The organism is Luteimonas sp. 22616, assembly GCF_052044325.1.
GTDB lineage: Bacteria > Pseudomonadota > Gammaproteobacteria > Xanthomonadales > Xanthomonadaceae > Luteimonas.
Window position 1 is genome coordinate 2,574,609 of record NZ_JBQEMW010000001.1, and the last position, 57,671, is coordinate 2,632,279.

At 67.9% G+C, this 57,671-nt stretch carries 44 protein-coding genes (2 of these 44 cut by a window edge); 22 read left to right on the forward strand and 22 right to left on the reverse strand.

The features are described from left to right. The 8 genes from ACTJIL_RS11825 to aceE form a co-directional block, all read right to left on the reverse strand. A protein-coding gene (locus tag ACTJIL_RS11825) for a TonB-dependent receptor domain-containing protein (protein WP_440755700.1) crosses the window boundary here: on the reverse strand, positions 1-2,024 show its 5' portion. Its footprint begins 1,060 nt before the window's first position; 2,024 of the gene's 3,084 nt are visible here — the first part of the coding sequence; it begins with the start codon at positions 2,022-2,024; its stop codon lies beyond the left edge, outside the window. Between the two features lie 85 nt (positions 2,025-2,109). Further along, positions 2,110-3,153: a FecR family protein gene (locus ACTJIL_RS11830; RefSeq protein ID WP_440755701.1), complete on the reverse strand. Its 1,044-nt coding sequence runs from the start codon at positions 3,151-3,153 to the stop codon at positions 2,110-2,112. After that, on the reverse strand, positions 3,150-3,713 hold the full coding sequence (locus ACTJIL_RS11835; RefSeq protein WP_440755702.1) for an RNA polymerase sigma factor: 564 nt from the start codon (positions 3,711-3,713) through the stop codon (positions 3,150-3,152). The genes ACTJIL_RS11830 and ACTJIL_RS11835 overlap by 4 nt, the downstream gene beginning before the upstream one ends. A 280-nt stretch (positions 3,714-3,993) precedes the next feature. After that, positions 3,994-7,266, reverse strand: a complete 3,273-nt coding sequence (locus ACTJIL_RS11840; protein WP_440755703.1) for an amidohydrolase family protein — start codon at positions 7,264-7,266, stop codon at positions 3,994-3,996. Positions 7,267-7,301: 35 nt separating this feature from the next. Next, the gene (locus ACTJIL_RS11845; RefSeq protein ID WP_440755704.1) at positions 7,302-10,361 is read right to left on the reverse strand and encodes a TonB-dependent receptor plug domain-containing protein; all 3,060 of its coding nucleotides are present in this window, start codon (positions 10,359-10,361) and stop codon (positions 7,302-7,304) included. 101 nt (positions 10,362-10,462) lie between these two features. Then, the gene (locus ACTJIL_RS11850) at positions 10,463-11,419 is read right to left on the reverse strand and encodes a FecR family protein (protein WP_440755705.1); all 957 of its coding nucleotides are present in this window, start codon (positions 11,417-11,419) and stop codon (positions 10,463-10,465) included. Between the two features lie 14 nt (positions 11,420-11,433). Then, on the reverse strand, positions 11,434-12,000 hold the full coding sequence (locus tag ACTJIL_RS11855) for an RNA polymerase sigma factor (protein ID WP_440755706.1): 567 nt from the start codon (positions 11,998-12,000) through the stop codon (positions 11,434-11,436). Positions 12,001-12,387: 387 nt separating this feature from the next. Then, positions 12,388-15,078: a pyruvate dehydrogenase (acetyl-transferring), homodimeric type gene (gene aceE / locus ACTJIL_RS11860; protein ID WP_440755707.1), complete on the reverse strand. Its 2,691-nt coding sequence runs from the start codon at positions 15,076-15,078 to the stop codon at positions 12,388-12,390. Between the two features lie 260 nt (positions 15,079-15,338). On the opposite strand from aceE, the gene ACTJIL_RS11865 reads away from it, so the two are divergent. The 3 genes from ACTJIL_RS11865 to ACTJIL_RS11875 all read left to right on the forward strand — a co-directional run bounded on the left by ACTJIL_RS11865 (position 15,339) and on the right by ACTJIL_RS11875 (position 18,031). Next, complete coding sequence (locus tag ACTJIL_RS11865; protein ID WP_440755708.1) at positions 15,339-17,138, forward strand: sensor histidine kinase; 1,800 nt, start codon at positions 15,339-15,341, stop codon at positions 17,136-17,138. Next, positions 17,135-17,575 (forward strand): response regulator, encoded by a 441-nt coding sequence (locus ACTJIL_RS11870; RefSeq protein ID WP_440755709.1) that lies wholly within the window; start codon positions 17,135-17,137, stop codon positions 17,573-17,575. Before ACTJIL_RS11865 ends, ACTJIL_RS11870 begins: the two co-directional genes overlap by 4 nt. Before the next feature lie 102 nt (positions 17,576-17,677). After that, positions 17,678-18,031 carry a response regulator gene (locus tag ACTJIL_RS11875; protein WP_440755710.1) on the forward strand — a complete coding sequence of 118 codons (354 nt, stop codon included), beginning with the start codon at positions 17,678-17,680 and terminating at the stop codon, positions 18,029-18,031. A 24-nt stretch (positions 18,032-18,055) separates the two neighbouring features. Here ACTJIL_RS11875 and ACTJIL_RS11880 read toward each other — a convergent pair whose 3' ends face one another. Beyond that, positions 18,056-20,386, reverse strand: a complete 2,331-nt coding sequence (locus ACTJIL_RS11880; protein WP_440755711.1) for an NADP-dependent malic enzyme — start codon at positions 20,384-20,386, stop codon at positions 18,056-18,058. Positions 20,387-20,738: 352 nt separating this feature from the next. Here ACTJIL_RS11880 and dgcN point away from each other — a divergent pair, with 352 nt between their 5' ends. The 4 genes from dgcN to gltS are packed head-to-tail and all read left to right on the forward strand — an operon-like array spanning position 20,739 to position 25,746. After that, positions 20,739-21,791 carry an N-acetyltransferase DgcN gene (dgcN, locus tag ACTJIL_RS11885; protein ID WP_440755712.1) on the forward strand — a complete coding sequence of 351 codons (1,053 nt, stop codon included), beginning with the start codon at positions 20,739-20,741 and terminating at the stop codon, positions 21,789-21,791. Next, positions 21,776-22,804, forward strand: a complete 1,029-nt coding sequence (gene dgcA, locus ACTJIL_RS11890; protein WP_440755713.1) for an N-acetyl-D-Glu racemase DgcA — start codon at positions 21,776-21,778, stop codon at positions 22,802-22,804. The genes dgcN and dgcA overlap by 16 nt, the downstream gene beginning before the upstream one ends. Positions 22,805-22,818: 14 nt before the next feature. Further along, positions 22,819-24,477: an N-acyl-D-amino-acid deacylase family protein gene (locus ACTJIL_RS11895; protein WP_440755714.1), complete on the forward strand. Its 1,659-nt coding sequence runs from the start codon at positions 22,819-22,821 to the stop codon at positions 24,475-24,477. 48 nt (positions 24,478-24,525) lie between these two features. Beyond that, entirely contained in the window at positions 24,526-25,746 is a 1,221-nt protein-coding gene (gltS, locus tag ACTJIL_RS11900) for a sodium/glutamate symporter (protein ID WP_440755715.1), read from the forward strand. Between the two features lie 184 nt (positions 25,747-25,930). Here gltS and ACTJIL_RS11905 read toward each other — a convergent pair whose 3' ends face one another. The 3 genes from ACTJIL_RS11905 to ACTJIL_RS11915 all read right to left on the reverse strand — a co-directional run bounded on the left by ACTJIL_RS11905 (position 25,931) and on the right by ACTJIL_RS11915 (position 32,136). Continuing rightward, a complete protein-coding gene (locus ACTJIL_RS11905; protein WP_440755716.1) occupies positions 25,931-27,100 on the reverse strand; it encodes a serine hydrolase domain-containing protein in 1,170 nt (389 codons plus the stop codon). Positions 27,101-27,197: 97 nt separating this feature from the next. Next, a complete protein-coding gene (gene ggt, locus ACTJIL_RS11910) occupies positions 27,198-28,940 on the reverse strand; it encodes a gamma-glutamyltransferase (RefSeq protein ID WP_440755717.1) in 1,743 nt (580 codons plus the stop codon). A 166-nt stretch (positions 28,941-29,106) separates the two neighbouring features. Beyond that, positions 29,107-32,136: a TonB-dependent receptor plug domain-containing protein gene (locus ACTJIL_RS11915; RefSeq protein ID WP_440755718.1), complete on the reverse strand. Its 3,030-nt coding sequence runs from the start codon at positions 32,134-32,136 to the stop codon at positions 29,107-29,109. Positions 32,137-32,187: 51 nt separating this feature from the next. On the opposite strand from ACTJIL_RS11915, the gene ACTJIL_RS11920 reads away from it, so the two are divergent. From ACTJIL_RS11920 to ACTJIL_RS11930, 3 genes are all read left to right on the forward strand, one after another. Beyond that, positions 32,188-32,310 carry a hypothetical protein gene (locus ACTJIL_RS11920; RefSeq protein ID WP_440755719.1) on the forward strand — a complete coding sequence of 41 codons (123 nt, stop codon included), beginning with the start codon at positions 32,188-32,190 and terminating at the stop codon, positions 32,308-32,310. Positions 32,311-32,554: 244 nt separating this feature from the next. Continuing rightward, on the forward strand, positions 32,555-34,330 hold the full coding sequence (locus ACTJIL_RS11925) for a gamma-glutamyltransferase family protein (protein WP_440755720.1): 1,776 nt from the start codon (positions 32,555-32,557) through the stop codon (positions 34,328-34,330). A 147-nt stretch (positions 34,331-34,477) separates the two neighbouring features. After that, positions 34,478-35,377, forward strand: coding sequence for a LysR family transcriptional regulator (locus tag ACTJIL_RS11930; RefSeq protein ID WP_440755721.1), 900 nt, complete (start codon positions 34,478-34,480; stop codon positions 35,375-35,377). A gap of 45 nt (positions 35,378-35,422) precedes the next feature. Here ACTJIL_RS11930 and ACTJIL_RS11935 read toward each other — a convergent pair whose 3' ends face one another. Continuing rightward, positions 35,423-36,682 carry a flavohemoglobin expression-modulating QEGLA motif protein gene (locus ACTJIL_RS11935; RefSeq protein WP_440755722.1) on the reverse strand — a complete coding sequence of 420 codons (1,260 nt, stop codon included), beginning with the start codon at positions 36,680-36,682 and terminating at the stop codon, positions 35,423-35,425. A gap of 116 nt (positions 36,683-36,798) precedes the next feature. Continuing rightward, entirely contained in the window at positions 36,799-37,908 is a 1,110-nt protein-coding gene (rsgA, locus tag ACTJIL_RS11940; RefSeq protein WP_440755723.1) for a ribosome small subunit-dependent GTPase A, read from the reverse strand. A gap of 114 nt (positions 37,909-38,022) precedes the next feature. Between rsgA and ACTJIL_RS11945 the strand changes: the two genes are divergently transcribed. From ACTJIL_RS11945 to ACTJIL_RS11955, 3 genes are read left to right on the forward strand one after another with little or no spacing between them, the layout of a single operon-like run. Next, positions 38,023-39,282 (forward strand): aminotransferase class I/II-fold pyridoxal phosphate-dependent enzyme, encoded by a 1,260-nt coding sequence (locus ACTJIL_RS11945; protein ID WP_440755724.1) that lies wholly within the window; start codon positions 38,023-38,025, stop codon positions 39,280-39,282. Beyond that, positions 39,279-40,022, forward strand: coding sequence for an SGNH/GDSL hydrolase family protein (locus tag ACTJIL_RS11950; RefSeq protein WP_440755725.1), 744 nt, complete (start codon positions 39,279-39,281; stop codon positions 40,020-40,022). The genes ACTJIL_RS11945 and ACTJIL_RS11950 overlap by 4 nt, the downstream gene beginning before the upstream one ends. 11 nt (positions 40,023-40,033) lie before the next feature. Further along, positions 40,034-40,705: a methyltransferase gene (locus ACTJIL_RS11955; protein ID WP_440755913.1), complete on the forward strand. Its 672-nt coding sequence runs from the start codon at positions 40,034-40,036 to the stop codon at positions 40,703-40,705. Positions 40,706-40,991: 286 nt separating this feature from the next. On the opposite strand, the gene ACTJIL_RS11960 is transcribed toward ACTJIL_RS11955, so the two are convergent. After that, complete coding sequence (locus tag ACTJIL_RS11960) at positions 40,992-41,798, reverse strand: polysaccharide deacetylase family protein (protein WP_440755726.1); 807 nt, start codon at positions 41,796-41,798, stop codon at positions 40,992-40,994. Between the two features lie 36 nt (positions 41,799-41,834). On the opposite strand from ACTJIL_RS11960, the gene ACTJIL_RS11965 reads away from it, so the two are divergent. Then, entirely contained in the window at positions 41,835-42,161 is a 327-nt protein-coding gene (locus tag ACTJIL_RS11965) for a rhodanese-like domain-containing protein (protein ID WP_440755727.1), read from the forward strand. 75 nt (positions 42,162-42,236) lie between these two features. Here the strand turns inward: ACTJIL_RS11965 and ACTJIL_RS11970 are convergent, their stop codons facing one another. The 5 genes from ACTJIL_RS11970 to ACTJIL_RS11990 all read right to left on the reverse strand — a co-directional run bounded on the left by ACTJIL_RS11970 (position 42,237) and on the right by ACTJIL_RS11990 (position 47,989). Beyond that, positions 42,237-42,770 (reverse strand): DUF924 family protein, encoded by a 534-nt coding sequence (locus ACTJIL_RS11970; RefSeq protein WP_440755728.1) that lies wholly within the window; start codon positions 42,768-42,770, stop codon positions 42,237-42,239. A gap of 353 nt (positions 42,771-43,123) precedes the next feature. Next, positions 43,124-45,274: a prolyl oligopeptidase family serine peptidase gene (locus tag ACTJIL_RS11975; protein ID WP_440755729.1), complete on the reverse strand. Its 2,151-nt coding sequence runs from the start codon at positions 45,272-45,274 to the stop codon at positions 43,124-43,126. 309 nt (positions 45,275-45,583) lie between these two features. Continuing rightward, the gene (locus ACTJIL_RS11980; protein WP_440755730.1) at positions 45,584-45,919 is read right to left on the reverse strand and encodes a hypothetical protein; all 336 of its coding nucleotides are present in this window, start codon (positions 45,917-45,919) and stop codon (positions 45,584-45,586) included. 212 nt (positions 45,920-46,131) lie between these two features. Next, positions 46,132-47,004, reverse strand: a complete 873-nt coding sequence (locus ACTJIL_RS11985; protein WP_440755731.1) for a patatin-like phospholipase family protein — start codon at positions 47,002-47,004, stop codon at positions 46,132-46,134. Positions 47,005-47,020: 16 nt separating this feature from the next. Continuing rightward, complete coding sequence (locus ACTJIL_RS11990) at positions 47,021-47,989, reverse strand: helix-turn-helix transcriptional regulator (protein ID WP_440755732.1); 969 nt, start codon at positions 47,987-47,989, stop codon at positions 47,021-47,023. An 85-nt stretch (positions 47,990-48,074) separates the two neighbouring features. Here ACTJIL_RS11990 and ACTJIL_RS11995 point away from each other — a divergent pair, with 85 nt between their 5' ends. The 8 genes from ACTJIL_RS11995 (at position 48,075) to ACTJIL_RS12030 (ending at position 56,136) form a co-directional block, all read left to right on the forward strand. Further along, positions 48,075-48,755 carry a hypothetical protein gene (locus tag ACTJIL_RS11995; protein ID WP_440755733.1) on the forward strand — a complete coding sequence of 227 codons (681 nt, stop codon included), beginning with the start codon at positions 48,075-48,077 and terminating at the stop codon, positions 48,753-48,755. 64 nt (positions 48,756-48,819) lie between these two features. Beyond that, entirely contained in the window at positions 48,820-49,440 is a 621-nt protein-coding gene (locus ACTJIL_RS12000; protein ID WP_440755734.1) for a hypothetical protein, read from the forward strand. 27 nt (positions 49,441-49,467) lie between these two features. After that, complete coding sequence (locus ACTJIL_RS12005; RefSeq protein WP_440755735.1) at positions 49,468-52,467, forward strand: molybdopterin oxidoreductase family protein; 3,000 nt, start codon at positions 49,468-49,470, stop codon at positions 52,465-52,467. After that, the gene (locus ACTJIL_RS12010) at positions 52,464-52,691 is read left to right on the forward strand and encodes a hypothetical protein (RefSeq protein WP_440755736.1); all 228 of its coding nucleotides are present in this window, start codon (positions 52,464-52,466) and stop codon (positions 52,689-52,691) included. Before ACTJIL_RS12005 ends, ACTJIL_RS12010 begins: the two co-directional genes overlap by 4 nt. Further along, on the forward strand, positions 52,688-53,464 hold the full coding sequence (locus tag ACTJIL_RS12015) for a 4Fe-4S dicluster domain-containing protein (RefSeq protein ID WP_440755737.1): 777 nt from the start codon (positions 52,688-52,690) through the stop codon (positions 53,462-53,464). Before ACTJIL_RS12010 ends, ACTJIL_RS12015 begins: the two co-directional genes overlap by 4 nt. 431 nt (positions 53,465-53,895) lie before the next feature. Continuing rightward, positions 53,896-54,846 (forward strand): dimethyl sulfoxide reductase anchor subunit family protein, encoded by a 951-nt coding sequence (locus ACTJIL_RS12020; protein ID WP_440755738.1) that lies wholly within the window; start codon positions 53,896-53,898, stop codon positions 54,844-54,846. Positions 54,847-54,883: 37 nt separating this feature from the next. After that, positions 54,884-55,309 carry a PaaI family thioesterase gene (locus ACTJIL_RS12025; RefSeq protein WP_440755739.1) on the forward strand — a complete coding sequence of 142 codons (426 nt, stop codon included), beginning with the start codon at positions 54,884-54,886 and terminating at the stop codon, positions 55,307-55,309. A 143-nt stretch (positions 55,310-55,452) separates the two neighbouring features. After that, entirely contained in the window at positions 55,453-56,136 is a 684-nt protein-coding gene (locus ACTJIL_RS12030; protein ID WP_440755740.1) for a DUF481 domain-containing protein, read from the forward strand. 70 nt (positions 56,137-56,206) lie between these two features. Here the strand turns inward: ACTJIL_RS12030 and hemC are convergent, their stop codons facing one another. Beyond that, complete coding sequence (gene hemC, locus ACTJIL_RS12035) at positions 56,207-57,124, reverse strand: hydroxymethylbilane synthase (RefSeq protein ID WP_440755741.1); 918 nt, start codon at positions 57,122-57,124, stop codon at positions 56,207-56,209. Positions 57,125-57,250: 126 nt separating this feature from the next. Continuing rightward, a protein-coding gene (locus ACTJIL_RS12040; RefSeq protein ID WP_440755742.1) for a LytR/AlgR family response regulator transcription factor crosses the window boundary here: on the reverse strand, positions 57,251-57,671 show its 3' portion. Its footprint extends 317 nt past the window's final position; the window shows 421 of its 738 coding nt (coding positions 318-738); its start codon lies beyond the right edge, outside the window; it ends in the stop codon at positions 57,251-57,253.

The following is a 57,671-nucleotide window of genomic DNA, read 5'->3' on the forward strand; positions in this document are numbered from 1 at the left end:
GCAAGAATCGGTACGCGCACCTCGGCGAACAACGCATGGCTGTAGTTGGGTCCGCTGACGTTTTCTACCGGTGAGTAATCAAGCGCCGACTCGTCATAGATACCCATCTTCGAGATCAGCTGCTGCTTTTGGTATTCAACACCCAGCAACGCCTCGACCTGGCCCGCGGGGAGCTTGAACAGTGGCCCTTGCGCATAGGCATTCACCCCGGTCACGGCGGCACCAAACTGCGTCTTCGTCCTGCTGACCAGCGACATCAGCAAGTCCCTGGAACCGGGCGCTGTGCCATCACCGGAAAATGGATTCAGGGCCCGGGCCGGATCGGACGCGTTGAGCACCGACGCGAACCTGTTGGAAACAAACGCGTACACGTTTCCGGTGTCGGACGTATCGCGCGAGCGCCATGAGGTGGCCTCCCACTCCCACCGCTTCAGCTTGCCTCGCGCGCCCACCATGGCACGCCAGAAAGTTTGCGAGTAATCGCGATAGACCCCCGTATCGCGATACCAGTAATCCACGGCAACCGGCACGCCGAACGGATTGAATGGGTTGTCCGCACCGACGACACCACTATCAAATCCATAGCTACCGTCGGCTGTCTGGAACGGCAGTTGGCTGGCAGGAACCGAACGCCGGTTGTACATCAGCTCGCCGATCAGCTGCGTATCGGACGTGAGATCAAAATGTCCGTTGAAAGTAAGTCCCTTGCTGGTCTCCGGAGAAATCAACTGCACGTTCTGCGACGACCTGTTCAATGTGCCGGCAGTGTTGAGAAAGTCCTGCGGCGATAGCGAATTCCCGTCCTGTCCAAGGGGAATGCCGGCAAACGGCGAGTCCAACCCCGGCAGGTTGCCGCGCTGTTCCACCGGCAAGAAGCACAAAGCCGGCGATGGTGGGCATCCGTCCAGCGAATAGACGTTGCCCGGATAGACCGTGGTCGAGGACCTCAAATCGCGCCCACCGAAACGAGTGAAATCGGTATTGGCCAGCAGGCGGCGCTGCGCACCTTCAAGCCCTTCTCCTTTCTTTCCTGTCACTGACAAGGTCACTGAGCCACGCGACCAGCTTTTGCCGAGCAGGACGCTGGCCTGCTTCTCCGAATGGCCGTCCGCATGCGCGTAGCGCAGGCGCGCACCGATCCCGTTGGCATCGCGCCGCAGGACGATGTTGACCACGCCGGCCAGGCCGTCGCCGCCATACACGGCCGATGCACCGGCCGGAAGCACCTCGATGCGCTCGACCATGGCGAGCGGGATTGTGCTCAGGTCGAACTGGCCACTCTGCATCAACGACGAGGACTCGCCCGAACGGCGTCCGTTGATCAGGATCAGCGTGGTGCCCAGCGGTAATCCGCGCAGTTGCACCGACGTGGCATTGGTGTCCCGACCACTCAAACCCAGGTTGCCGCCCACGCTGCCGATGGAGCCATTGCTGCTGCCGTTGACAGACACCTCTGACATGTAGCTGAGCATCTGCGCGATGCTGCTGGCGCCGGAGCGCTCGATCTCATCGCGGGTGATTACCGTGATCGGCAACGCGGACTCCGATGGCGTCGAACCCAGCCGCGAACCGACGACGACCACCTTGTCGAGCTCTGCCACTTCCGCCCGTGCACCAGCTCGGGACCGTGTGCGCGGCACGGCGGTAGGCTTGCCATCCGAGACAGGCGCTTTGGTTTCAGAGCCGGCCTCTTGGATCGTGATAGTGGTCGGGGTAACGCGAGTCCAGCTCAATTCGCTTCCGGCCAGCGCCCTGTCCAGCGCCTGCGCCACGGTCATAGCACCCGATACCGCAGCGCCACGCCTCCCTCGCAGCAACTCGATGTCATAGACGATCTGAACACCGCTGCTGCGGCTGATCTGGTTGATCACCTGGACAAGATCGCCGGCAGGCACCGCGTACTGGATGCTGGCATCAGGCGTCTGCGCGACGGCATGAGTGCCATTCAGCGCAAACGCGATCAGCACGGACAGGCAACTTTGTTTCAGGAACGATGGTGTGCGGCGGTGGCTGGATCGGTTCACGGCGTGCTCTCCCCAAGCGGCTGTGGATGACTGATGCACTGCATCAGTGGTTCATTCACCTGAGACGCCCGGCACGCACGCTCCCCTACCGCCGCGAGATCACGATCTTTCCGTCGCGCGCTTCCGTCTTCACGGGAAGCGCATAGGGAAGCGCTTCGGCAACGGCCTTGCCATCACCCAGCTTGAAGCTGCCGCTGACCGGCAGGCTTTCCATGTCCGGGCCAGCCAGCACCAGCGTGACATCCGAGTAGCGGTTGATGTCCGCGATGGCCTGGCCGAGCGGCGTGGCGCCGAATACGTGGAAGCCTTCGCTCCAACTGGTCAGCGCCGGGGCGTCGGCTGCTTCCACGCTCCAGCTGGCCGTCTCCGGCGCGTAGCGCGCAGTCTGTCCGGGGACCAGTCGCAACATGCGCCCGCCCACCGTGCTGCGTGCGGCCGTCGAGATGCCCACCGCACCTTCGAGCAGCGTGACCGAGACATGTTCGCCGCTGCGCTGCACCTGGAACCGAGTGCCCAGCGCGGTGACCGTGCCCACCCCGGCGTCCACGACGAAGGGCCGTGACGCATCGCGGGCGACATCGAACACCGCCCGGCCGCGCTGCAGTTCCAGGCTGCGACGCTCGCTGTCGATCCGTGCGGCTACCGCGGTGTCGAGATCCAGCGCGATGACGGAGCCGTCGGCCAGGCGAACAGATTCGATACTGTCTGTCGCCGCGTACGGCACCGGCGGGGCTTGCACCCGGGCCGAGGGCCACAGCACCACCGCCAGTATCGCGGTCGTCGCCACGCTCGCCGCCATCGCCAGCCAGCGGCGCCGGCGTGGCGCCGGCCTGGCCCGTGCCACGCCCTCGGTGGCGCGCGTCCACTGCGCCATGAACGGGTCGGCCTCCGGCTCCAGGGCGGCCACGACGTGCGGCGCGAGCACTTCGTCGTCCTCCAGCCCGTCCAGCCCGACCCAGAGTGCCTTGGCTTCTTCGAAAGCCAGCAGATTCTCCGGCGACTGCCCCAGCCAAGCCTCGAACTTCTCGCGCTCGCGCAGCGTGCAGTCCGGTGCGATCAGCCGCGCATGCCAGCGCGCCGCGACATCGGCCGGTGCGATTCCATCCATACCTTCAAGGACGCCGCTCATGGCCGACCCCCTAATTCCCGGCGCAGCGCGGCCAGTGCCTGCGAGACGTACTTTTCCACCATCTTCACCGAGATGCCGCACAGATCCGCGATCTCGGGGTATGTCTTGTGATGCGTGCGGCTGAGCAGGAACACCTTGCGGCACTTCGGGCTGAGCCCGAGGATGGCCTGGCGGACCAGGCGCAGCTCCTGCTGGGCCGACACCATGCGCTCCTGGCACGGCGCTTCGCACGCCAGATCCACATCGTCCAGCGGCACGTGGCCGGCCTGATTCCGCGCCCGGTCCATGCGGCCACGCGAGAAGGCCAGGTTGGTGGCAATGCGATAGAGCAGCGCCTTCCAGACCACGGGCGGGCGCGAACAGCCATAGCCGTAGCTCAGGATGCGGGCGTAGCTTTCCTGCACCACCTCCTGCACGTCGGCCTCGCTGGCCATCCGGCGCCGGAGATACGACGACAGCGCCCGGCGGTGTTCGGTGAAGAACACCTCGAACGTTTGCGGTTCGACCCCGGCTTCGCCGGGATCCCCGGCGCTGTTTGCGAGATGGACGACATTGCCCATGAATGAATCGGATGCGGATGGCGACGGTTGGAATCTCGCATCACCGCGTCGACAAGGCAACCGGAAAAGGCCTGTTTTCACCGCTCGGCGGAATCACGTCCGAATGCGGTAGGGGGCCCTTACTGCCGCGCGTCTTGACGCTTTCCCTGATGCCAGCCTCGTCAGATTCTGCTGACAACTGTATCGACGTATGCCGGAAGGCATCCCTTCCTTTCGACAATATCCATGAAGCGGCAACCGGCCCAGCATCACGCGCTGGTCAACCGAAAGACCATCGAGATCAGTGCATGGCCCCTGGACTGCTCCCGCCTGGCTGACCGTCGTCACTCTTCATGCGCCACTCCGGTAAGGGAACTCGATGCGGCCAGATCTCATCGAGCGTGTACGCATTGCGGAGCACACCATCCTTCATCACCTGCTCGACCGACCAGGTATTCCGGATGTCCCGTAACGGATCCTTGCCGAGGATCAGGATATCGGCAATTTTTCCTGGCTCGATGGAGCCAAGGTCTGCCTGCATTCCTAATGCATACGCGCCGTGCAAGGTAGCTGCGCGCAGAACCTCGTGATTCCCCATCCCACCACGCGCGTACGCCCACATTTCCAGCTGGTACTGGACGCCCTCGATATCGCCATGCGAGCCGACGCTGACCATTCCCCCCATATCGGCGATCGTTCTGAGCAGGCGCACATTGTGCTCCGCACCACGGGCGAGCGCAGGAAGCTTCTGACTGTCGAGATCCGCAGGTGGAAGATCACGCTTGCCCGGGGGCTCGTTCTTGTAGAAGCGCTGGACACGGGGATCTTTGCTCAAGCTGTTCCAAAAGCGGAATGGATAGTATCCAAGGGCCGCCATCGAGGCGAAGTTGATGATCGTTCCGGATCCGGCCATGAACCTGGCAACATCCCCAAAGGTTTCCCGGTAGTCTGAGAACGCATGTTCGGAAGTAGTTGCACCATCGGTCACCGTCGACAGATTCAGCCTGCCTGGTGAGTAGTTCGAAATTGCGTAGTGGGCCGCAACGTTCAGCCCGGACTCTCTCGCCGCATCGATGATCCAGCGCCGCTGCTTGCGATTCCACCCGGTGTGATACTTGAGGAATGTTGCACCAAGCCGTTTTTCGCGACGCGCCCAGTCCACAGCGTCCTGGAATGAATCCAACTTGTGCGGACCGCGAACGAGGGCATCTGCCGAGTAGATTCTCGGACCGACCATCATGCCCGCATCGATGAGCTCTGAATACGCATGATCATCTTCGCTTGTGGCAGAGGGATCCTTCGCAGTGGTGATGCCTAATGCGAGAAAAATCATGGATTTGCTGTAGTTCGAGTAGATCAGATCGCGCGGAAGAAACATGTGCGCGTGTGTATCAATGAATCCCGGCACAATGGATTGCCCATGAAGCTCCATGACGTCCGCACCAACCGGAATCTCGACATCCTCCGAACGGCCGACGGCACGGATTCTGCCATTCTCGACAACGACCGTGCCATCCTCGATCACTTCATCGCCTCGCATGGTGATGATGCGCGCACCCTTGAGGGCAATCAGACCCTCGCCAACACGGCGAGGCACCGCGAAGGGCATCCTCGTGACCTCGACCAGCGGAGTCACTTGATCATGCACGCCCGAAGTGCCCAGAGCGGCCAATAGCTCACGCGCATCCGCCCGGTAATGAAGGTCGGCAAACGACCATTCAAGCTGCCCGCCGTCCGCACTCCAGCGCGGGTCCAGCGCGCCTTCACGCGTGACCTTCGCCTCGATACATGCCGCTGCCCGGAATTCCGGCGTTCCGATAGCTCGAGGACACTTCGCAAGATAGAGATTCCCATGCTTGACCATCGCCACGAATCTCCCATCCGGAGATGGAACTGCCTCCACATTGGCGCGACTCGGCAACCAGCCATCGATTCCGTCGTTGCGAATGTCTGTGCCGTCAATGCCAACAGAACTCAGACTGTGATTGATATGGCCGTCATGGAACGCCGCAAAATGCAGTCTTTCCCCCTGCTCCGTGAAGCCAAGCGGATGCCCGAGCCACGCGTTCACGCTCAGCTTCTTGAGGCTGCGTTCCTCATTCGCGAATACATAAATCTGCCCGCCCGCCACTTGATACGAATAGCCTGCTGCTTCTCCGGCATCAATGCTTTCATTTCCGACGAAGGCAAGATATCTCCCGTCGGGAGACCAGGTTGGCGACTGGTAGTAGCCCGGCCCTCCTGTCAGCCGCTCCGGCACTCCCCCATTCGAGCGCACGCGCCAAACATGCCCACCGTGCACTTCACTCCACGAAACGAACGCCAGCCACTCACCATCGGGAGAATAGCTTGGCTGGAACTCCCCCGGCATGTCCTTTACCAGCTCGCGGGGAGCCCCACCGGGCAGGTCCATCACGTAAAGTCGTCGCAAGGCCGAGAACGCGAGCTGCCTGCCGTCGGGCCGCATGGTGGCACCGCGAATGCTCCGGACGTTGATCGGGCCACGTTCCACCCGTATCTCGCTGCTCGCCTTGTTTGACAGACATTGCGACACGTCAATGGAGACCGGTATCGCCGTGATCTGCCCCGTTCCCAGATTGATCCTGTGAAATGCTCCGCCATACGCAGCGACAAGGTGCATCGAATCCGGCAGGATGGCGTATCGCTCGGTATTCGCGAACGGCTTGCCCAGCCCGTTGCTTAGCCAACCCGGGGATAGACCCGGCGCCACCAGAACGCGATCCTCGCCTGACCGCAGATCGCGGACGCGAATGATATCGACGTGGCTCTCGTCCGTCGCCGGTTGATGGCCGGGGATGGTCAGGTCGGTACGGGGCACGCGAGCACGATAAACCAGCCAGCGACCATCGCGTGATACCTGCGGAGCTTCACGAATGGAAGCCGCTATCGGTGGAGTTTGCCCCAGCTTTTCCCAGCTGCCGCCCCTGCGCCGCAATCTCCACATTTCATACTTCGTACCTTGTTCCCGGCTCGACACTGAAACCGGCTCAAAATGATAGAGAGATTCGCCATTCCAATGATAAGTGCCACCGCGAAACTCGCCGACAGGGGAGGCTTCAGAGGATGCTGTTCCCTTCGGTCCGAGCCGATGACCGTCAACCACCACTGCACTGCCATCCGGCATCCACTCGGCAGCTGGGACCACAAACTCCGACGAGCCGCCGTTATCAGGACTGTCGGCGAACCTGCTGATGCTTCGCGGGCCATCCACGTTGATGACATGAACCTGGTCGCCACCACTCCGGTCACTGATGAAGGCGATCTCCCTGCCATCAGGTGACCAGACTGGGCGAACATCCCAGTCCGGCCCACTGGTCACCGCGGTTGCCTTGCCTCCATGCACAGAAGCCATGTAGATGTCCCCAAGCACCTCGAATGCAAGGCGCTGTCCGTCGGGAGAGATATCCACATTGGCGGCGGTGATTTCCGTGGCAGTGAACTCCAGCAACCGATCTGCGGCGCCACAGAACGGTACTCGGTCACCGGCTTCACCAGCGAACGTAGCCAGGCAAGCCAGCGCGGCAAGCCCCCACCTCTGCAGATGAATCAGCATGGCGTCTCCATATCTTCATGGTGCCGAATCGGGAATCAAAAACTCATTTTGATCTCGGCATAGAGCTTTCGCCCCAGGATGTCGTACTGGCTGGCGTCGTATCCCGAGACACCACAACCCGCACAGAAGTCCGGCAACCGGTTCAGTATGTTGTTCGCACCAATCGTCAGGCTGGAACCGGAAAGGGAGCTGCGCTGCGGAAAGATGCGGCCAAGATTCAGGTTGATGTTCAAATCGAAGATCCAGAACTCCCCCAGATCCTGGTATTTGCCTGCATCAGGCCCCGTTCTCAGTGGGCTGGCATCTCTGTAGCGGTTGACGTAGCGCCCTACCAGCATTGCGCTGGCCGTGTCTCGATACTCCCATCCCAGGCGCGGCACGATCTTCCAGCGCGGCGCCCATCCGGCGGGGTCGTACAACGCCAGGTTCGAGACCACCGGCGCCTGACTCGTGAGCTGTTGCTCGTAGCTGTAGGTAAAGGTGGCGGCCAACGCGGGGTAGAAATCGCCGAGTTCCGTGCTCCAGAAGCCGTCAATGCCGACGTCTATTCCAGCCGTGTCCCGAAGCGCGATGTTGATCGGGCGCGAATCAATGAACTCGACTCGGCCTGTCTCCGGATTGCGCCGCACCCTGTGCGGATAGAGGTGCTCGTTCTCGATGAGTGCCTGCGGGCTGAGAGAGGAGATCTGGTCAACGAACTTGATGCTCCAATGCGTCATGGAAATGCTCCAGTCCTCCGATGGCCGGAAAGTGGCGCCCATGGTGATCGTTCTGCTGGTTTCGGGAACAAGATCGGGAGCCACCCCACCGCTGACAAGCATCTCGAATCTGGCGACCTCATTCGGAAATTTCGGATCTACAGCCGCGTTCTGAAATGTCCGGGGGTCCTGTGAGACCGAATAGACTGTGATCGGCCTGAAGCCCGTACTGTAAGTCGAACGAAGCAGCAGCGATTCCCAAGGCCGCACTTCCAGGCCGATGGTCTTTGTCAACGCATTTCCGGAGTACCGGTCACTGGTCTCCCGACGCAACGCGCCGGTCATGGCGACACGCTCGAACGCCTGCCCCTTGCGCGGCGAAAGTACAGGGACCCGCACTTCGGCAAAAGCGGCTCGATTGGTGGAGCTTCCCTGCAGATGCGGGGAAATCTGTGCCTGGTCGTTGGTATCGAGTTCAAGACGGTTTGTCTGGATTTCTCCGCCCAGCAACGCGGTTACCTGGCCAGCGGGAAGGTTGAACACGGGACCGCGCACGTAGCCATTGAGTCCACTCGTACGCGATCCCATGTCATTGGACAGTCCCGTGGCAAGCAGGGACCTCAGGACTTCCGGGGACGCGGGTGCGCTGCCGTCGCTTACGAACGGATTGATGGTTGTTGCGGGGTCTTTGGAAGCCAGCGCCGCGGCGATCTTGTTAGCGTCAAAAGCCCGCCCTCCCGCGCTCCTTGCTTCGTCGCGCGCACGAAATCCGGATACTTCCCAGTAGAAGCGCCCGAGTGTGCCGCGTAAGCCGAGCAATGCACGCTGGTGCTGCTGCTCGAACGATGTGAAGATTCCTGTCTCCTTATAGAAGAAGTTCACACCGACTGGAACACCGAACGGGTTGAAGGGATGGTCCGCGGGAACGAGGGATTGTGCTGGGCCTCTCTCGCCCCCGAAGAGAACGAACTGAGCCTGGTAGGCAGGAACCTTGCGTCTGGTATGGGTCCACTCTGCGAATGCCTCAACACTCGAAGACAGTTCCAGGTGGCCATTCACATGAAGTCCGTAGTTCTCCTCGGGCGAGCGGAGATGACGGCGATTCGTCTGCTTGCTCGTCATGCCTTGGGTCGCCAGGAAATCTTCCGGCTTCAGACCAATGCCGTTGCTACCCTCGGGCACGACCGCCACCGGAGACTCCAGCCCCGGCAGTGGATTGCGCTGATCCAATGGCACTACGCAGGACAATTGCGAGGCGGGACAGCCGTCCAGTGAGTACACGGTGGCCGGGAATCCCGACAGGTTCCGGAGGTCCGCCCCGCCAAACCTGCGGAAGTCGCTATCGGCCGTGAGGGCGCGCTCGTGGTTGTACAGTGCTCCCTTGTCGCTCCACGTTGCAGTGGCGGTCATGGCGCCTTTGGCCCAGGACTTGCCCCACATGGCGCTTGCCTGGCTGGTTCCGTAGCCTTCGGCCACGTCTCTCCGAACACGTAGCTCAAGCCCGCTCGCATCCTTTCGAAGAACGATGTTGATGACGCCCGCCAGCGCATCACCGCCGTAAACAGCCGATGCACCTGCCGGCAAAACTTCGATACGCTCGACCAGTGAAAGTGGGATCGTGCTTAGATCGAAAAGTCCACTGGAGCTGAACGCAGGAGATTCGCCTGTGCGCCGCCCGTTGATCAGAACGAGCGTCGTGCCCCGCGGCATGCCACGCATCTGCACGGTTGTCGAGTTGGTGTTGCCGCCTGTCGTAATGCCGCCCATGCCGATCATCTGTTGATCTTCGTCATTGTTGATCGGCACCTCCGGAAGGTAGCTGAGTACCTGCATGATGTTCCCGGCGCCGGTGCGATCGATCTCGTCCCGTGTAATGACCTTGATGGGCATCGCCGACTCCACGGGCGATGAGCCGAGCCGGGAACCGACCACCACGACGTCGGCCAGGTCATGAACCTCATTCCGCTCCGTATCCTCTCTCGCGGGACTGTTGGATTTCGGTTGCTGCGCAGGCTTCTCGCTGGCCGGCTTCGCCTTTGCCGCCGCCTTGAGCACATAGGTCCTGGCATTGACCCGCTCTGAAGCCAGGCCTGCGCCGGCCAGCAGCTTCGCCAGGGCGGCCGCGGGCGCAAGCGCGCCCTTCACCGCGGGCGCGCGCTTGCCGGCCACCAGTTCCTGCCGATACATCGCCTGGATGCCGCTCTGGGTGCTGAAGCGCTCCAGCGCCAGCGACAGGTCGCCTGCGGGAATGTCGAAATCGACCACGGCGTCCGGCGCGGTGTCGGGCTCTGCGGCTGCCACGTGGACGGGCAGGCAGGCGACAATGGCGACGGCCAGCGCCAGCGCCTTGCACGAGAGGTGGCCGGCGGCCGTGATTCGGGTCTTGCGGTGATGCATGCAACCTTCTCCCCAGTCGGTGGTGGGCGCGATGCCCGGTGTATCCCCTTGGGAAGATTGATGACGCGCGCGTGCGTTCCCCTACCTCGGCAATGGCCGGTTCATTGCGGAACCAGCACGAGGTCGCCGCCGTGCCGCTCCACGCGGACCGGCAGGATCAGGCTGGCGGCGTCGGCGATGGAGGCATTGTCGCCGGCATGGAAGTTGCCGCTGAGCTGCACGTCGGCCAGGCGGGGATCGCCAAGCCGGAGTTTCTGCCCGGAATAGCGGTTGGCTTCGGCGATGACTTCGGCCAGCGGCGCGCCGCGGAAGCGCAGCCAGCCATCGAGCCAGCCGGTCGCGAACCCGGGATCGACCGGGGCGATGGAAACACCCGTGCGCGCGGACAGGATGGCGCGCTCGTTGGGGCGCAGCACATACCGCTCGTCGCCATGAGTCACTGCCACTCTGCCTTCCAGAAGGGTGACGCGGGTGCTGCCTGGTTCGCGCCGTACCTGGAAGCGCGTGCCCAGCGCAGTGATGGTGTCCGTCCCGACCTGCACGACGAACGGACGCGCGGCGTCGCGCGCGACATCGAACTGCGCTTCGCCCTGCCGCAACTCCACGATGCGATGCCGTCGCGAGTAGCGCACGGCCATCGCCGAATCGGTGTTGAGCACCACGCTGCTGCCGTCCGGCATCGCCTGCGTGCGGCGTTCGCCGAGCGCGGTGGCGTATTCGACCGCGGCCGGCGGCTGTGCGAACCGGTCGGCCACGAGATAGCCGCCCCCGAGCAGGGCGACCAGCATCGCTGCGACGGCCATCAAGCGCCGCGGGCGAAACCGGCGCCAGCGCCGCAGGGCGGCCAGATCCGCGGATTTCAACGCCTGCAGCTCGGCATCTCCGGCCAGTTCGCCGGTGCGGTCCCACAGCCGCCGCAGATCGTCGTAGGCCGCGGCGTGCCGGTCGTCCTGCTGCAGCCAGGCATCGCGCGCCCTGCGCTGCGACGACGCGGCGCCGCGCCAGCGGGCGAAGTGCTCGGCGGCTTCTCGGGCGATTGCGTCGGGGTGCTTGTCCATGTCCATAGCGATGCCTAGTAGTCCCGGTCCCCTACTGCCGCGCGGCAGGCCAGCAGCGCTTTCGTGATGTGCTTCTCCACCATCTTCACGGAGATGCCCATGCGCTCGGCGATCTGCGGATAGCTCAGGCCATCGAAGCGGCTGAGCATGAAGGCGAGCCGGCATTTCGGCGGCAGGGCCGTGATGGTGCGCTTGAGCAGCGTGTCCAGCGCAATGCGCGCGTCGACGATCGCCTCGACCGGCGGCGCGCTTTCGCGCAGCGGCCCGGTCTCGTCCAGGGAAAAGTGACTGCCTGCGTGGTGGCGCTGGCGCGTCCTGTGGTATTCGGTGACCAGGTTGTTGGCGATGCGGAACAGCATCAGCCTGCGATCCGCGATGTCCGGCGAGTCCCGGTACTTCATCATCCGGGAGAGCGTTTCCTGGGCGAGGTCGGCAGCCGTCTCCGGATCGCGCAGCCGCCTTCCCAGGTACTCGAGCAGTTCGTCGCGGTGTTCCGCCAGCGCCGCGTCGAACGCCGCGCGCGGGCACGCTGCATCCGGGGGCGCCCGGGGAACCGCGGGTTCGGAGCGGGTACTGGTCATTCGCAACTCGGAGCTTCCACCGGGCAACGAATCGCCACGATCGCTGGCGAATCCTTCCAAAGGACGAAGTGCTGCAACCGCCTCAGCATTCACCAGCGCGCCCTCTCGTGCAAGCCGGCAAGGCGCGGATGCGGCATCTGGGCTGGCGCTCGAGTCTGGCCACGCGGTCTCCAGGACGATGGAACTCGGGAGGACGCGACGGGGCGTCCCGATGATGCTGATGGCAGCCGGGGCAATCCCCCTACCTGCCGTCCCGGGCGAACCGCGCAAAGCGGTGCGCCATTCCATGTTGAAGGCGACCTTTCCGCCGCCCGCCGAGGCAACTTTCCTGGCCCGGAAACGGGAAGGGCGGCCCATTCGGGCCGCCCTTCCCGTTCGCAAAGCGTCTCAGGCATGCAGCGGATTCGGCCTCTCCGCATCGATCTTGTAAAGCTTGATCGCCCGCGCCACGTCCTTCGCCGTCATCTTCCCTTCCGCCGCCAGCGCCGCGATCGCGGCCTGTGCCACGTGGAAACGATCCACCTCGAAATGCCTGCGCAGGTTCGCGCGAGTGTCGCTGCGGCCGTAGCCGTCGGTGCCGAGCACGGTGTAGTGCATCGGGACGAAGGCGCGGACCTGTTCGGGATAGGCACGGATGTAGTCGGTGGCGACGACGGCCGGGCCCTGGCGGCCTTCCAGTTGTTGCGTGATGTAGGCCTTGCGCGGCGCCTTGGCTTCGGGGTGGAAGCGGTTGTGGCGTTCGGCGTCCTGGCCGTCGCGGGCCAGTTCGTTGAAGCTCGGGCAGGCCCAGATGTCCGCCGTTACTCCAAAATCCTTGTCGAGCAGTTCGGCCGCGGCGATCACTTCGCGGAAGATAGTGCCGGAGCCCATCAGCTGCACGCGGTGCTCGCCCTTCTTCGGCTTGCCGGCGTCCTTGAACAGGTACATGCCCTTGAGGATGCCCTCGGCGCTGCCTTCGGGCATGTCCGGGTGGGCGTAGTTCTCGTTCATCAGCGTGAGGTACCAGTACTCGTCCTGCTGCTCGGCGAGCATGCGCTGCATGCCGTGCTGGACGATGGTCACCACTTCATAGGCGAACGTGGGGTCGTAGCTGCGCACGTTGGGGATCAGCCCGGCCTGCACCATGCTCTGGCCGTCCTCGTGCTGCAGGCCTTCACCGTTGAGCGTGGTGCGGCCGGCGGTGGCGCCGAGCAGGAAGCCGCGCGCGCGCATGTCGCCGGCCTGCCACGCGGCGTCACCGATGCGCTGGAAGCCGAACATCGAGTAGTAGATGTAGAACGGCAGCAGCTGCAGGTCGTTGGTGCTGTAGCTGGTGGCGCAGGCGAGCCAGGACGCGAACGCGCCGGCTTCGGTGATGCCTTCCTGCAGCACCTGGCCCGCCGCGTCCTCGCGGTAGTACATCAGCTGGTCGGCGTCGACCGGCTTGTACTTCTGCCCGTGCGGGGCGTAGATGCCGATCTGGCGGAACAGGCCTTCCATGCCGAAGGTGCGCGCCTCGTCGGCGACGATCGGCACCAGGCGCGGGCCGACCTGCTTGTCGCGCAGTGCAATGTTGAGCATCTGCACGAACGCCATGGTGGTGCTGATCTCGCGCTCGCCGGTGGACTTGAGCAGGCGGTCGAAGGTTTCGAGCTTCGGCACTTCCAGCGAGGTGCTGGCCTTGCGGCGGCGCTGCGGCAGGTAGCCGCCGAGCGCGCGGCGACGCTCCTGCATGTATTCGACTTCCGGCGACTTCTCGCCGGGGTGGAAGAACGGGATCTGGTGGTCTTCGAGCTGCTTGTCGGTGATCGGGATCTGGAAGCGGTCGCGGAACGCGCGCACGTCCTCGTCGTCCATCTTCTTGGTGTTGTGGGTGGGGTTGAGCGACTCGCCGGCCGCGCCCATGCCGTAACCCTTGACCGTCTTGGCCAGCACCACCGTGGGCATGCCCTGGGTGTTCACGGCCTCGTGGTAGGCGGCGTAGACCTTGTGCGGGTCGTGGCCACCGCGGTTGAGGCGCCAGATGTCGTCGTCGGACAGGTTGGCGACTAGCGCGGCGGTCTCGGGATACTTGCCGAAGAAATGCTCGCGCGTGTAGGCGCCGCCGAAGGCCTTGCAGTTCTGGTATTCGCCGTCGACGGTTTCCATCATCAGTTGGCGCAGCTTGCCGCTGGTGTCGCGGGCCAGGAGCGGATCCCAGTAGCTGCCCCAGATGTTCTTGATGACATTCCAGCCGGCGCCGCGGAAGTTGCCTTCGAGCTCCTGGATGATCTTGCCGTTGCCGCGCACCGGGCCGTCGAGGCGCTGCAGGTTGCAGTTGATGACGAACACCAGGTTGTCGAGGCCTTCCCTGCCCGCAACCGAAATCGCGCCCAGGCTCTCGGGCTCGTCGGTCTCGCCGTCGCCGAGGAAGCACCAGACCTTGCGGTCGGTCTTGGGCATCAGGCCGCGGCCTTCGAGGTACTTGAAGTTGCGCGCCTGGTAGATCGCGGCGATCGGGCCCAGGCCCATGCTGACGGTGGCGGTCTGCCAGTAGTCTGGCATCAGCCACGGATGCGGGTAGGAGCTGACGCCGCGGCCGTCGACTTCCATGCGGAAGTTGTCGATCTGCGATTCGCTGATGCGGCCTTCGAGGAACGAACGCGCGTACACGCCGGGCGAGCCGTGGCCCTGGATGTAGAGCAGGTCGCCGGGGTGGTCTTCGCTGGGGGCCCGCCAGAAATGATTGAAGCCCACGTCGTAGAGCGTGGCCGAGGAGCCGAACGTGGCGATGTGGCCGCCGAGGTCGCCGGGCTTGCGGTTGGCGCGGGCGACCATCGCCATCGCGTTCCAGCGGATGAACGAGCGGATCCGCCATTCCATCTGCGCGTCGCCGGGCGATTTGGCTTCCTGGCCGGGCGGGATGGTGTTGATGTATTCGGTGGTCGGCGCGAACGGCAAATGGGCGCCGGCGCGGCGGGTGAGCTCGACCATGCCGTTGAGCAGCTGGTGCGCGCGCGCGGGGCCCTCGCGGTCGATGACGGCCTTGAGTGATTCGAACCACTCCTGGGATTCGGCCGGATCGGGATCGTTGACGAGGACTTCGTTAAGCCAGTTCATGGTGCGCGCTCCGCCGCGGCCTGCTGGCCGCGCAGTGGTCGTGGATTAGAGCTTCCATTCTATCAGGGGGCCGCTGCGCCCGGCCGGTACGCAGCGTTCCCGCGGCGGTGGCCTGGCCGCTGGTGCGGGCCGCCTTGCCACGCCTGCATTCCCGGGGTTGGCCCTCGGTTGCGGTCGGCCGACGCGACGGCGATGATCGCTGCGGGGGGAGCCGTGGACGCATGGGGCGTTCGCCTCTTTCCGTGCCCCCGGCGAGCCTGATGTCCGTATCCCGAACACCCGATCCGATCCAGACGTGGCGCCTGTGGCTGCTGCTGCTCGCGGTCGCGCTGATCGTGGTGGTGCCGTCGGTGCTGCTGCGCACGGCCTCGGTCGACAGCATCGCGGCGGTGGAGCAGGTCAATCATTCGCAGCAGGTGGAGGCGCAGACGTACGCGCTGACCTACGACCTGCGCAACGTGGAGGCCGCGGCGCTGGCGATCGCCGCCGGCGTCGACGCCGCCGAGCTGCCGCGCCGCATCGCCGACAGCCGCGCGCGCATCGAACCGGCGCTGGACACGTTGCAGGCGCTGACCCGCGACAATCCTTCGCAGCAGGTGCGGATCGGCCAGCTGCGCACCAACGTCGCGCTGCGGATGGAGGAAGTGGACCGCATCCTGGCGGGCACCGCCGACGCCACCGGCATCGAAGCGCTGGTGACGCGCTATCCGATCCGCGGCATCGCCGCCGAGATCGTGGGCGAGGAGCGCGGGTTGCTGGCCGAGCGCACGGCAGCGGCCGATGCGACGCGCCGGCATACCGAACTGCTGCGCTGGGGCGGGATGCTGGCCCAGCTGGCCATGCTGGCCGCGGTGATGTTCTTCGCCACGCGGCAGCTGGCCGGACGCTTGTCCGCCGAACGCTCCACCCGCCGCGCCAGCGCGCGCGCCGCGGTGATGCTCGAAACCGTGCGCGAACCGATCGTGCTGGCCGACGCCGACCTGCGGGTGGTGATGCACAACGCCGCCTTCGCCGAGCTGTTCGGCGTCGATGGAGATGCGGTGGGCAAGCCGCTGGCAGAGGTCGGCAACGGCGCGTGGGACGACGAGGAGACCCTGCGCCGGCTGGGCGACGTGATCGCCCGCGACCGCGAGCTGTGGGACTTCCAGCGCACTCAGGAAACCGCCGACGGCGTGGAGCGGGTCATGCTGGTCAATGCGCGGCGCATGTCACTGCCCGACAGCGAGGACGACGCGGTGCTGGTCACCGCCAGCGACATCACCGCGCAGAAGGCCAGCGAACACCAGATCCGCGAGCTCAACCGCCAGCTCGAGGGCAAGGTGGAACTGGTGTCCGACGTGAACCGCGAGCTGGAGGCGTTCAGCTACTCGGTCTCACACGACCTGCGCGCGCCGCTGCGCCACATCGCCGGCTTCTCCGACAAGCTCGCGCGGCAGCTGGGCGATGGCGTCGACGACAAGAGCCGCCATTACCTCGACGTGATCTCCGGTTCGGCCAAGCGCATGTCGGCGCTGATCGACGACCTGCTGGTTTATTCGCGCCTGGGCCGCAGCGCGCTGCGCCCGCAAGTGGTGGACCTGCAATCGATGATCCACGACACCCGCTCGATGCTCGACGCCAACGCCCACGCCGACAATCCCGGCCATGTGATCCATTGGGAGATCGGCCCGATGCCGGTGCTGGTGGCCGACGACAACATGCTGCGGCAGGTGTGGCTGAACCTGCTGGGCAACGCGGTCAAGTACAGCGCGCACAGCGAGCCGGCAGTGATCGAGATCAGCCACGACCGCGAGGCCGACGGCAGCCACCGGTTCAGCATCCGCGACAACGGCGCCGGCTTCGACATGGCGTATGCGGGCAAGCTGTTCGGCGTGTTCCAGCGCCTCCACGCGGCATCCGAGTTCACCGGCACCGGCATTGGCCTTGCCAGCGTCAAGCGCGTCATCACGCGTCATGACGGGCGCATCTGGGCAGAATCCGAGCCGGGCCAGGGCGCCACCTTCCACTTCACGCTTCCATCAAACCTCGAACCCACCAGCAAGAGCACGTCGACCGCATGAGCACCATCCGCACCATCCTGCTTGCCGAAGACAGCCCGCACGACGCCGAGATGGCCATCGACGCGCTGCGCGATGCCCACCTCGTCAACCCGATCGTGCACGTGGAGGACGGCGTCGAGGCGCTGGATTACCTGCTGCGCCGGGGCAAGTTCGCCGACCGCCCCGAGGGCGACCCGTCGGTGCTGCTGCTGGACATCAAGATGCCGCGCATGGACGGGCTGGAAGTGCTCACGCAGCTGCGCCAGCACGAGCACCTCAAGCGCCTGCCGGTGGTGATCCTGTCGTCCTCGCGCGAAGAGAGCGACCTGGCCCGCAGCTGGGACCTGGGCGTAAACGCGTATGTCGTCAAGCCGGTGGACGTGGACCAGTTCTTCGAGGCGGTGAGGACGCTCGGCCGGTTCTGGGCGGTGTTCAACGAGGCGCCGCAGGACCTCTGAGGCGTCATGGCGACGCCGGGAGCAGATGCCCCTCGCCCGCGTTCTTCCAAACAGGGAGGAAGCGCGGAAGCCGATACACCGCGAGCCCCGACGCCGGCATCGATGCGCTGGCGCGTGCTGCTGGTCGATGACAGCACCGACGATGCCGAACTGGCGCGGATCGAACTGCACGGCGCCGGCATTGCCACCGATTGCCGGCACGTGGACAGCGAAGCCTCGCTGATCGCCGCGCTCGCGGATTTTTCGCCGCACCTGGTGCTGTCGGACCTCAACATGCCCGGGTTCAGCGGCGAACACGCCTTCGCCATCGTGCGCGAACGCGCGCCGGCGGCGCGCTTCGTGTTCCTCACCGGCGCGCTCGAGGACGACACCCCGCTGCCGCCTGCCGATGCGGTGCTGTTGAAGCATGAACTGCACGCGCTGCCGGGGCTGGTGCGAGAGCTGCTCGGCGCGTAGCGCGCCTTGGCTCTTGTCGCGGCGCTAGGCGTTCTCGCGCTGCAGCTTCCGGATCTGCGCTTCCACCGCCACGATCGCGGTCATGTTGACCACGCGGCGCGGGGTGCTGGCGGGGGTGAGCACGTGCGCGGGCTGGTCGATGCCCATCAGGATCGGGCCGATGGCCACGCCGTCGGTCATCACCCGGATCATGTTGTAGGTGATGTTGGCCGCGTCCAGGTTGGGCATCACGAACAGGTTGGCGCGGCCCTTGAGCGTGGTGTTGGGGAACATGCGCTCGCGCATGTCCTCGTGCCACGCGGTATCGCCCTGCATTTCGCCGTCCATGTCCAGGCGCGGCGCGCGGCGGGCGAGGATCTCGCGCACCTTGCGCATCTTCGCCGCCGAGGCGTTGTCGTGGCTGCCGAAGTTGGAGTGCGACAGCAGCGCCACCCGCGGCTCGACGCCGAACAGCTTCAGCCGGTACGTCGCCTGCAGCGTGCTCTCGGCGATCTGTTCGGCGGTAGGGTCGAGCTGGACGTGGGTATCGAGGAAGAACCACAGGCCGCGGTCGTTGATCACGCCGGTCATCGCCGAGGTGCTGGTGACGCCCGGGTCGAGGTCGAACACGCTGCGCAGGTAGCCCAGCTTCTTGTGGTAGCGGCCGACCAGGCCGCAGATCAGGCCATCGGCCTCGCCTCGCTCGACCATCAGCGCGGCGATCAGCGACGGGCGCGAGCGCAGCAGGTTCTTGGCCGCGTCCGGGGTGACGCCGCGACGCTCGGTCAGCGCGTGGTACTGGGTCCAGTACTCGTGGAAGCGCGGGTCGTCGTTGATGTTGGTGAGTTCGAAATCCTCGCCCGCGCGCAGGCGCAGGCCCAAGCGCTGGATTCGGGTTTCGATGACGTCCGGGCGGCCGATCAGGATCGGCCGCGCCAGCTGCTCGTCGACCACCGTCTGCACCGCGCGCAGCACCGATTCTTCCTCGCCTTCGGCATAGACCACGCGCTGTGGATCAGCGCGCGCGCGGTCGTAGACCGGCTTCATCATCAGGCCGGTGCGGTGGATGAACTGGCCGAGCTTTTCGCGGTAGGCGCCGATGTCGGCGATCGGGCGCAGTGCGACGCCCGATTCCATCGCCGCTTCGGCCACGCACGGCGCCAGGATCGTCAGCAGGCGCGGGTCGAACGGGCGCGGGATGATGTAGTCGGCGCCGAACGAGGTGACTTCGCCGCCATAAGCGCTGCCCAGGTCGGACGATTCCATCTGCGCCAGCCGCGCGATCGCGCGCACGCAGGCCAGCTTCATCGCCTCGTTGATCTCGGTGGCGCCCACGTCCAGCGCGCCGCGGAAGATGTAGGGGAAGCACAGCGCGTTGTTGACCTGGTTCGGGTAGTCCGAGCGGCCGGTGGCGATGATGCAGTCCGGGCGCACCTTCTTCGCGTCTTCGGGCAGGATCTCCGGGTACGGATTGGCCAGCGCGAGGATGATCGGCCTGTCGGCCATCGTCGCGACCATGTCCGGCTTGAGGATGCCGCCGGCCGACAGGCCGAGGAACACGTCCGCGCCGGCGACCACTTCGGCCAGCGTGCGCTTGCCGGTCTCGCGGGCGTAGCGGGCCTTGTCGGGATCCAGGCCGGGGCGGCCGGCGTAAATCACGCCGTCGCGGTCGAACGCCAGGATGTTCTCCTTGCGCACGCCCAGCGCCACCAGCATGTCCAGGCAGGCGATGCCCGCCGCGCCGGCGCCGGTGGTGGCGACCTTGACCGTGGTGATGTCCTTGCCGGCGACCTGCAGCGCGTTGAGCATCGCCGCGCCGACGATGATCGCGGTGCCGTGCTGGTCGTCGTGGAACACCGGGATCTTCATCCGCTCGCGCAGCTTGCGCTCGACGATGAAGCATTCCGGCGCCTTGATGTCCTCGAGGTTGATGCCGCCGAAGGTGGGTTCGAGGCTGGCGATGATCTCGACCAGCTTGTCGGGGTCGCGCTCGTCGACCTCGATGTCGAACACGTCGATGCCGGCGAACTTCTGGAACAGCACGCCCTTGCCTTCCATGACCGGCTTGCCCGCGAGCGGGCCGATGTCGCCCAGGCCCAGCACCGCGGTGCCGTTGGAAATCACCGCCACCAGGTTGCCGCGCGCGGTGTAGTCGTAGGCGGCGGCGGGGTTGGCAGCGATCTCCTCGCAGGCGTAGGCCACGCCGGGCGAATAGGCCAGCGCCAGCTCGCGCTGGGTGACCATCGGCTTGGTCGCGGTGACCTTGATCTTCCCGGCCGGCGCGAGGCTGTGATAGTCCAGCGCCGCCTGCCTGAAGTCGTCGGACTGCTTGCCCGGCTGGTCGGGATCGGGCTTCTCGGGAGATTGTTCGGGCATTGTCTGGCGATTCGGCGATGACTGCTTCGATTCTACCTTGCCGCATCGGCCGGGGGCTTTTCGTCCGGGGCGTCAGCGTCCTGCCCGCCGCGCTTCGATCGCAACGACACGGGCGGCACGGCGGGTCCGGAAACAGACGTTGACGCGGGCAACACGCATAACCCGGGGTTATGCACGGCCTGCGTCTTTTCAATGGTGGGCCGACAGGCCAATGGCTAAGGTTGTGGCATCCCGTGCGGAACGCCGCCAACACCCGTCGCCCGCGCCGGGACCTGCTCCGATCAACGCCCGTGTCGTTGCACGACTGCCGCGACTCCCTCCGCCCGCGCCATTCCAGGACTGCCCAGACCCCATGCCTTCGATCGCCTCGCCTGCCCAGGCCACGCCCGCGTCCCGCTGGGCGCCTCCGTACCTGCTGTACCTGGGCAATGCGCCGGACCACCTGGCGGCCAAGACCGCGCGCGGCCTGGCCCATTGGCGGCCGCAGTGGTGCGTCGGCCAGTTCCGGGGCAGCGACTGCAGGACCACGCTCGACCTGCCGGACCTGGACTTCGGCCAGGCCGTGGAGGCCGGCGCGAACACCATGATCGTCGGCGTGGCCAACGCCGGCGGGGTGATGGATGCCGAAGCGGTGAAGCACGTCGTCGCCGCGCTGGATGCGGGCATGAACATCGCCTCGGGCCTGCACGAGCGGCTGGCCTCGCATCCGCAGATCGTGGCCGCGGCCGAGCGCAACGGGCGCTTCCTGTTCGATGCGCGGCAGCCGCCGCCGCTGGCCGTGGGCAATGGCCGCCGTCGTGCCGGCCGGCGCCTGCTGGCGGTGGGTACCGACTGCTCGGTGGGCAAGATGTACACCACGCTGGCGATCGAACGCGAACTGCGCGCGCGCGGCGTGCGCGCCGATTTCCGCGCCACCGGCCAGACCGGCATCTTCATCGCCGGCGCCGGCGTGCCGATCGATGCGGTGGTGGCGGATTTCATCTCCGGCGCCGCCGAATGGATCTCGCCCGCGCGGGAGGATGACGGCTGGGACCTGGTCGAAGGCCAGGGCTCGTTGTTCCATCCGTCCTATGCCGGCGTCTCGCTGGGCCTGCTGCACGGCGCCCAGGCCGATGCGCTGGTGCTGTGCCATGAACCCGGCCGCGCGCACATGCGCGGGCTGCCGCATTACCCGGTGCCGGACCTGGCGACCTGCCTGGAAGCCAACCTGCAGGCCGCGCGCCTGACCAACCCGGACGTCATCGCCGTGGGCGTGGCCGTGAACACCTCGCGCGCGGAAAGCGCCGACGCCGCGGCTCGGATCTGCGCCGAGATCGAGGACGCGCTGGGATTGCCCTGCCAGGACCCGGTGAGCATGGGCGTGGCACGCATCGCGGACCGGCTGCAGTCATGCTTCGCGAACTGAGCGCCCGGCATCGGAGCTGGCCGCTGGCCGCGCCGTTCCGCATTTCGCGCGGGGTCAAGCATTCGGCCGAAGTGGTGGCCGTCGAGATCCGCGAGGGCGAGCACTGCGGGCGCGGCGAATCCGTGCCCTACGCGCGCTACGGCGAAACGATCGAATCGGTGTTGCACCAGATCCAATCCGTCCGGCAGGCCATCGACGATGGCCTGTCCCGAGAGCAGCTGGCCGAACTGCTGCCGGCAGGCGCGGCGCGCAACGCCCTGGATTGCGCGCTGTGGGACCTCGAAGCGCAGCTCGCCGGTTCGTCGGTCTGGTCGGTGTTGCGCCTGGCGCCGCCGCAGGTCCTGACGACCGCGCTGACCGTGAGCCTGGACACGCCCGAACGCATGGGCGAGGCGGCCGCGCGGATCGCCTCGGCGCGGCTGGTCAAGGTCAAGGTCGATGCCAGCGCGCCGGCCGCGCAGATCGAGGCGGTGCGCCGCGCGGCGCCCGCAGCGCGGCTGATCGTCGACCCCAACGAGAGCTGGAACATCGACCTGCTGCGAGACATGCAGCCCGCGCTGGCAGCGCTCGACGTGGCGCTGGTGGAACAGCCGCTGCCGGCGGCGGACGACGACGCGCTGGCGGGTTTCGAATCGGCGGTGCCGATCTGCGCCGACGAGTCCTGCCATGTCGCCGCCGACCTCCCGCGCCTGCAGGGCCGCTACCAGGCCGTCAACATCAAGCTCGACAAGACCGGCGGCCTGACCGAGGCATTGGCATTGCGGGCCGCGGCGCGCGCCGGCGGATTCCGGATCATGGTCGGCTGCATGATTTGCTCGTCGATGGGAATCGCCCCGGCGTTCCTGGTGGCGCGCGGCGCCGAGTTCGTCGACCTCGACGGCCCGCTGTGGCTCGAGGCGGACCACGATGGCGGCGTGCAGTCACGGCATGGCGCCCTGCAGCCGGTGGCCGCCGGATTCTGGGGCCAGGCTGATGGCGCCATCGGCGACGGCGCGGCGGCCAGCGCGCGGTGACGGCCGCGGGCGGCATGCACGCCACGCCTGCCCACGCCCGTGCAACGCGGCGCGGGTGCCATGTGGCGGCGGCGCTCGCCGCGCTGCTGCTGGCAAGTTGCACCCAAGCCCCACCGCCCGCGCTGCCGGCGGCCGACGTCCTGCTGCTGGGCGGCCTGGTCTACGACGGCAGCAGCGACGCACCGCGCCAGGCCGACGTGGCCGTCGCCGGCGACCGCATCGTCTACGTCGGGCCCGATGCCGCCTCCCGCTTCCGCGCCCGGAACAGCCTCGACGTCCGCGGCAAGGTCGTGGCGCCCGGCTTCATCGATCCGCACACCCATCCGGACCGCTACATCCGTTCCGACGATCCCATCGAGCGCCTCAATGCGCCGTGGCTGTTCCAGGGTGTGACCACGATCTTCGCCGGCTCGGACGGCTCGGGTTCGCCCGACATCGCCGCGCAGCGCGACTGGTTCGACACGCATGCCATCGGCACCAACCTGGCGCTGTACGTCGGATTCGGCGCGGTGCGCTCGCGGGTGCTCGGGCAGGACGCGGCCGTGCCCACCGCGCAACAGCTGCAGCAGATGCGCGGGCTGGTCGCCCGCGCGATGTGCGAGGGCGCGTTCGGCCTCTCGGCCGGGCTGTTCTATGCGCCGCAGAGTTTCGCGAGCACCGACGAAGTGGTGGCGGTCGCGCGCGAGGCGGGGCTGCGCGGCGGGCTTTACGACACCCACCAGCGCGACGAGTCGTCGTATGGCATCGGCCTGCTCGGTTCGATCCGCGAAGTGCTGGAGATCGGGCGTCGCGCGGAGATCCCGGTCCACATTTCCCACATCAAGGCGCTGGGCGTCGATGTCCAGGGCCAGGCCGCGGCGGTCATCGAGCTGATCGAACAGGCGCGCGCCTCCGGGCAGCGGGTGACGGCAGACCAGTATCCGTGGCTGGCGTCCGGCACCCACATGGGCGCCGCACTGCTGCCGCGCTGGGCGGTCGACGGCGGCCGCAAGGCGCTGTTGCAGCGGCTGCAGCAGGCGGATGCGCGGGCGCGCATCCGCGCGGAGATGGTCGACAACCTGCGCCGGCGCGGTGGCGCGACGGCGCTGCTGCTGACCGGCAGCGGCTGGCCATGGACCGGCAGGACGCTGGACGAGATGGCGCGGGAATGGGGGGTCGATCCCGTCGAAGCCGCGCTGCGCATCATTTCCGAAGGCGGCGAGCGCACCGGCAGCCAGCGCGCGGCGGCGTCCGCCGACAGCATCGCGTCGTTCAACATGCGCAAGGACGACGTCGACCTGTTCATGCAGCAGCCCTGGGTGATCACCGGCTCGGACGGCAGCAACGGCCACCCGCGCCAGTACGCCACCTTCCCGGAAAAGTACGCGCGTTACGCCAAGCGGGACCACGTCATCAGCGTCGGCGACTTCATCCACCGCTCCACCGGCCAGAGCGCCGACATCCTCGGCCTCGAGGACACCGGCTACCTGCGCAAGGGCTATCTGGCCGACATCGTGGTGTTCGACCCGGAACATTTCGCGCCGATGGCCGACTATGTCCATCCGCGCGTGCTGTCCCGCGGCGTTGAATACCTGCTGGTCAATGGCAGGATGGCCATCGCCGATGGCGAGCTGACCGGCATCGCGGCCGGTCGCGTCCGCCTCCACCCACCCACGCCTGGGACCTGCCCGTGACGTTTCGACGCCGGCAGGCACAGACCGGATCCGTTTCGGGGAACCCACATGATTGAATTGAACGCGGTGCAGACCGTGGCGTTTGGCGGCATGGCACTGTTCCTGGGCTACGCGCTGTGCCGCGTGATCCCGGTGCTGGGTCGCTACAACCTGCCCGCGCCGGTCATCGGCGGACTGGTGATTGCATTGCTCGTGTTGTGGGCACACGGCCGCGACACCGTGCTGTTCCAGTTCGACACCGCGCTGCAGGGCCCGCTGATGGTGGCGTTCTTCACCTCCATGGGCGTCAACGCCAGCGTCGCGTTGCTGAAGGTCAGCGGCCGCCAGGTGATGGTGTTCCTGGCGCTGGCGTCGGGCTTCGCCGTGGTCCAGAACCTGGTGGGCATCGGCGTCGCCACGTCGTTCGGGCTGGATCCGATGTTCGGCGTGCTCGCCGGATCGGCCACGCTCACCGGCGGGCCGGCCACTGGCCTTGCCTTCGCGCCGCTGTTCGAACAGGCCGGGCTGGCCGGCGCGGAATCGATCGCGATCACCTCGGCGATGGCGGGCATCGTCTGCGGCGGCATCGTCGGCGGCCCCGCGATCACGGTGCTGATCCGGCGGCTGCGCCTGCGGCCTGCGGCTGGCCAGTCAGCGGAAATCCCCGCAGAGGCCGCGGCGGAGATCGATCTCGCCGTCGGCGACGGCGTCGTCGTGGACACCGAGGCCGCGCGCGAATACAACGCGCTCAAGAGCATCGTGGTGATCCTGCTGGCGATGTGGGTCGGCGCCTGGGTGGGCAAGGGCTTCGACGCGATCGGCCTCACCCTGCCGGTCTACATCGGCGCGATGCTGGTGGGCGCGGTGATCCGCAACTTCGACGACCGCACCGGCTGGGTCGGGCTCTCCGTGCAGACCACCGACCTGATCGGCAACGTGTGCCTCGCGCTGTTCCTGGCGGTGGCGCTGATGAACCTGAAGCTGTGGGAGCTGTCGGGGCTGGCGCTGCCGCTGGTGGTCAACCTGGTGCTGCAGGTCGTGCTGGTGGTGGCGTTCTGCGTCCCGGTGTTCCGCATCATGGGCCGCGACTACGACGCCGCGGTGATGGGTGGCGGGTTCATCGGTTTCATGCTCGGCACCACCGCCAATGCGATGGCGGTGATGCGCACGCTGGTGCTGCGCTACGGCCTGGCGCCGCGCGCGTTCCTGGTCGCGCCGCTGGTGGGGGCGTTCTTCATCGACTTCACCAACGCGCTGATCATCACCGGCTTCCTCAACTTCTGGCCGTAGGAAGGCGCTTGGCCGTGCGCGGGGCGACAACGGATGTGCGCCCCGTGCCTGTCCTCGATCGCGTGGGCCAGCGATGCCGTCATCCGCACGAAGGCGCGGATCCATGAACGTCAAGCCGCCAGTCGCAGCTTCCATGCATCCCCGCTAACGCGGGAATGCAATGGCCAGCCGATGCCCGGGATGCCTACTCCGCCGCCGGCGCGTCCGCGGCCTTCGCGATGAAGTGCTCGTGCAGGGCCCTGTTGACCTCGGTCCGCACTTCCATATCCCGGGTCCCGTTGGTGATCACGACGAAGCCGTACTTCTTCTCCGGGTCGAAGAACATGGAGCTGTACAGCCCGTACGCAGATCCCGTGTGCCCGGTCAGCACGACGCCAGGCACCAGCGCGCTGTCGGTGCGGATGGCCAGGCCGTAGCCGGCACCCTCGTCCGCATCGACGGTGGGCGTCTGCATCTTCTTCGCGTGTTCGGCCGTGATGATCCGCACGCCGTTCCACTCGCCCAGGTTCATGTGCATCAGCATGTACTTCGCAAGGTCAGGCGCGGAGATCTTGACCCCGCCGGTCGGGGAGAACACCGGTGTGTCGTAGCCCATCGTGTAGCCGTCCAGTCGCTTGCCCAGCGGCGCGTACGCCTGGTCCGAGCGCACGAAGCCCTCGCCCTCGCGCCAGCGGTAGATCTGCGCGAAGCGGTCCGCATCCAGCGCTTCTGGCACGTAACCGCCGTACAGGCCGAGCGGATCGAGTACGTGCGCCTTGACGTAGGCGTCGAACCGCTCGCCGGACGCCCGCTCCACGATCGTCCCAACCATGTTGTAGCCGAGGTTGGAGTACTCGTAGCCCTCGCCGGGTGCGCGGTCGGCGTAGCTGTCGCGCCAGGCCTCGCCGGCGCCGGGATTGATGAAGTCGAGGCTGCCGTACGTCTCCCCGTCGGTGATGGACGAAGTGTGATTCAGCAGCATCGCGAGCGTGATCGTCCGGTCAGGGAACGCAGGGTTGCGCACGGGAAAGCCGATCAGGTCGCCGACGTCGTCGTCCAGCGATAGCCGGCCCTGCTCCACCAGCTGCAGGATGCTGGTCGCTGCGAACGACTTGGAGATGGAGGCGATCCGGAAGACGTCGTCCTCGTCGAGGGGAATCTTCCTCTCCTGGTCCTTCCAGCCCAGGGCTTTCCGGTACACGACGGCATTGTCCCTGACCACCACAACCGCCAGGCCCACGGTTTCGTGCTCGGCCATCAGTTGGCCCAGGCGGTCTTCGATGCCTTGCGCGAGTGCCGGCGCCACGCAGGCCCACGACAACACGAACGCCGCACACAGCGCGAACGCGCGGCCCACCTTGCTGTCTTGCTTCATGATCCCTCCAACAGGAGCCGTCATCGTGCGGTTCCGCACGCCGGCTGCGTCCCGGGCGCGTCGTGCAGCTATGGATGGAAGCCCGGACACCGCTCGCCTACTGCGCGACGGCCGCGGCGCCGGGGCGGCGCGGGTCGGCGGCGCCTTCGACGCCGTCTCCTGTTTTCAGCAGGGTCTGGGTGCTGCCGATCGTTTCGTCTTGCACCACCTCGTGCCCGCGTGCCTGCAGTAGCCGCAGCGTGTCCGGGCTGAGGCCGCGTTCGATCCGCAGTTCGCCGCTGCGCATGTCCTGGTGGATGCGTGGCGCGCTGGTAGCCTCGGCGATGTTCATGTCGAAATCGACCACGTCGACGATGGTCTGCATGACCGTGCCGGGGATCGTGTTGCCGCCCGGGCTCCCGGTCACCATCCACAGTTCGCCATCGCGGAACAGCATCGTCGGCGACATGCTCGAGACCGGGCGTCGCCCGGGGCCAAGCAGGTTGGCCATGGTCTTCTTCGCGTCCTTGCCTGCCTTCGCCTGCGCGGTGATCGGGAAGTTGCCGATCAGGTTGCCGAGCAGGAAGCCGGTACCTTCGATCATCACGCCGGCGCCGAAATCCGAACCCAGCGTGTAGGTGTTGCTGACCGCGTTGCCGTCGGCGTCGATCACCGAGATGTGCGTGGTTTCCGTGCTTTCGTACTGCCATGGGTCGCCGGCGGCGAGGCTCGGTGCCGGCAGCGTTGTCGTCGGCGAGACCAGCTCCGCGCGCGCGGCGGCGTACGCCTTGGACGTCAGGCCGCTTGCCGGTATGTCCGAAAACCCCGGATCCCCGGCGAACCGGCTGCGGTCGCTCCAGGCCAGCTTGATCGCCTCGGCCATGTAATGCAGGGCGTCGGCGGAGCCCGCGCCCAACGCGGCCAGGTCGACCGATTCCAGGATGTTGAGCATCTCGATGATGCTGGCGCCGCCGCCGCTGACCGGAGGCATGGTGGCGATGCCGTGGCCACGATAGCTGCCGAGCAGCGCATCGCGCTCGATGGCGCGATACGCGGCAAGGTCGGCGCGCTTGATCAGGCCGCCGTGTTTTTCCATTCCTGCGGCCAGGCGCTCGGCGATCGCGCCGCGGTAGAACGCATCCGCGCCGTGGTCTGCGATCTGCTGCAGCGACCACGCCAGGTCCGGTTGCAACAGGCGTTCGCCGGCGCGCAATGCACTGCCGTCCGCATGCAGGAACACATTGGCGCCGGCTGCGCTGCGTGCCAGGCGCTCCCTGCCCCAGTCCAGCGCGAAGGCTTCATCGCGCGTCAGTACAAGGCCGTCGGCGGCCAGGCGGATGGCCGGCTGCAACAGCTTCGACCACGGCAGCCGACCGTATTTCTTGTGGGCGAGTTCCAGCCCGGCCACGGTGCCGGGCACGCCCGCGGCCCGATAACCGGCACTGTCGCCGACCACCTTTCCGTCATCATCGAGATAACGCTCCAGCGTCGCCGCGGCCGGCGCCACCGAGCGGTAGTCGATCGCGATCGTGCGCTTCTCGTCGGCCAGGTACACCAGCATGAATCCGTCGCCGCCGATATTGCCGGCGCGCGGCAGCACCACGGCCATCGCGAACGCGGTGGCCACCGCGGCATCCACCGCATTGCCGCCATCGCGCAGCACCTGGGCGCCGATGGCGCTGGCGACTTCGTTCTGGCTGGCCACCATGCCGCGATCGGCATGCACCGGCTTGTGGATCGCTTCGTAATTGAGCAGTTGCCGCGTCTGTGCCGATGCCGACGGCAGCCCGCCGGCCACGGCCAGCAATGCCAACAGCGCGCCTGCGATTCGCAGCCGATGCATCATCGCACTGGCGATCATTCTCATCCCTCCCGGAAATTGGTCGAACACCACGCCGCGACGGGACGCCAGCGGCATCGTCATCGCGGCCATGGCCGCTCCCACATGGCGACCGCGCCCGCATGCCGCGCTGGACGCCTCCGGCAAGCCGATGCTTCGGCCGCCGGAGCAATCCGCCCGGCTGCCCTTATTCGAATTCCTTGGTCAGGGTCAGGTAGTAGCCGCGGCCGCGGGCGCTGTGCACCTTGGTATAGAAGCCCGAAGTCGTGGGCCCCAACGGCGGCTCGTTGTCGGCGACGTCGCGCACGGTGAGGCGGATCGCGGAGTTCTCGAGGAAGTTGCCGGTCTCCCGGAACCGACGCTCCACATAGACGTTGGTCGTGCTCCAGCTGGGTATCTGGAACAGGTTGCCCTCGTCGTCTTCCGCGCTGGTCGATTCGAACTTGTCCGTGTACCGGGTGAAGGTGCCGATCTTCCAGTCGTTGATCTGCCAGGACGCGCTCAGCGAGGCGCGCCATTCCGGCGTGCCGTCGAAGCCCACCTGGCTGCCGGCCTGGCTGATGTTGAAGCCGTCATCGATGAGGCCCTGTTGCTGCGCCTCCAGGATCATCCGCTCGTCCGCTGTCGGCTGTTGGGTCATCTCGATCAGGCGGGACGCATTGAGCTGGATGTTGAAGGTGCCCGCGCTGTCGGTCTTCAGGCGCCAGTTGACCGAGAAGTCGAGGCCGCGCGTGGTGCGCGGCAGACGGTTGATGTAGATGTCGTTGATCTGCGCTACCGTGCCCACCGGCGCAAGGCCGGTACCCTCGAACTGCGCGATGCGGCTGTCGTCCGGGTCGTTGCGGATCACCGCCGGGTTGAAGGAACCCTGCATGCGCAGCAGGTAGTCCAGCGCCATCTGGGTGCTGCCGCCGAGGATGCCGATCACGTCTTCCTGCTCGATCGACCAGTAGTCCGCGGTCAGCGTCAGCTTGCCGAAGCCTTCCGGCAGGAAGGTCGGCTGGAACACGATCCCGGCCGACCAGGTATCGGCGGTTTCCGGCTCCAGGTTCTTGTTGCCGCTGCGCTGCTCGACGGTGCTGTAGCTTTCGCTGCACTGGCTGATGCTGTCGATGTCGCCGTTGCGGATGTCGGCCTCGCAGACGTAGTAATCCGTGCGCGTGTTGCTGACGGTCATGTCGTTCGCGTTGGTGAGCATGATGTTCGGCGCGAGGAAGCTCTGCGACCAGCTGGCGCGCATCATCAGGCCGTCCGTCAGGCCCCAGGCGAGCGCGACCTTCGGCTTGGCGACACTGCCGAAATCCGAGTAGTGCTCGTAGCGGCCGGCCAGCTGCAGATCCAGGTAGCGTACCAGCGGCACGTTCATCGCCGGCGAGACCAGCGGCACCGCCAGCTCTGCGTACACCGAACTGACCGAACGCTCGCCCGCGTTGTCCGGCGAAGGACTGGCGCCCAGGATGTCGCTGGTGATTTCGCCGGTCACCGGGTCGGTGTAGGTGATCGTGCCGTCGTGGTGGATGTCGCGATCGTCATCGAGCGTTTCTCGGCGCCACTCGACGCCCGCCGCCATGCCGACGTCGCCGGCCGGCAGGCTGAACATGTCCTCGCGCAGGAAGCGCGAATCGACCTGGAACAGCGTGCTGCGGCTCTTGCGGATGACCGGGATGGTGAACGAGGCGATCGTGTCCGGGTCGTTCGGCGTGCCGTCGGGGCCGTTCCAGTCCAGCGGGTCGCCGCCGTTGAACGGGTTGTAGGCGCCGGGATCGCTGCGCCCCAGCGCCTGCGTGAACAGCGTGTTGCTGATCGAGCCGTACTGCGCATCGCGGGTCTTGGCGGCCGAGTACAGCACCGCGCTTTCCCAGTCGAACGATCCCAGCATGCCGCGCACGCCGGCCACGATCCGGTAGGCGTCGTCGTCCACCGTGTACGGGCGGGACGTATCGGTCGGGCGGTAGCTGACCATCCGCACGTCCAGCCCCTCTTCCGGCGCGTCGATGCCCGGCAGGCGGTTCGGGTTGAGGGAGCCGTCGGGCAGGTACATCGCGCCGAACGGGTTGTAGTAGTTGGTCTTCGGCACGACGATCGGACCGGAGCCCACCGGGGCGGCCTGTTCGCGCATGCCCTCGTAGCGGGAGCGGTAGTAGCTCACCTCGCCGAACGCAACGAAGTTGTCGTTGATGTCCTGCTCGACGGTACCGAACAGGTTCTTGCGCCCGACGGCCCCCAGCAGGTTGCGCTGCGAGGCGGCGTTGAAACGCAGGTCGCGCGGGACCGTCGAGCCGGTTTCGATGCACGCGTTCTGGTCGATGGATGCGACGCAATCGCCCGATACCGGCTCGATGTGGAAGTAACCCGAGGCGCTGGTGACCAGCTTCCCGTCCTGCCTGACGCCGACCTTGTCGAAGGTCTGGAACGCGCCCCATGAGGTGGCTGAAAGGCGATCGTCGAACGCGGTATAGCCTTCGAACGGCGTGCCCTCCAGCCGCCAGCGCTTGTCCATGTCGGCGCTGTACCAGCGCTCGGACGCGGCCAGTTCGGTGCGGTCGGTGTAGCCGCCCAGCAGGGTCACCCGGGTGCGGCCGTCATTGAACCAGCGGCCGGCCTTGAAGTTGATGTTGCCCTCGCGGAAATCGGTGCCCTCGGACCCGCCGTACTGGGTCTGCACCTTGAATCCCTGGTACTGCGTATCCATCACCACGTTCATCACGCCGGCCACGGCGTCCGAACCGTACAGGGCCGAGGCGCCGCCGAGCAGGGTTTCCATCCGTTTGACGCCATACAGCGGAATGGCATTCATGTTGCCGGTCTGGCGCGGGACGAGGTTTTCCGTCTGCGTTCCCGGATGCGGCACCACGCGGCGCCCGTTGACCAGCAACAGCGTGTTGCCGGTGCCGATGTTGCGCAGGTTGATCGAGCCGACGTCGCCTCGCGCGGCATTGATGTTGGCCGCGGTGTCGGTGTTGTCGAACAGGAGATCCCCAACCTGCGGCAGGGTCTGCAGGAGTTCTTCGCCGGACACCGCGCCGGTGTCGGCGATGTCTTCCTCGCCCAGGACGATCACCGGGGCCATGCCGGTCTCGCTGTTGCCGGCCAGGCGGCTGCCCACCACCACGACCTTGTCGAGATCCGTGGCCCTGGACGTTGCGGGCGCCTGCTCGGCACCGGATACGGACGGCTGCGCCGGCTCGGACTGCTCCACCGCGGATTGCGCCGCCACCGGCTGCTCCGAAACTGGCGCCGCGGCATTTTCCTGCGCGAATGCAGTGGCATGGATGCCACCGAGAATGGCGCAGAAGAGTACTGTTCTCTTGAAATTGCGGGCCATGCAAGCCTTCCCCTCGAAATGAATGCCGGTGACCGGAACGGCATGCACGATCTGCTGGAGCCGTAGCGCTTGCCGATGACCGCAGGGTGGCAGTGGCATTGCACTTTGTCGTGCAGCTTTGCTGACCCGCGGTATAACCCGCGGCTATGGAAGCAATCACAATGCAGATCGTTTTTCGATTGACGGATGCATTACGGCATCCATCGTTGTCGCAGCAACCGGCAAGCGCAGGCATCGGCATAACCGAAGGCTATTCAACCGCCACGGAAAGTGAGGGCACGGCCGCGAACGGGGTTGCTAGGCTCGGGGCATGGCTATCGTTTCCGCTGCTTTGATCCGCTTCCTCCCGACCCCCGGCATCGTGTGCCGCGCGCGCGTCTGCGCATTCGCCGGCCTGCTGGCCGCGCTGTCGGCCTGCGCGACCGGCGAACTTGCCTCCGCACCCGCACCCGACCATTCCGTTGGCCCGGCCACGACCGAAGCGGTCGTTGTCGCCGCGCATCCGCTGGCCGTCGATGCGGGTACCGCAGTGCTGCGGCGCGGCGGCAGCGCGATCGATGCCGCGGTCGCGGTGCAGGCGATGCTGGGCCTGGTCGAACCGCAAAGCTCCGGACTCGGCGGCGGCGCGATGATCATGGTGTACGACGCGGCCAGCGGCGAGGTGAGCAGTTATGTCGGGCGCGAAACCGCGCCCGCGCTGGCCACGCCGGCCTTGCTCAACGATGCCGATGGCCACGCGATCCCGCATCGCGAAGCCATGCTGACCGGGCGCGCCACCGGCGTTCCGGGCGCGGTTGCGGTGTTCGCGGCGGCGCAGCACGACCACGGCAAGCTGCGCTGGGACCAGCTGTTCGACGAGAGCATCGAACAGGCCGAGGCAGGCTTCCGCGTCACCCCGCGGCTGGCGCAGCACATCCACGGCAAGTTCCCGCAGGCATCCGCGCCTGACGTGACCGCCTATTTTTCCGATGCCGGGGGCAACCCACTGCAGGTCGGCGACCTGCTGCGCAACCCGGCGTACGCCACCACGCTGCGCACGCTGGCCAGGGGCGGCGCGGCGGCCTTCTACGGAGGCGACATCGCGCGCGCGATCGTCGCGCGCACGCACCAGCCACCGATGGGCGGCGCGATGAGCGAACGCGACCTGGCCGGGTACAAGCCCGACCGGAGCGACCCGATCTGCAGGCCGCTGCGGCAATACGTGCTGTGCGTGCCACCGCCGCCCACCAGCGGCGTCGGCCTGCTGCAGCTGATGGCGCTGCTCGACGGCACCGACATCGACCAGCGCGGCCCGGACGATCCGCAGTCGTGGTTCCTGTTCGCCGAGGCCAGCCGCGTCATGTACGCCGACCGCGACCAGTACGTGGGCGATCCGCGCTTCGTGCCGGTGCCGGTCGAAGGCCTGCTCGACCCGGCCTATGTCGCAGCGCGCCGGCAACTGATCGGCACCGCCGCCGCGCCCGTGCCACCGGCGGCAGGCACGCCCGCAGGCGCTCCCGCCACGGCGGACGACCGTACCGACGAACCGGGCGGCACCAGCCATTTCGTCGTCGTCGACGCACAGGGCAACGCGGTGTCGATCACCACCACGATCGAGTCGTACTTCGGTTCCGGGCGGATGGTGGACGGCTTCTTCCTCAACAACCAGTTGACCGATTTTTCCTGGAACCCCGCGGCCGGCCCGGTGCCCGCCGCCAACGCCATCGCCGGGGGCAAGCGTCCGCGTTCGTCGATGACGCCGGCGATCCTGCTCGACCGGCAGGGAAAGTTCGTCGGCGCGATCGGTTCGCCCGGCGGCTCGGCGATCCCGGCCTATATCGGCAAGACCCTGGTCGGCCTCGTCTACTGGCACCTGCCGCTGCAGCAGGCGGTGGAACTGCCCAACCTGGTGGCGCGCGGCGCGCGCTTCGACGGCGAGGCCGCGCGCTTTTCGCCACGCATCCGCGCCGAGCTCGCCCGTCGCGGCATCGAAGTCCGCGCGGGTTCAGGCGAGGACTCGGGCCTGCATGGCGTGTTCCTGCATGACGGCACGCTCGAGTGGGCGGCCGATCCGCGGCGCGAAGGCACCGGGCGCAAGCCGGAATAGGGCGGCACGCGCAATCCCCTGCACGACGCCGCAACGACGCGGCCATGCGCCGTCGCTTTGCGCGCCCAACCGGCGCTTCATCGCCGCGGAACGCCGCGCAGCGCCTTCGCAATGACAGCTGCCCGCGCCTCGCCTAAGATCGATGCCATGCGATTTCGCCAGATAGAAGTCTTCCACGCGGTCTACACGACGGGTTCGATCAGCGCAGCCGCGCGTGCCCTGCATGTGTCGCAGCCGTCGGTCAGCAAGGTCCTGCACCACACCCAGTACCAGCTCGGTCTCTCGCTGTTCACCCTGGTGCGCGGGCGACTGGTCGCCACCGACGAGGCCCATGCGCTGTTCGTGGAAGTCAGCGAGATCTTCGAACGCCTGACTTCGCTGCAGAAGACCGTCGGCAACATCCGCAACGTCGGTGGCGGCCACATCCGCCTGGGCGTGGTGCCGTCGCTGGGCCTGCACGTCGCGCCGCTGGCGATCGCGCGCTTCCGCAAGCTGCACCCCGAAGTCACCTTCGACGTGCAGACGCTGCACCACGACGCGCTGTTCCAGGCGCTCTACGAGCGCACCTGCGACGTCGCCATCGCCTACGACCCGCCGCTGCACCCGCGCATGAAGCGGCGGGTGCTGGACATGGGCCAGTTGATGCTGCTGTTCCGCGAAGACGAACTGGCCGATGTCGGCGACGCCGTGCCGATCTCGCTGCTCGACGGCCGCGACATGGTCGGATTGACCGCCAGCGGCCCGGTCGGCGATGCGTTCACGGCCGAACTCAAGCGCCACGGCGTTGTGATCCATGAAGTGGTGTCGAACCAGACGTTCTACATCGCCGCGGCGCTGACCCGCTGCGGGGCCGGCATGACGGTGGTGGACGAGTTCACCGCGCGCGCCGGCTCCGAACCGTCGGTGCGCTTCCGCCCGCTCGACCCGCCGATCCGGTTCCAGATCGAATGCGTGTTCCTGGAGGATCGCCCGCCCTCGAAGGCGGCCGAGGAATTCATCGCCCTGCTCGCCTCGATCATCCAGGAGATCCGCACGCCCGCGGCCTAGGCACGCCGCCTTGCAATGCCGCAGCGGCCGGCACTGCGTTTGCGGTCAGATGTCGAACTCCGGCGCATCGGACACGCTGTCCAGCCGGATGCGGTTGGCGAACAGCGAGAACGCCAGCATCCCGGCCAGTCCGTTGGCGCGCGAGACCCAGTGCGGCAGCCAGCGCGGCGGCTGCAGCACACCGGCATCGAACAGCGGCGCGAAGCGTTGCACGTCGCCCAGCGTCATCTTGCCGGCGAACAGCTGCCGGCACAGGCGCAGCTGGCCCTGACGCAGTGCCCAGCGGAAGAAGGTATGCACGCCGATCAGGCCGCGCAGGTACACCGCATCCTTGGTGAAGGCGTGGCCGCCGGTCAGCGGCACGCCGCGGAACACGCGCTGCGCCGAAGCGAAGCTTTCCTCGGCCGATTGCCCGGCGCCGAGGAAGTAGCGGAACACCTCGACGAAGCCGGCGCCGTCGAGCGCCATCGCGATCGCCTCGATCCGCAGGCTCACCCGCTTCATGCGCTCGATGTCGATGTTGCCGGTGATCTGCTCGGCGAACACCGCCAGCCCTTCCTGGGTGGCGGTGGTGCGCGGCGACGACAGCGACAGGCTGCCGAGCACGGCCTGCTCGCGGCCGTTGAGCGCGGTGAGCGAATGCACGAAGGCTTCGTGCTGGAGCAGCTGGTGGTGGTCGTAGTCGGTGTACTCGGCGCCGCTGCGCAGGCGGATGCGGCGCGCACCGGCGGCGGCCTTGGCGATCATGTCCGGATCGAGCTCGACCGCGATCACGCGGCTGCCGAAGTAGCGGTCGAGATCAGCCTGCAGCTGCAGCTGCAGCGCGGTGGCGGAGATGGTGACCTGCTCGGCCGGCGAGAGCAGTTCGCGGTCGAGCTCGTTGGCGATGTCGATGAAGTGACGTGCCGCCTCGCGCGCCGTGGGCCCGTCGCCGGGCAATGGTTCGTCCGGACGGCCGAACAGCGCGATCGAGTGCATGCCGACCGCAGGCGTGCCGAGCGATTCGAGCAGCTGCGCGGCGACCGACCAGCTGCGGGTGGATTCGACCAGGTACGCGCCCAGCGGGTGCGCTGGATCGGCGGCCGCGGCGATGGCATCGAGTTCGCGCCGCGCTTCGCTGAAGTCGTGCTTCGGATAGACCACCTCCGGCAGCACGTCGCGTCCGCGCACATGGCCGTCGAGGAAACGTCGCTGCACCTCCAGCGGCCAGCTCACCAGGGTCAGCAGCCGGATCCCGCGCACCGCCTCGACCATGCGCGCATCGAGCGCGGCGTGGTGGGCGATGTCTGGGGCGTGCAACGCCATGTCAGCCGGCTGCCTCGCAAATCGTGCCCCCGGCCATAGCGGCGGAAGCCGCGACTCGTGTGCCGGTCGCGGCTTCCGCCGCTCCTACGGGAGCATTCGAAGCGACGCGGCGGCGGTCAGTGACGCCCATACTTGTCGTCCAGCCGCTTGTGCAGCGCCTTGCCCTGCACCTTCGCTTCAGCCTTCTGCGCCAGCCGCGTGGCCAGCCGGTCGGCGGCGCCGGCGACCTCGTCGCGCAGCTTCAGGTAGTTGGCGAAGCGCTGCGGGTCGAGCGTGCCGGCCTCGATCGCGGCGCGCACCGCGCAGCCGGGTTCGCGTTCGTGCCTGCAGTCGCGGAACTTGCACTGTTCGGCCAGCGCCTCGATGTCGGCGAAGCCGCCCTCGGCCAGGTCTTCCTCGCCGGTGGGCTTGAGTTCGCGCATGCCGGGGGTGTCGATCAGGCACGCGCCCGACGGCAGCGGGATCAGCGCGCGATGGGTGGTGGTGTGGCGGCCGCGCGCGTCGCTTTCGCGTACGTCGGCGGTCTTCATCTTCTCGGCGCCGAGCAGGGTGTTGGTCAATGTCGACTTGCCGGCACCGGAGCTGCCGACCAGCACCGCGGTCATGCCGGCCTGCAGCCACGGGTCGAGCACGGCGACGCTGTCGCGGTCCTTGGCGTTGACCGCGAACACCGGCACGTCCTGGCCGGCCACGCCCACCAGCGCGTCGACGGCCGCCTGCACGTCGCTGTCGTCCTTGTCGGCCTTGGTCAGCACGACCACCGGCTGCGCGCCGCCGCCAAGCACCAGCAACAGGTAGCGCTCGATCCGGCGCGGATTGAAGTCGCCGTCCAGGCCGCAGACCACCAGCACGGTGTCGATGTTCGCGGCGATGACCTGCTGCTTGTAGTGCTCGCCGGCCGCGCCGCGCTTGATCGCGCTGCGCCGCGGCAGCAGGGCCACGATGCGTTCGCCTTCGAGCAGCACCCAGTCGCCGACCGCGGCGCGCTGTTCGGCCGAGGTGGTGCCCTTGCGATAGCCGGCCGGCCGCTGCCATTCGGGCAGCGATTCGACCGTGAAGCCTTCGCCTGGCCCCTCGGCGACGATGTAGCCGGAACGATGCTGTTCGACCACCCGTGCCGGCCGCGCCTGCGGATGCGCAGCCATCGCGTCGCGCCATGCCGGGTCGTCGGGTTCGCCGGCCCAGGGCCAGCCGATGACGCGCAGGGCGGCGAAGGCGGGATTCAAACGCGGCGGCGGGTGACAGGCATGGCGGGGATTCTAAGCGCAAGTCGTGGGGCGCAAGCCGGATGCCGGGTTTTCCGATAGGCTTTGCGGCCACTTTCCGCCTTCCGCCGCCCGATGTCGCCGCCCAGCCTGAAGACCCGCGAACGCCTGTCCGAAGTCCGTTACGAGATCCGCGGCGAACTGGCCCGCCGGGCGCGCGAGCTGGAGCTCCAGGGCCGGACCCTGATCAAGCTCAACATCGGCAACCCCGGCGCCTTCGGCTTCCGCGCCCCCGAACACCTGCAGCACGCGATCGCCGACCGCATCGCCGACACCGATCCCTACACCCACCAGCAGGGCCTGCCGGCCGCGCGCGAGGCGATCGCCGCGTTCCACAAGGCACGCGGCACGCCGAACGCGACGCCGGAGCGCGTGTTCATCGGCAACGGCGTCAGCGAGCTGATCGACCTGTCGCTGCGCGCGCTGCTCAATCCCGGCGACGAAGTGCTGCTGCCCTCGCCCGACTACCCGCTGTGGTCGGCGGCCACCATCCTCAACGACGGCCGCCCGGTCTACTACCGCTGCAAGGTCGCCAACGATTTCCTGCCCGACCCGGACGAGATCGAGGCGCTGGTGTCATCGCGCACCCGCGCCATCGTGCTGATCAACCCGAATAACCCGACCGGCGCGAGCTACCCGCGCGAACTGCTCGAACGCATCGTCGCCATCGCCGCGAAGCACGACCTGCTGCTGATGTGCGACGAGATCTACGACGGCATCCTCTACGACGATGCCCGGTTCGTACCCGTCGCGCCGATCGCCGGGGACGTGCCCTGCCTGTCGTTCGGCGGGCTGAGCAAGGTGCACCGCGCCTGCGGCTGGCGCGTGGGCTGGGCGGTGCTGTCGGGCGATCCGCTGCGCAGCGGCGAGTTCCACCACGCCATGGACCTGCTCGGCGCGCTGCGCCTGTGCGCCAACGTGCCGGGGCAGTTCGCGATCGACGCGGCGCTGCACGGCGTCGACACCATCACCGCGCTGTGCGCGCCGGGCGGGCGGCTGCATGAGGCGCGGCGCGCGGTGGTCGAAAGCTGCGCGGCCAGCGAACACCTGAAGCTGGTGGTACCCGATGCGGCGCTGTACGCGTTCCCGGGTGTCACCGGCGCCGCGGCCGAAGGCTTCGACGACCACGCCTTCGCACTGGAACTGCTCGAGACCGAGGACGTGCTGATCGTGCCCGGGTCGAGCTTCAACGTGCCATACCGCAACCATTTCCGCGTCACCCTGCTGCCGCAGCCCGATGCGCTGCGCGAGGTGTTCCGCCGCATCGACCGCGTGCTGTCGCGCCGCGTCGAGTCCGGGCGCCGCGACGGCGCACCGCAAGCGGCGGTGGCATGACGGCGACCCGCACCACGGGTGGCCCGTTGCCGCCGCTGCGTGCGCTGCGCTACCTGGCGCTGGGCGACAGCTACACCATCGGCGAGGGCGTGGCGCCCGCCGGCCGCTGGCCGATGCAGCTGGCGCAGGCGCTGCGCGCCGAAGGCGTGATGCTGGGCGACCCGAAGATCGTCGCCGCCACCGGCTGGACGACGGACGAGTTGTCGGCCGCTCTCGACGCCTTCGATGCATCCCAAGTCTTTGTAGGAGCGGCTTCAGCCGCGAGCTCCTCCCCTGCGGAAGGAGAAGAGCTCGCGGCTGAAGCCGCTCCTACAAAGGCAAAAGATGGCTGGGACTTCGTCAGCCTGCTGATCGGCGTCAACAACCAGTATCGCGGCCGCGGCGTCGACGACTACCGCGGCGAATTCGCGGGCCTGCTCGCACGCGCCATCGGCTATGCCGGGGGCCGTCCCGATCGCGTGCTGGTGCTGTCGATCCCCGACTGGGGCGTGACCCCGTTTGCCGTGCGCGAGGGCCGCGACGGCGCGCAGATCGCACGTGAACTCGACGCCTGCAACACGGCCGCGCGCGAAACCTGCAACCAGCACGGCGTCGCCTTCGTCGACATCACCCCGGCCAGCCGCGAACGCGGCGGCGAGGCGGGGATGCTCGCCGATGACGGCCTGCATCCTTCCGCCGCGATGTATGCGACATGGACGCGCCTGGCCCTGCCGGTGGCGCGCAGGCTGCTGGAACCGTGAGCGGCGAACCGTTGCCGCGCGAGCAGGCGACCGCGATCGCCCGAGCCTTCCTGCCGCCGTACCGGGTGCTCAACCGCTGGGATTATCACTACATCCGCAGCAAGCTCTCCACCGACCCGCTCTACCCGGGTGTGCTGCGCGCGCTACGCGGCAGCAGCGCGCCACTGCTGGACCTGGGCTGCGGCCTGGGCCTGCTCGCGCATGCACTCCGGCACGACGGGCAACCGCTGCCGTACCACGGCGTCGACAACGATGCGGACAAGATCGCGCGCGCCACCGCCGCCGCCGATCGCACCGACATGCAGGCGGCGCGCTTCGCGTTCGTCGACCTTGCCCATCACCTGCCCCCGCATTCCGGCAGCGTGGCCATCCTCGACGTGCTGCAGTACCTGCCCGCGCCCGCGCAGCGGCAGTTGCTGGCGAACGTGATCGCCATGCTGACGCCGGGCGCGCGGCTGGTGATCCGCACCGGGCTGGTCGACGGCAGCCGCCGCGGCCTGGTGTCGCGGATCGGCGATCGCGCCGCGAACCTCATCGGCTGGATGCAGTCGACGCCGCGCTTCTATCCGAGCGCCGACGACCTGCGCACCCCCCTCGAAGACGCCGGGCTGCAGGTCACGATCGAGCCGCTGTGGGGACGCACGCCGTTCAACAACTGGCTGGTGGTCGCGCAGCAGGTGTAGTCCCGACCTACGGCCGCCGGGCACGATGATTGCCCGGTGCAGAAAGCGACGCACGACGATCAGCTGCTTCCTTCTCCCGCGTGCGGGAGAAGGTGCCGAAGGCGGATGAGGGCGCGAGCGCAGCGAGCTGCTCTCGCTTTGGCCTTCTTCTTTCTGCGCCGAAGCCCGGATCAAAAGCACGCTCCGCTACGCGCGCGCCTTCATCACGGCGCTTCGCGCCACTGTCTCCCGCAAGCGAAAGAAGGGCCGGGTTCGCGGCGCAGGCGGGTGCGCGACGCCACCCAGCCTACGCCCTGCGCTCCAGATCCTCGGGCAGCACCGTCGCGTAATCCAGTGCCCGCATCCGCTGCAACAGCAGCGCGATCATCTCGACGTTGCGGCCATGCCGCGCCCCTTCGTGCAGCAGCACGATCGCGCCGGGCGACAGCTCGCGTTCGAGCCGCGCCACCACCGCGGCCGGATCCGACCGCACCGCGTCGAAGGCGCGCGCATCCCAGGCCACGCGCGCCAGCCCGCAGTCGCGCAACGGTGCCGACACGAACGGATTGGCGTGGCCGACCACCGCGCGGAACCAGCGTGGCGCGACGCCGGTGATCGCGTGCAGCGTCTCCTGGCACTGCACGATCTCGCGCCGCATCCGCGCCGGGCCCAGCGACCAGAAACGTGCCTGCGGATGGCCCTGGCTGTGGTTGCCGATGCCGTGGCCGCGCGCGACGATCTCGCGCACCAGCTCCGGCCGCGCCGCGGCGCGTTCGCCGACCAGGAAGAATGTCGCCCTCGCGCCGTGCGCGTCGAGCAGGTCGAGCAGCGCCGGGGTGTCGTCGGACGGGCCATCGTCGATGGTCAGCCACACGCGCCGGTCGTCGATCGGCAGGTGCGACAGCACCGGCCCGTACATCGCCGAACGCGGCCGCAACGCGCCCCAGAGGAACGCCAGGTGCGTGGCCACCAGCAATGGCAGCCCGATCCGCCAGCCCAGTTGCCACCAGGCCAGCGCCACCACGACGTGCGCGGCCAGCAGCGCCCAGAGCCACGCCGGCGACGCGCGCGGGACACGGTGCAGGGACGGCAGCGGCTCGCGGATCGCGCTCATGCCGGCATGATGCCATGGGGCGTTAGACTCCCCCGCATGAACACCGAAGTCCACGACCTGTCCCCCGCCGAAGCCGCCGCCCGCGTCCGCGACGGCAGCCTCACCATCGTCGACGTGCGTCCGCTGCAGGAGCGCGAACTGGCTGCGATCGCCCTGCCCTACGCGGTGCTCGAAGCCGGCGGCCTCGAGGAACTGCTGGCGCAACCGCATGACCTGGCGCTGGGTTTCCTCTGCCACCACGGCGGACGCAGCGCGCAGGCCGCCGAACACTTCCGCGCCCGCGGCTTCACGACGGTGTTCAACATCGTCGGCGGCATCGACGCCTGGTCACAGGACGTGGATCCGTCGGTACCTCGCTACTGATCCCGCCCGCGCGCGAGCTGCTGTTGTGTCCGCCGATATCGCCCTGACACAACCGCTCCCCTGCGCGCCCCTGCGCTAGAAGCCGCCGCCTGCATCCAGCCAGGCCTGCTCGTCTGGCGTGTTCTCGCGGCCGAGCTCGCGATTGCGGTGCGGGAAGCGGCCGAAGCGCTCGATCACGTCGCGGTGGGCCACCGCGTACTGCATGTAGTCCGGCGCCACCGCGTGCATCAGTTCGATCGCGCGCACCTGGTCGGCCATGGCTTCGGAATGCTCGAACGGCAGGTACATGAACACGCGCAGCGCCGGATCGACCTGCGCGTCGAAACCGGCATCGATCGCGCGCGTCGCGTAGTGCAGTGCCAGCGGGTCGGTGGCGTAGGCGTGGCCGGTGCGGCGGAAGCAGTTGCGCGGGAACTGGTCGAGCAGCAGCACCAGCGCCAGCGCGCCGTCGGCATCGTCCATCCAGTGCTCCAGATCGCGCCGCGCGGCGGCCCAGTGGGCGTCGAGGAAACCGTCGCGGAAGCGTGAGTCGAAGGCGTCGTCGCGCGCGAACCACTTGCCGGGTCCGGCCTCGCGCCAGAAGTCGATCACGTGGGTGGGTTCGATCATGGCGCTGGCTCCGTCATTCGTTTTCATTAGCGGTCGCGACGATGGTGTCCATGGCCTTGTCGGGAAAAGCTCGCGGCTGAAGCCGCTCCTGCAAAGGCCGGGGCGCGCCGGCGCCGTAGGTCGAGGCTACGCCCCCGACGCCGTGCGAGGTCAGCGTACGCGGGGGAATGCGTGGGTCGAAGTCAGAAGTGCCCCCCACCCGGCGCTGCGCGCCTCCCCGCTCCGCGCCCCGGCCCTCGCGCCAACGCGAGGGCGTTCATCGGGACGCGAGCCTGTGGCTCGCAAGCGTCCCTCTTCACCCCGCGGGCGGGAGAGGGACTTGATGCATGGCGTGCGCGCGGGTGGCGCTGCAGTTACTTGGCCAGCTCGTTCCACAGGAACGTGTAGTTCAGCGCCCATACGTGCGCCGACTGCTTGTTGGTGGCACCGGCGCCATGGCCGCCTTCGGTGTTCTCGTAGTAGCGCACGTCCTTGTCGGCCGCGAGCATCTTCGCCGCCATCTTGCGGGCGTGGCCGGGATGCACGCGGTCGTCGCGGGTCGTGGTCCAGATGAAGGTCGCCGGGTAGTCCTTCGCCGGATCGAACAGCTGGTATGGCGAGAAGGTCTTGATGTACTCCCAGTCGGCGGTGTCCGGATCGCCGTACTCGGCCATCCACGAGGCGCCGGCGAGCAGGTGGCTGTAGCGCTTCATGTCCAGCAGCGGCACCTGGATCACGATCGCGCCGAACAGCTCCGGGTACTGGGTGAGCATGTTGCCGGCGAGCAGGCCGCCGTTGCTGCCGCCCTGCGCGGCCAGGTGCCGTGCCGAGGTGACCTTGCGCGCGGCGAGGTCCTGCGCGACTGCGGCGAAGTCCTCGTACGCCTTGTGGCGGTTGGCCTTCAGCGCGGCCTGGTGCCAGCGCGGGCCGTACTCGCCGCCACCGCGGATGTTGGCGACGACATACACGCCACCGCGCTCCAGCCAGCCCTTGCCGACCGTGCCCGAGTACGACGGGGTCAGCGAAATTTCGAAGCCGCCATAGCCGTACAGCAACGTCGGCGCACTACCGTCGAAGGCCAAGTCCTTCGGCCGCACCATGAAGTACGGCACGCGGGTGCCGTCCTTGCTGGTGGCGAAGTGCTGCTCGACCACTTCGTTCGAACCGTCGAAGAACACCGGCATGGTCTTGAGCGTTTCCGGCGCGGCCTGGCCCGGATGCTCGGCCAGCATCAGCGTGGTCGGGGTCAGGTAGTTGGTGGTGGTGATCCAGACCGCGTCGCTCTCGTCGGCATCGACCGCGCCGACGCTGGTGGTACCCAGCTCGGTCGCGCCGATGTCCAGCGGCGACGAGGTCCAGCCCTTGTCGCCATGCCTGAACAGGAACAGCTTGTTCTTGACGTCGTCCAGCACGTTGAGCACGAGCTGCGTCTTCGTCAGCGTCGCGCCGGCCAGCGAGGTGGTGTCGGTGGGCTCGAACAGCACTTCGAAGTCGCGCTTGCCGGCCATGAAATCGTCGAACCGGGTAACGAGGTAGGAGCCGGCCTTGTAGGTCTTGCCGCCGACTTCCCACGGCTCGCGCAGCTCAAGCCCGAGCCATTCGCGCTGCACCGACTTGTTGGCCGAGTTCGGCGCGTCGACCTTGGTCAGCGTGCCGTCCTTGCCGCGCAGGTACAGCTCGTCGTTGTAGAACGCGATCGAGCGCTGCACGAAGTCGCGTTCAAAGCCGGGCGTGTCGTCGTGGCCGGCACCGACCGCCATGTCCTTGGCCGTGCCTTCGTAAACCATCGTCGCCGACTCGATCGGCGTGCCGCGCTTCCACTGCTTGACCACGCGCGGGTAGCCCGAGTCGGTCATGGAGCCGGGGCCGAAGTCGGTGGACACGTACACGTTGTCGCGATCGATCCAGCCGAGGCTGCCCTTGGCCTCCTTGCGGTAGAAGCCATCCTCCACCCACTGCTTCGTCGACAGGTCGAATTCGCGGGTGACATCGGCGTCGGCGCCGCCGCGCGACAGCGCGACCAGGCATCGGGTGTAGTCCGGGCGCAGGCAGTCGGCGCCGTGCCACACCCAGTTCTCGTTCTCGGCCTTGTTCAGCGCATCGAGGTCGAGCAGGGTTTCCCACTTCGGCTCGTCCTTGCGGTATTCCTCGAGCGTGGTGCGGCGCCAGAGGCCGCGCTCGTGCTGCGCGTCCTGCCAGAAGTTGTAGTAGTACTCGCCGCGCTTGCCGACGTAGGGGATCTTGGCGTCGGAATCGAGGACCGCGAGGATGTCGGATTCGAGCTTGTCGAAGCCCGGCGCGCCGGCCAGTTCGGCCTCGGTCTTCGCGTTGTGCTCGCGCACCCAGGCCAGCTGCTTGTCGCCGGTGACGTCTTCGAGCCACTGGTTCGGGTCGGCGGCAGCGGCCGGCATGGCGTCCTCCTTGGGGGCATTTTCGTCGGCCTGCGCGGCCAGGGCGGGCGTGCCGGCCAAGCCGGCGGCGGCCGCGAGTCCCGCGGCAAGGCAAACGTGCGACAGCTTCGGCATTCGGAATCCCTGCAGGTTCGGATGTTGGTGGAAGCCGGCAACGCTAGCACAGGACCCCGCCGCGGCTGGCGTGCCGAAAGTCCGGGAACGTCAGGCAACGACGGGGAAAACGAGGCAGGCACGCAAAGACCCCCGCCCGGCAGTCATCCCGGCCGCAACGCGGGTTCCCTGCCCGGAGATCTCATGCTCCTGCGATCACGCAGGCCGGATCGATCGCGGCGCCCGGGATGCCTGGGCAGGGACCGACCACAAGCCCGCGCAATCCACCGCGCGCATACGACATGCGTGCCTCGAAACACGGGGCCTCGCTCAGGCAGCGCGCGGCAGCCGCGTCCGCGCAGGCGCCGCGCGCCGCCGCGCCTGCGTGGTGCCCGGCCGGCGCCGCCGCATGGCCGGTGACGAGTCCGGCATGCGGCGACGCGGCAGGCGCAGGGAAAGGCGGGACACAGCCAGCGCCGCAAGGCTGGCCAGCGGCATGCCCAACAACCACAGCGGCATCGAGCCGAAGGCAGCGCTGTCGGCACGTGCGGCCGGCAGCGAAAGCACGGCGATGGCGCCGAGGAACAGCGCGCCCAGCAGCCAGGCGGCGAGCGGGGGCGCGCCGGCGGCGGTATCGCGGGAGAACGTCAGGCTGGCATGCGTCATGGCGGCGCTCCTCGAATCGGGAGCGCAGCGTCGCGCGCGGGCATCTCAAAGGCTGCGACCTGACCAAATCGGGAGAACGGAATCTTGTAGGAGCGGCTTCAGCCGCGAGCTCTTGCCGTCCTTTGTGGAGCGGGTTTTCTGGTTCCTGACTTTTTGCCGCTGCTCGAAAGCTCGCGGCTGAAGCCGCTCCTACAAGAGCAATTGGTCGGCGGTCAGTACCCGGCCGCGTCCAGCGCCTTCTCCGCGGCTTCGCGGCCGATGCCGACCAGTTCCTTCGCACGCCAGAATTCGTAGAACTGGCACACGTCGCGCGGGATCTCGATGACCAGCTCCGGCGGGTCTAGCGCCAGCTGCACTCGCGCGATCTGCGCCTGCATGGTGTCCAGCGCGCGCGACATGGTGTCGACCAGGCCGACCTCGGAAGGCGGGTTGCCCAGGCGGCGGTCAAGCCAGCGCCCCAGCCGCGAGCCGTGCGCAGGTCGCGCGCGGCGGCCGTCGGCCGGGTCGCCGGGCGGCTGGCGCGGGCGGCTGTGCATGTCGACCGCCACCAGCCGGTGCGCGTCCGACAGCCGGGTGGCGGTGATCGGCAGCGGTGCGAGCAGGCCGCCGTCGACCAGTTCGCGCCCGTGCACCACCTGCGGCGTGAACAGGCCCGGGATCGCGAACGACGCCCGCAGCGCGTCCCACAGCGGGCCGCTGCGCAGCCACACCACGCGCTGGCGTTCCATGTCGACCGCGGCCGCGGTGAAGGGGGTCGGCAGCTCCTCGATGCGCGGGTCGCCGACCACCTCGCGCATCGCGTCCACCAGGCGCTGCCCGGCAATCAGGCCGGGGCGCCCCATCACCGGGTCGAGCAGGCGCAGGAATTCGCCGCGCGACAAACGCTCGAAGCCGTCGCGGAACTCGCGCAGCTTGCCTGCCGCGTAGACGCCGCCGACCAGCGCGCCGCTGGACGAACCGGCCACCGAGACGATCTGCAGCCCGCGTGCTTCCAGCGCCTCGATCACGCCGATCTGCGCCAGCCCGCGTGCGCCACCGGCGCCGAGCGCGAGCGCAATCGGTTCGCCGCCCGCGGAGTCAGACATGGCCGTGGCCATCGGCTCAGCGCTCGTAGTTGCCCAGCGCCAGCGTGAGCAGCGTGCGCGCCTGCGCGCGCAGCGACTCGGGTTCGACGATCTCGGCATCGCTGCCGTAGTGCAGCACGTCCATCAGCAGCTCGCGCGGCGCGCTGTACGGCACCTTCAGTTCGTAGCGGCCGTCGGCGAGATACCGCCCCTGCTGCTGCGAATGCCAGTGCTCGTCGGCCACCCAGCGCGCGGCCTTGGCGCTGAACACGATCGTCGCCACGCCCTTGGGCGGGCCGGAGAAGATGCCGTAGCTGCCGGCCAGGTGTTCGTCGAGCCGGGCTTCGTCGATGTCGCGCGCGGTGGCGTCGAGCTGGCGCGCGGCGCCGACGCGATCGACCGAAAAACTGCGCAGCGCCTCCTTCTCCTCGTCCCACGCGTCGAGGTACCAGTTGTCGCGGTAGTGGGTGATGCGCTGCGGCGACACCGTGCGCCGGGTCTTCTCGTCGGTGGAGCGGGCGCGGTACTCGAACGACAGCTGCCTGCGCGACAGCACCGCGGAGCACACGGTGCGAAATGCGTGTTCGTCCATGCGCCGGGTGCGGTGCGGAATCACTCGCACGCGCTCCATCGGCCAGGGATTGCCCGTGCTGTGTTCGGACAGCAGCTTCTCGATCCTGCCCTGCAGCGGCGCCAGCGCCGACGACAGCACCCCGCCGCCGCTGCGCGCGAGCAATTGCTGCGCGGCCAGCAGTGCGTAGAGCTCGTCGGAGTTGAGCCACAGGCCGGGCAGCTCGAAACGGTCGCCCTCGTCGGCGTCGTAGCGGAAACCCGCCTCGCCGTCGCCGACCACCGGCGCCATCAGGCCGTCGCGCAGGAACGCCAGGTCGCGGTAGACCGTGGCGCGCGAGCATTCCAGCTCTTCGCGCAGCCGGGCCACCGTTACCGGGTAGCGCGCGGTCCTGAGGATGCGGTGCAGCGAGAGGATGCGTTCGTATCGGTCCATGGGCCGATTATGGCGCGGGCTGGCATGTTTCGCTGGCCGGTCGCGTTTAGTCATGTGGACGACCCGACGACGACAGGAGCCAGGAATGCCCCGCCACGACGCCAGACCCCGATCCACCGCCTCCACCCTGCTTGCGGGCCTGCTCCTGGCCGCCCTCGGGGCCTGCACACCGGAGGCGCCGACGGCTGCCGACGCCGGGGCCGGCCCGGAGTCCGCGACAGGGCCGATCGCCGCGATCACGAATCCGCTGGCCAACCCCAGGGCCGAACTCGACGCCGCGATGCGAAAGTTCATGGCGGCCAGCAGCTACCACGCCAGCATGCACATCGACAGCGGCGCCAATGGCAGCATCGCCAACGAGCTCGACTTCGTCGCCCCGGACCGCTACCGCATGACCATGCCGGGGCTGGGCACCCAGGTCATCGTCGGCGACACCATGTACATGGACGTCAACGGCCGGTCGATGAAGATGCCGCTGCCCGCGGACATGCTGGGCAAGTGGCGCGACCCGGCCAGGCTCGGCGACGACCCCGCCGCCACGACCGTGCGCGCACTGGGCCGCGACCCGGTCGACGGCACGCCGGCGCGCAAGTACCTGGTGCAGCAAACCGGCGCGGAACCGGTCGACGTGGCGATGTGGATCGGCGAGGACGACCTGCCGCTGCAGGTGCGGGTAGCCGGCACTTCGCAGGGCCGCAGCGTCACTACCACCATCCGCTACTCGCGCTTCAACGACGCGTCGATCGAGATCACGCCGCCACAATGAATCGATAACCGCGGTTTAACCGCCGCGTCGACAGACTGCGCGCCTTTCGACATCGGAACGCGGCATGGGGCGGACAGGGGAAGTCGATGGTGGTCGTGTGTTCGCGTGGCTGTTCGTGCTCGGCGCGCACCTCGTGTTCTGGTGGGTACTGACGCGGAAGGCCGTCCTGCCGGAGCCGGCCGGCGATGCGGATGACGCGCTGCAGGTGACGTGGATCGAACCTTCGGAACCATCGATGGCGCCCGCCCCCACGACCGCGCCGGATGCGCCGCGCCGGACACCGGCACCGGTGCGCAGTCCGCCGGCACGCGCGACGACACGCCCGACGACACCCGAAGCGGCGCCGGCCGCCGCACCGGTTCCGAACAGGTCGATGAGCGCGGTCTTCATCGAACAGGCCCGGCAACCCTCCGGCGCCCGCGACGGCGGCGACACACCGTTCGCACCTGACCCGCTCGCCCACCGACGCGCGAAGCTGCCCGGCGCCGGAAGCGACAGGTTCCGCATGCGCGCGCCGCCAAGCATCCGCGGCGCATTGCTGAAGATTGGAGCGATGGCCGGCGGCCCCGGCTACACCACCGATCCCTGCCAACGCGTGGCCAGCAACATCGGCGAACTGTCGCAGTTGGGCGACAGCGAGCTGCTGCAGGAAGAATTGCGCCGCAAGCGCGACCTTTGTGACTGACGCGCGCCGTGCGTGCACAATGCGGCCATGCGCCCGCCGAACGAGCCAGCACTGGACCTGTCGCCTTCGCCGGGCGACGAGGTCAAGACCACCACCTGCTACATGTGCGCCTGCCGCTGCGGCATCAAGGTGTGGCTGGCGGACGGTGGCGATCGGGGAAAGGTGATCCGCTACATCCAGGGCAATCCCGCGCACCCGGTCAACCAGGGCGTGCTGTGCGCGAAAGGCGCCTCCGGGATCATGCAGCACTACGCGCCGGCACGGCTGGAGAAACCGCTGCTGCGCGTGGGCGAGCGCGGCAAGGGCGAATTCAGGGAAATCGAGTGGGAAGAAGCGCTGCAGCTGGCGACTTCGTGGCTGGCGCCGATCCGCGAACGCAATCCCGATGAGCTCGCGTTCTTCACCGGCCGCGACCAGTCGCAGGCGCTGACCGGCTGGTGGGCGCAGCAGTTCGGCACCATCAACTACGCCGCGCACGGCGGTTTCTGCTCGGTCAACATGGCCGCCGGCGGCCTGTACACCTTCGGCGGCAGCTTCTGGGAGTTCGGCGAGCCCGACTGGGACCACACGCAGTACCTGATGCTGTGGGGCGTGGCCGAAGACCACGATTCGAACCCGATCAAGCTCGGCCTCGGCAAGCTGAAGGCGCGCGGCGCCAAGGTCGTCGCGGTCAATCCGGTGCGCAGTGGATACGGCGCGATCGCCGACGAATGGATCGGCATCCGGCCCGGCACCGACGGCCTGTTCGCGTTCGCGCTGATCCATGAACTGCTGCGGATGGACCGCATCGACCTGGACTACCTGGTGCGCTATGCGAATGCGCACTGGCTGGTGGTGCGCAATCCCGGCGGCGCGGACGACGGGCTGTTCGCGCGCGATGCCGAGGGCAACGTGCTGTGCTGGGCCGTTGCTCCTCCACCTGCGGAGGCAGGGGAGGGAGCGCAGGCACGTGCCGACGCGATCGACATTGCGCCCGCGGTGGTCGGCGAGTACACGCTTGCCGACGGCCGCAGGGCCACGCCGGTGTTCCAGCTGATCGCCGAGCGCTACCTCGATCCGCAGTACGCACCCGACGCGGTCAGCGAACACTGCGGCATCCCCGCCGATACCATCCGCCGCATCGCGCGCGAACTCGCGCAGGCCGCGTTCGACAGCAACCTCAAGCTGCCCATTGCCTGGACCGATGCCTGGGGCCGCGAGCACAAGGAGATGGTCGGCCGCCCGGTGTCGATGCACGCGATGCGCGGCATCAGCGCGCACAGCAACGGCTTCCACACCTGCCGCGCGCTGCATCTGCTGCAGCTGCTGCTCGGCGCGATCGACGCGCCGGGCTCGTTCCGCTACCAGCCGCCGTACCCCAAACCCATTCCGCTGCCGAACCGCCCGGGCAAGGCGCGCAAGCCCGACGGGACCCTCGATGCCGGACCGCTCGGCTACGTGCACGGTCCCGAAGACCTGCTGGTCGACGGGAACGGGCAGCCGCGACGCATCGACCATGCATTCTCGTGGGCCTATCCACTGTCCGCGCACGGAATGATGCACACCGTGATCCGCAACGCGCACGCCGGCGATCCGTACCCGATCGACACGCTGCTGATGTTCATGGCCAACATGAGCTGGAACTCGGCCATGAACACCGGGCAGACCATGCAGTGGCTGACCGACAAGGACGAAAGCGGCGATTACCGCATTCCGCACATCATCTATTCCGACGCTTTCGCCTCGGAGATGGTCGCCTACGCCGACCTGGTGCTGCCGGACACCACCTACCTGGAGCGCTTCGACGCGATCAGCCTGCTCGACCGGCCGATCTCCGACGCCGACGGCGCCGCCGATGCGATCCGGCATCCCGTGTTCGATCCGGCAACGCAGGCAGGCAGCGATGGTCGGCAACGCGACGTGCGCGGCTTCCAGTCGGTGCTGCTCGACCTCGGCGCGCGCCTCGGCCTGCCCGGCATGGTGCATGCCGACGGTTCGCCGCTGTACCGCGACTACGCCGACTACATCGTCCGCCACGAACGTGCGCCCGGCGTCGGCCTGCTTGCCGGCTGGCGCGGCGAAGACGGCACGCAGCACGGCAAGGGCGCGCCGAATCCGGACCAGCTGCAGCGCTACATCGAGAACAACGGGTTCTGGCGCGAGGAGATCCCGGAGCATGCCCGCTACTTCAAGATGGCTAACCGCGGCTATCTCGAGTGGGCGCAGAAGCTCGGCTTCGTCGGCTCGACCGCGCCGATCGTGCTGCAGCTGTATTCGGAGCCGCTGCAGAAGTTCCGTCTTGCCGCGCAGGGCCACGGCGAGCACCAGCCGCCGCCGGAGCATCGCGAGCGTGTTGCCACGTATTTCGATCCGTTGCCGATCTGGTATGAGCCGTTTGAATCCGCGCAGGCCGGAGCCTCGCATCAGTACGATTCGACGCAACCCCATCCCCTCCCCAGCCCTCCCCTTGAAGGGGAGGGGGGCAACGCATCCCGTGGCGGACAGGGAAACAATCCATTCCCATTGCATGCGGTCACCCAGCGCCCGATGTTCATGTACCACTCGTGGGGTTCGCAGAACGCATGGCTGCGGCAGATCACCGCGCGCAACTACCTGTACCTGCACCCCGACACCGGCGCGAAGCATGGCATTGTCGACGAGGACTGGATCAGCGTCACCTCGCATCACGGCAGCATCACCGTGCAGGCGAAGTTCGCCGGCAACGTGCAGCCCGATACGGTGTGGACGTGGAACGCCATCGGCAAGCGCCGCGGTGCGTGGCGGCTGGCGAAGAATGCGCCGGAAGGCGGGAAGGGCTTCCTGATGAACCACCTGATCTCCGACATCACCCCGCGCGGCGACTACGCCAACGCCGATCCCGTCACCGGGCAGGCGGCGTGGTTCGACCTGCGCGTGCGCATCGGCAAGGTCGCCGTGGATGCCGCTGGGCAGGCACGGCCGCAGTTCGCGCCGCTCGGTTTCGCCGAGGCCGACGAAGCGCCACTGCGCTACGGCGCCGCGCTGCGAGCCAGGGCATACAAGCGATGAGACGCCTCTCCATCTTCGTGCGCTGGGCGTGCCTGCTCGCGGGCATCTGCGGCCTGGTCATCAGCACCTGGGCATTCATCGATCCGTCCGCATTCCCGCAGATGCGCATGGACACCATGGTGCCGCCGCCCTCGCCGCGCTGGCGGGCGGCATTCGGCTTCGTGTTCTCGCTGCTGCTGGTCGGCTACGGCTCGGGCAAACTGCGCCACCGGGAGTTGCCATGACCGCGCTGCCGCCGCCGTCGAAGGTCAAGCTGGGACTGGTGATCGATCTCGACACCTGCGTCGGCTGCCACGCCTGCGCGACGAGCTGCAAGGAATGGAACGCCGGCGGCATCGCCGGACCGCTGACCGACGAGAACCCCTACGGCAAGGATCCGTCCGGGGTCTGGTTCAACCGCGTGCACAGCTACGAGATCGCGCCGACGTCCGCGTGCGCGTCGCAGGGCAGCATCGCCGCCGAGGCCGCACAGCCAGCGATGACGCTGCACTTTCCGCGTTCCTGCCTGCACTGCGAGACACCGGCCTGCGTGACCGTGTGCCCTACCGGCGCCAGCTACAAGCGCGCCGAGGACGGCATCGTGCTGGTCGACGAGGACAAGTGCATCGGCTGCAAGCTGTGCAGCTGGGCCTGCCCGTACGGCGCGCGCGAGTATTCGCCGGTCGAAGGCGTGATGAAGAAATGCACGCTGTGCGTGGACCGCATCTACAACGAGAACCTCGACGAAAGCGAACGCCAGCCGGCCTGCGTGCAGGCCTGCCCGACCAAGGCGCGCCACTTCGGCGACCTCGGCGACCCGGAATCGAAGGTCTCGAAACTGGTCGCCGAACGCGGTGGCGTGGCGCTGATGCCGGAGCTGGGCTACAACCCGGTCAACCGCTACCTGCCGCCGCGCCCGCGGCGCGATGGTGCTGGCGGCGGCGAAGACATTGCGCAGGACAACGCGACCGAGGCGACATCACCGCTGCATTGGCTGGGGCGCCTGTTGAAGCGGTAGGTTTTGCCGGGTGTCCGTCCGGAATTACCGTGGTGGTGGTGGTGGTGGTGGTGGTGGTGGTGGTGGCGGTGATGGGTGATGGGTGATGGCAGTAGTAGGCGCATGGGTGGGTGTGATGCAGGTCGGGATTACTGACGCCCCATCAGGTCGTCATTCCCGCGCAGGCGGGAATCCAGGGACCTTCGCTTTGGCTCCGTGATCCGACAACGCCCTGAAAGCAACGTCCCTGGATTCCCGCCTGCGCGGGAATGACGATCAAGAACAACAGCAAGAGCAGGAGCAGGAGCAGGAGCAGCGATAGCGACAGCCGCATCGGGAGCAACAGCGACAGCGGAACGACAGAGTCAACAGCAATCTGGAAACACCACGAACACCCGTAAACGAACACCAACTTCACTCCATCCAAAAGCCTGGAACCCCAACCCACCACCATGCACCCCGCGCTGTCCGTTATTTTCTTCACCACTTTCTCCGGCGCAGGCTACGGGCTGCTCGCCTGGCTCGGCGCCTGGATCGCACTGTCCGTCCTGCGCGGCCAGGCATTGCCAGCGCACACCGGCGTGCAGCTGGCGGCGCTGCTGCTGGGGCTGCTGCTGTCGACGGCCGGGCTGCTGGCCTCGCTCGGCCATCTCGGCAAGCCGCTGCGTTCTTGGCGCGCGTTCTCGCAGTGGCGCACGTCGTGGCTGTCGCGCGAAGGCGTGATGGCGATCGCGACGCTGCTGCCGGCTCTAGCGGTGGGCGCGTTGCTGTGGCGGGGCATGTCCGGCCCGGTCACTGCGCCTTTGCTGGCGGTGTCCGGCATCGTGCTGGCGCTGTGCGCGCTGGCGACGGTGGCCTGCACGGCGATGATCTACGCCTCGCTCAAGCCGATCCCGGCCTGGCGTCATCCGCTGGTGTTGCCGGTGTACCTGCTGTTCGCGCTGCTGACCGGGCTGGCGCTGCTGTTCGCACTGATGCTGGCGATGCCCGGCCACCGGGGGCCGAGCGCAATGCTGCTGGCGCTGGCGATCGTCGCCGCGATGCTGGTGGCGCTGAAATGGCGGTACTGGCGCGACATCGATCGCGATGGCCTGCCGGGCAGCCGCGGCGCGGCGATCGGCCTGCCGGGGCGCGAGGCCACGGTGTTCGAACGCCCGCATACGGAAGCCAACTACATCACTCGCGAGATGGCGTTCCAGGTCGCACGCCAACACGCGCGCCGGCTGCGTGTCGGCGCCTGCGCGCTGGTGGTCGGCGGGCCGCTGCTGGGCTACCTGCTGCTGGCGGCCTGCGGCCCGGCGTTCGCACTGGGCGCGGCGGCGACGCTGCTGCTGGCTGGCGCTTTCGTCGAGCGCTGGCTGTTCTTCGCCCAGGCCCGCCATGTGGTCACGCTGTATTACTAAACCGTTGTCGAATCACCCATCCCGGCGAGCCCGCGCCATGCCCGTTTCCATCGAAGCCGCAAGACAGGTCCTGCACGCCCAATCGTTCAGCAGGCTTCTCGACGCCGAACTCACCCGGTTCTCCGCGGAAGGTGTCGAACTGCGCGTGCCCGTCACAGCGCAGGTCACGCAGCAGAACGGGTTCGTCCATGGCGGCGTCGTCTCCTATGCTGCCGACAACGCCCTGACCTTTGCCGGAGGCGCCGCGCTGGGGCCGGCCGTCGTCACGTCGGAGTTCAAGATCAACTACGTGCGGCCGGCCATGGGCGATGCACTCGTGGCCCGGGCAAGCGTCGTCCATGCAGGCAGGACGCAGGCCGTCTGCCGCTGCGAGGTCTTTTCCCTCTCCGGTGGCGACGAGACCCTGTGCGCCATCGCACAAGGCACGATCACCACCGTGGGCAGCCGCCGCGACGATGCCTGACGAGCCAGCCAGGCCTGGTGCGCCTCGGGACGCCGGCTAACCATCCGCTTCCTGAATGCGTGACCCGGATCACCCCCGGATCTTTGGATTGTCATCGCCGGGCCGGCATAATCCCGCTGTAATCGTTTCCACCGAGTCTTGCCATGCCCGCGGTCTGGTGGCTGGCGCTTGCCGGCCTGCCCGTTTTCCAGCAGCCCTTGCCCGAATCGCCGGGCGAACCGGCCGTGCTCGCCATCGCGGCCGGGCACGTCTCGCTGCGCGCGCCGTGCTATCGGCTGGTCTGCCCGGACGCGGAATGGCTGGCGTCCACGCCCTACACCACGCTGTGGAAGCCCAAGGTTCCCGGCACCGTGCCGCGCCTGCGTCCGGTGCGGGCGTCGCCGCTGGCCACCCGCAGCTACGCCGCGCTGCACGCCCCGGCCACGCGCCGCGAATGGGTCGACGCCGAGGCCAGCTACGCCAAGGTCGACACCACGTTCGGCATGGAGGCGATCCGCCGTCCCGGCACCCAGGTGCAACTGGAACTGGGCACCGGCTACCGCCTGCAGCCCTACGCCGACTACGGCACCGCCTCGATCGGCGTGATCGCAAGCGGCGGGCTGCGCGTGTCGCAGCGCTTCGGCGACTGGGCCGAGCTCAACCAGCAGATCCGGGTGGAAACCGGCCGCCACAACACCTTCGTGCGCCAGACGCTAGGCGTGGACATCCTGCTGCAGCCGCGCTGGACGCTGCAGTCACGGCTGGAGGTCAACCACGACAGCGCCGGCGACGGCGGCCGCGGCAGCACCGACGCCCACGGATCACTGAACCTGCACTACGCGTTCTGAGCACGACGGTCGCGCGCAAGGCGCGACGGTCGCGATGCCTTTGGTGCAGCGGCGCCGCCGCTCCGGTGGATCACTCCCGGGGCGGCAGGAATGCCCCCGCGCCCGCATCCAGCAGCCGGCGTGCGACGGCAATGCCGATCGCCTCGGCCTGCGTTGCATCACCGGTGTCTTCCGCGCGCACGGCGCGGCCATCCTCCGCCGAACCGACCAACCCCTGCAGCAGCAGCTGCGCGCCGTCGAGCCGCGCCAGCGCCGCCACCGGCACGTGGCAGCTGCCGTGGAGCGCGCGGTTCATAGCGCGCTCGGCCTCCACGCAGGTGCGCGTGGGCGCGTCGTCGAGCGCCGCGCACAGCGCGCGGGTCGGCGCGTCGGCTTCGCGGCATTCGATCGCGATCGCGCCCTGCGCCGGCGCCGGCAGCCAGTCGGGCGCATCGAGCCGTGCGCGGATGCGCGCGCCAAAGCCGAGCCGCAGCAGGCCAGCGCAGGCGAGCACGATCGCGTCATAGTCGCCGCTGTCGAGTTTCGCCAGGCGACTGTTGACGTTGCCGCGCAGGTCGATCAGCTGCAGGTCGGGGCGCCGCGCCCGCAGCTGCGCCTGGCGGCGCAGCGACGAGGTGCCGACGCGCGCGCCTTCGGGCAAGGCGTCGAGGTTGTCGTGATGGTTGCTGACGAAGGCGTCGGCGTGGTCGGCGCGCGCGAGGATCGCGGGCAGCGCGAACGGGCCCTCGAGTTCCATCGGCACGTCCTTGAGCGAATGCACCGCGCAGTCGGCGTCGCCGCGCAGCATCGCCAGTTCCAGTTCCTTGAGGAACAGGCCCTTGCCGCCGATCGCCGCCAGCGAGCGGTCCAGCACCTCGTCGCCGCGGGTGGTCATCGGCACCAGCACCACGTCCAGCCCCGGATGCGCCGCGCGCAGCAGGTCGGCGGCATGTTCGCTTTGCCAGAGGGCGAGCGGGCTTTTGCGGGTGGCGATGCGGATCGTGGCCATGCGCCATTATCGCCGCTGGGCCGCGGCCCGTGGGACGACCTGTGGAAGCGGCTTCAGCCGCGAGCTCTTGATCCTTGATGCCGGAGGCTCGACAGCTCGCGGCTGAAGCCGCTCCCGCAAGGACATCTACAGCTGCTTGACCACTTCCTTCAACCCGGCCACGCAGCGGCGGCTGACTTCCAGCGGCTGGCTGCCGTGGCGCAGGATCGCGTGCACGCGGCCATCGGCCTCGCGCCGCAGTTCGACCAGCTCGTGGCGCGCGATCAGGCAGTTGCGGTGGATGCGCAGGAAGCGCTCGCCGAACTCCTCCTCCAGCGATTTCAGCGACTCCTCGATCAGGTCCTCGCCGCGGGCGTGGTGCACTACCACGTATTTCTCCTCGGCCTGCAGGTAGTGGATGTCCTCGATCGGGATCAGGCGCAGGCTGCCGCGCAGACGCGCGCACAGGTGGGTGCGCTGGCGGCCCTTGCCGTCGCGGCCGGCGGCGGCGTTGTGGTCGCGCCCGGCGACGAAGGTGCGTGCGCGCTCGAGCGCCGCGTGCAGGCGC

Bases quoted from the DNA above. Each gene is read 5' to 3' on its own strand.
- ACTJIL_RS11830 (WP_440755701.1), bottom strand. From the start codon at position 3,153: ATGAGCGGCGTCCTTGAAGGTATGGATGGAATCGCACCGGCCGATGTC.
- ACTJIL_RS11835 (WP_440755702.1), bottom strand. From the start codon at position 3,713: ATGGGCAATGTCGTCCATCTCGCAAACAGCGCCGGGGATCCCGGCGAA.
- ACTJIL_RS11840 (WP_440755703.1), bottom strand. From the start codon at position 7,266: ATGCTGATTCATCTGCAGAGGTGGGGGCTTGCCGCGCTGGCTTGCCTG.
- ACTJIL_RS11845 (WP_440755704.1), bottom strand. From the start codon at position 10,361: ATGCATCACCGCAAGACCCGAATCACGGCCGCCGGCCACCTCTCGTGC.
- ACTJIL_RS11850 (WP_440755705.1), bottom strand. From the start codon at position 11,419: ATGGACAAGCACCCCGACGCAATCGCCCGAGAAGCCGCCGAGCACTTC.
- ACTJIL_RS11855 (WP_440755706.1), bottom strand. From the start codon at position 12,000: ATGACCAGTACCCGCTCCGAACCCGCGGTTCCCCGGGCGCCCCCGGAT.
- aceE (WP_440755707.1), bottom strand. From the start codon at position 15,078: ATGAACTGGCTTAACGAAGTCCTCGTCAACGATCCCGATCCGGCCGAA.
- ACTJIL_RS11865 (WP_440755708.1), top strand. From the start codon at position 15,339: ATGTCCGTATCCCGAACACCCGATCCGATCCAGACGTGGCGCCTGTGG.
- ACTJIL_RS11870 (WP_440755709.1), top strand. From the start codon at position 17,135: ATGAGCACCATCCGCACCATCCTGCTTGCCGAAGACAGCCCGCACGAC.
- ACTJIL_RS11875 (WP_440755710.1), top strand. From the start codon at position 17,678: ATGCGCTGGCGCGTGCTGCTGGTCGATGACAGCACCGACGATGCCGAA.
- ACTJIL_RS11880 (WP_440755711.1), bottom strand. From the start codon at position 20,386: ATGCCCGAACAATCTCCCGAGAAGCCCGATCCCGACCAGCCGGGCAAG.
- dgcN (WP_440755712.1), top strand. From the start codon at position 20,739: ATGCCTTCGATCGCCTCGCCTGCCCAGGCCACGCCCGCGTCCCGCTGG.
- dgcA (WP_440755713.1), top strand. From the start codon at position 21,776: ATGCTTCGCGAACTGAGCGCCCGGCATCGGAGCTGGCCGCTGGCCGCG.
- ACTJIL_RS11895 (WP_440755714.1), top strand. From the start codon at position 22,819: ATGCACGCCACGCCTGCCCACGCCCGTGCAACGCGGCGCGGGTGCCAT.
- gltS (WP_440755715.1), top strand. From the start codon at position 24,526: ATGATTGAATTGAACGCGGTGCAGACCGTGGCGTTTGGCGGCATGGCA.
- ACTJIL_RS11905 (WP_440755716.1), bottom strand. From the start codon at position 27,100: ATGAAGCAAGACAGCAAGGTGGGCCGCGCGTTCGCGCTGTGTGCGGCG.
- ggt (WP_440755717.1), bottom strand. From the start codon at position 28,940: ATGATCGCCAGTGCGATGATGCATCGGCTGCGAATCGCAGGCGCGCTG.
- ACTJIL_RS11920 (WP_440755719.1), top strand. From the start codon at position 32,188: ATGGATGCCACCGAGAATGGCGCAGAAGAGTACTGTTCTCTTGAAATT.
- ACTJIL_RS11925 (WP_440755720.1), top strand. From the start codon at position 32,555: ATGGCTATCGTTTCCGCTGCTTTGATCCGCTTCCTCCCGACCCCCGGC.
- ACTJIL_RS11930 (WP_440755721.1), top strand. From the start codon at position 34,478: ATGCGATTTCGCCAGATAGAAGTCTTCCACGCGGTCTACACGACGGGT.
- ACTJIL_RS11935 (WP_440755722.1), bottom strand. From the start codon at position 36,682: ATGGCGTTGCACGCCCCAGACATCGCCCACCACGCCGCGCTCGATGCG.
- ACTJIL_RS11945 (WP_440755724.1), top strand. From the start codon at position 38,023: ATGTCGCCGCCCAGCCTGAAGACCCGCGAACGCCTGTCCGAAGTCCGT.
- ACTJIL_RS11950 (WP_440755725.1), top strand. From the start codon at position 39,279: ATGACGGCGACCCGCACCACGGGTGGCCCGTTGCCGCCGCTGCGTGCG.
- ACTJIL_RS11960 (WP_440755726.1), bottom strand. From the start codon at position 41,798: ATGAGCGCGATCCGCGAGCCGCTGCCGTCCCTGCACCGTGTCCCGCGC.
- ACTJIL_RS11965 (WP_440755727.1), top strand. From the start codon at position 41,835: ATGAACACCGAAGTCCACGACCTGTCCCCCGCCGAAGCCGCCGCCCGC.
- ACTJIL_RS11970 (WP_440755728.1), bottom strand. From the start codon at position 42,770: ATGATCGAACCCACCCACGTGATCGACTTCTGGCGCGAGGCCGGACCC.
- ACTJIL_RS11975 (WP_440755729.1), bottom strand. From the start codon at position 45,274: ATGCCGAAGCTGTCGCACGTTTGCCTTGCCGCGGGACTCGCGGCCGCC.
- ACTJIL_RS11980 (WP_440755730.1), bottom strand. From the start codon at position 45,919: ATGACGCATGCCAGCCTGACGTTCTCCCGCGATACCGCCGCCGGCGCG.
- ACTJIL_RS11985 (WP_440755731.1), bottom strand. From the start codon at position 47,004: ATGTCTGACTCCGCGGGCGGCGAACCGATTGCGCTCGCGCTCGGCGCC.
- ACTJIL_RS11990 (WP_440755732.1), bottom strand. From the start codon at position 47,989: ATGGACCGATACGAACGCATCCTCTCGCTGCACCGCATCCTCAGGACC.
- ACTJIL_RS11995 (WP_440755733.1), top strand. From the start codon at position 48,075: ATGCCCCGCCACGACGCCAGACCCCGATCCACCGCCTCCACCCTGCTT.
- ACTJIL_RS12000 (WP_440755734.1), top strand. From the start codon at position 48,820: ATGGGGCGGACAGGGGAAGTCGATGGTGGTCGTGTGTTCGCGTGGCTG.
- ACTJIL_RS12005 (WP_440755735.1), top strand. From the start codon at position 49,468: ATGCGCCCGCCGAACGAGCCAGCACTGGACCTGTCGCCTTCGCCGGGC.
- ACTJIL_RS12010 (WP_440755736.1), top strand. From the start codon at position 52,464: ATGAGACGCCTCTCCATCTTCGTGCGCTGGGCGTGCCTGCTCGCGGGC.
- ACTJIL_RS12015 (WP_440755737.1), top strand. From the start codon at position 52,688: ATGACCGCGCTGCCGCCGCCGTCGAAGGTCAAGCTGGGACTGGTGATC.
- ACTJIL_RS12020 (WP_440755738.1), top strand. From the start codon at position 53,896: ATGCACCCCGCGCTGTCCGTTATTTTCTTCACCACTTTCTCCGGCGCA.
- ACTJIL_RS12025 (WP_440755739.1), top strand. From the start codon at position 54,884: ATGCCCGTTTCCATCGAAGCCGCAAGACAGGTCCTGCACGCCCAATCG.
- ACTJIL_RS12030 (WP_440755740.1), top strand. From the start codon at position 55,453: ATGCCCGCGGTCTGGTGGCTGGCGCTTGCCGGCCTGCCCGTTTTCCAG.
- hemC (WP_440755741.1), bottom strand. From the start codon at position 57,124: ATGGCCACGATCCGCATCGCCACCCGCAAAAGCCCGCTCGCCCTCTGG.